The 57,671-nt window shown below is 45.8% G+C and carries 47 protein-coding genes, 4 tRNA genes, 1 pseudogene and 1 riboswitch (2 of these 53 only partly in view); of the genes and pseudogenes, 22 read left to right on the top strand and 30 right to left on the bottom strand.

Annotated elements, in window-relative coordinates; translation table 11 throughout:
• A protein-coding gene (locus tag ACDQ55_RS13220) for a trans-sulfuration enzyme family protein (protein ID WP_420981870.1) crosses the window boundary here: on the top strand, nucleotides 1-1,049 show its 3' portion. 130 nt of this gene lie to the left of the window's left edge; 1,049 of the gene's 1,179 nt are visible here — the last part of the coding sequence; its start codon lies beyond the left edge, outside the window; the stop codon is at nucleotides 1,047-1,049.
• A gap of 51 nt (nucleotides 1,050-1,100) precedes the next feature.
• Entirely contained in the window at nucleotides 1,101-2,282 is a 1,182-nt protein-coding gene (locus ACDQ55_RS13215; RefSeq protein WP_420981869.1) for a homoserine dehydrogenase, read from the top strand.
• An 85-nt stretch (nucleotides 2,283-2,367) separates the two neighbouring features.
• Here ACDQ55_RS13215 and ACDQ55_RS13210 read toward each other — a convergent pair whose 3' ends face one another.
• From ACDQ55_RS13210 to ACDQ55_RS13195, 4 genes are read right to left on the bottom strand one after another with little or no spacing between them, the layout of a single operon-like run.
• Nucleotides 2,368-2,946: a Maf family nucleotide pyrophosphatase gene (locus ACDQ55_RS13210; protein ID WP_420981868.1), complete on the bottom strand. Its 579-nt coding sequence runs from the start codon at nucleotides 2,944-2,946 to the stop codon at nucleotides 2,368-2,370.
• A 5-nt stretch (nucleotides 2,947-2,951) separates the two neighbouring features.
• Nucleotides 2,952-3,923 carry a geranylgeranylglycerol-phosphate geranylgeranyltransferase gene (locus ACDQ55_RS13205; RefSeq protein ID WP_420981867.1) on the bottom strand — a complete coding sequence of 324 codons (972 nt, stop codon included), beginning with the start codon at nucleotides 3,921-3,923 and terminating at the stop codon, nucleotides 2,952-2,954.
• On the bottom strand, nucleotides 3,910-4,452 hold the full coding sequence (locus ACDQ55_RS13200; protein WP_420981866.1) for a KdsC family phosphatase: 543 nt from the start codon (nucleotides 4,450-4,452) through the stop codon (nucleotides 3,910-3,912). The genes ACDQ55_RS13205 and ACDQ55_RS13200 overlap by 14 nt, the downstream gene beginning before the upstream one ends.
• Nucleotides 4,453-4,512: 60 nt before the next feature.
• The gene (locus ACDQ55_RS13195; RefSeq protein ID WP_420981865.1) at nucleotides 4,513-5,277 is read right to left on the bottom strand and encodes a Rossmann-like and DUF2520 domain-containing protein; all 765 of its coding nucleotides are present in this window, start codon (nucleotides 5,275-5,277) and stop codon (nucleotides 4,513-4,515) included.
• Between the two features lie 273 nt (nucleotides 5,278-5,550).
• Between ACDQ55_RS13195 and topA the strand changes: the two genes are divergently transcribed.
• Nucleotides 5,551-7,899, top strand: a complete 2,349-nt coding sequence (topA, locus tag ACDQ55_RS13190) for a type I DNA topoisomerase (RefSeq protein ID WP_420981864.1) — start codon at nucleotides 5,551-5,553, stop codon at nucleotides 7,897-7,899.
• A 127-nt stretch (nucleotides 7,900-8,026) separates the two neighbouring features.
• A complete protein-coding gene (locus ACDQ55_RS13185; protein WP_420981863.1) occupies nucleotides 8,027-8,899 on the top strand; it encodes a transglutaminase family protein in 873 nt (290 codons plus the stop codon).
• 147 nt (nucleotides 8,900-9,046) lie between these two features.
• Here the strand turns inward: ACDQ55_RS13185 and ACDQ55_RS13180 are convergent, their stop codons facing one another.
• The 5 genes from ACDQ55_RS13180 to ACDQ55_RS13160 form a co-directional block, all read right to left on the bottom strand.
• The gene (locus tag ACDQ55_RS13180) at nucleotides 9,047-9,250 is read right to left on the bottom strand and encodes a hypothetical protein (RefSeq protein ID WP_420981862.1); all 204 of its coding nucleotides are present in this window, start codon (nucleotides 9,248-9,250) and stop codon (nucleotides 9,047-9,049) included.
• Nucleotides 9,251-9,339: 89 nt separating this feature from the next.
• Nucleotides 9,340-10,653 (bottom strand): ribosome biogenesis GTPase Der, encoded by a 1,314-nt coding sequence (der, locus tag ACDQ55_RS13175; RefSeq protein ID WP_420981861.1) that lies wholly within the window; start codon nucleotides 10,651-10,653, stop codon nucleotides 9,340-9,342.
• A 51-nt stretch (nucleotides 10,654-10,704) separates the two neighbouring features.
• Nucleotides 10,705-11,574: a GTPase Era gene (gene era / locus ACDQ55_RS13170; RefSeq protein WP_420981860.1), complete on the bottom strand. Its 870-nt coding sequence runs from the start codon at nucleotides 11,572-11,574 to the stop codon at nucleotides 10,705-10,707.
• 166 nt (nucleotides 11,575-11,740) lie between these two features.
• Nucleotides 11,741-11,812, bottom strand: a tRNA-Met gene (locus tag ACDQ55_RS13165).
• A 110-nt stretch (nucleotides 11,813-11,922) separates the two neighbouring features.
• Nucleotides 11,923-12,330 (bottom strand): single-stranded DNA-binding protein, encoded by a 408-nt coding sequence (locus ACDQ55_RS13160; RefSeq protein ID WP_420981859.1) that lies wholly within the window; start codon nucleotides 12,328-12,330, stop codon nucleotides 11,923-11,925.
• A gap of 215 nt (nucleotides 12,331-12,545) precedes the next feature.
• A riboswitch (TPP riboswitch) is annotated at nucleotides 12,546-12,640 on the top strand.
• A gap of 11 nt (nucleotides 12,641-12,651) precedes the next feature.
• On the opposite strand from ACDQ55_RS13160, the gene ACDQ55_RS13155 reads away from it, so the two are divergent.
• Nucleotides 12,652-15,024: a TonB-dependent receptor gene (locus ACDQ55_RS13155; RefSeq protein WP_420981858.1), complete on the top strand. Its 2,373-nt coding sequence runs from the start codon at nucleotides 12,652-12,654 to the stop codon at nucleotides 15,022-15,024.
• 122 nt (nucleotides 15,025-15,146) lie between these two features.
• On the opposite strand, the gene argH is transcribed toward ACDQ55_RS13155, so the two are convergent.
• From argH to galK, 11 genes are all read right to left on the bottom strand, one after another.
• Nucleotides 15,147-16,481 carry an argininosuccinate lyase gene (argH, locus tag ACDQ55_RS13150; protein WP_420981857.1) on the bottom strand — a complete coding sequence of 445 codons (1,335 nt, stop codon included), beginning with the start codon at nucleotides 16,479-16,481 and terminating at the stop codon, nucleotides 15,147-15,149.
• Nucleotides 16,482-16,518: 37 nt separating this feature from the next.
• Nucleotides 16,519-17,100 carry a GNAT family N-acetyltransferase gene (locus ACDQ55_RS13145; RefSeq protein ID WP_420981856.1) on the bottom strand — a complete coding sequence of 194 codons (582 nt, stop codon included), beginning with the start codon at nucleotides 17,098-17,100 and terminating at the stop codon, nucleotides 16,519-16,521.
• Nucleotide 17,101: 1 nt separating this feature from the next.
• A complete protein-coding gene (locus ACDQ55_RS13140; protein WP_420981855.1) occupies nucleotides 17,102-18,166 on the bottom strand; it encodes a M20 family metallo-hydrolase in 1,065 nt (354 codons plus the stop codon).
• Between the two features lie 3 nt (nucleotides 18,167-18,169).
• Nucleotides 18,170-18,958, bottom strand: coding sequence for an acetylglutamate kinase (gene argB / locus ACDQ55_RS13135; RefSeq protein WP_420981854.1), 789 nt, complete (start codon nucleotides 18,956-18,958; stop codon nucleotides 18,170-18,172).
• Between the two features lie 2 nt (nucleotides 18,959-18,960).
• Nucleotides 18,961-19,911: an N-acetylornithine carbamoyltransferase gene (locus ACDQ55_RS13130; protein WP_420981853.1), complete on the bottom strand. Its 951-nt coding sequence runs from the start codon at nucleotides 19,909-19,911 to the stop codon at nucleotides 18,961-18,963.
• A gap of 72 nt (nucleotides 19,912-19,983) precedes the next feature.
• Entirely contained in the window at nucleotides 19,984-21,108 is a 1,125-nt protein-coding gene (locus tag ACDQ55_RS13125) for an aspartate aminotransferase family protein (protein WP_420981852.1), read from the bottom strand.
• A gap of 28 nt (nucleotides 21,109-21,136) precedes the next feature.
• A complete protein-coding gene (gene argC, locus ACDQ55_RS13120; protein WP_420981851.1) occupies nucleotides 21,137-22,120 on the bottom strand; it encodes an N-acetyl-gamma-glutamyl-phosphate reductase in 984 nt (327 codons plus the stop codon).
• An 11-nt stretch (nucleotides 22,121-22,131) separates the two neighbouring features.
• Entirely contained in the window at nucleotides 22,132-23,322 is a 1,191-nt protein-coding gene (gene argG, locus ACDQ55_RS13115; RefSeq protein WP_420981850.1) for an argininosuccinate synthase, read from the bottom strand.
• 48 nt (nucleotides 23,323-23,370) lie between these two features.
• Entirely contained in the window at nucleotides 23,371-24,141 is a 771-nt protein-coding gene (locus ACDQ55_RS13110; RefSeq protein WP_420981849.1) for a GNAT family N-acetyltransferase, read from the bottom strand.
• Nucleotides 24,142-24,567: 426 nt separating this feature from the next.
• Complete coding sequence (locus tag ACDQ55_RS13105; protein ID WP_420981848.1) at nucleotides 24,568-26,658, bottom strand: alpha-L-fucosidase; 2,091 nt, start codon at nucleotides 26,656-26,658, stop codon at nucleotides 24,568-24,570.
• A gap of 192 nt (nucleotides 26,659-26,850) precedes the next feature.
• A complete protein-coding gene (gene galK, locus ACDQ55_RS13100) occupies nucleotides 26,851-28,014 on the bottom strand; it encodes a galactokinase (RefSeq protein WP_420981847.1) in 1,164 nt (387 codons plus the stop codon).
• A gap of 492 nt (nucleotides 28,015-28,506) precedes the next feature.
• On the opposite strand from galK, the gene ACDQ55_RS13095 reads away from it, so the two are divergent.
• The 12 genes and pseudogenes from ACDQ55_RS13095 (at nucleotide 28,507) to ACDQ55_RS13040 (ending at nucleotide 43,104) form a co-directional block, all read left to right on the top strand.
• Nucleotides 28,507-30,423 (top strand): MFS transporter, encoded by a 1,917-nt coding sequence (locus ACDQ55_RS13095; RefSeq protein WP_420981846.1) that lies wholly within the window; start codon nucleotides 28,507-28,509, stop codon nucleotides 30,421-30,423.
• Entirely contained in the window at nucleotides 30,395-31,360 is a 966-nt protein-coding gene (locus ACDQ55_RS13090) for an ROK family protein (protein WP_420981845.1), read from the top strand. Before ACDQ55_RS13095 ends, ACDQ55_RS13090 begins: the two co-directional genes overlap by 29 nt.
• A gap of 112 nt (nucleotides 31,361-31,472) precedes the next feature.
• Nucleotides 31,473-32,528, top strand: coding sequence for a N(4)-(beta-N-acetylglucosaminyl)-L-asparaginase (locus ACDQ55_RS13085; RefSeq protein WP_420981844.1), 1,056 nt, complete (start codon nucleotides 31,473-31,475; stop codon nucleotides 32,526-32,528).
• A gap of 66 nt (nucleotides 32,529-32,594) precedes the next feature.
• Nucleotides 32,595-33,350 carry a copper homeostasis protein CutC gene (locus ACDQ55_RS13080; protein WP_420981843.1) on the top strand — a complete coding sequence of 252 codons (756 nt, stop codon included), beginning with the start codon at nucleotides 32,595-32,597 and terminating at the stop codon, nucleotides 33,348-33,350.
• 231 nt (nucleotides 33,351-33,581) lie between these two features.
• Nucleotides 33,582-35,876: a family 20 glycosylhydrolase gene (locus ACDQ55_RS13075; protein ID WP_420981842.1), complete on the top strand. Its 2,295-nt coding sequence runs from the start codon at nucleotides 33,582-33,584 to the stop codon at nucleotides 35,874-35,876.
• A 230-nt stretch (nucleotides 35,877-36,106) separates the two neighbouring features.
• Nucleotides 36,107-38,035 (top strand): annotated as a pseudogene (nagB, locus tag ACDQ55_RS13070) (glucosamine-6-phosphate deaminase); the annotation flags it as partial.
• 283 nt (nucleotides 38,036-38,318) lie between these two features.
• Nucleotides 38,319-38,888, top strand: coding sequence for a hypothetical protein (locus tag ACDQ55_RS13065; protein ID WP_420981841.1), 570 nt, complete (start codon nucleotides 38,319-38,321; stop codon nucleotides 38,886-38,888).
• A gap of 41 nt (nucleotides 38,889-38,929) precedes the next feature.
• Nucleotides 38,930-39,307, top strand: a complete 378-nt coding sequence (locus ACDQ55_RS13060; protein ID WP_420981840.1) for a hypothetical protein — start codon at nucleotides 38,930-38,932, stop codon at nucleotides 39,305-39,307.
• Between the two features lie 78 nt (nucleotides 39,308-39,385).
• Nucleotides 39,386-40,222: a hypothetical protein gene (locus ACDQ55_RS13055; RefSeq protein ID WP_420981839.1), complete on the top strand. Its 837-nt coding sequence runs from the start codon at nucleotides 39,386-39,388 to the stop codon at nucleotides 40,220-40,222.
• A gap of 285 nt (nucleotides 40,223-40,507) precedes the next feature.
• The gene (locus tag ACDQ55_RS13050; RefSeq protein WP_420981838.1) at nucleotides 40,508-41,389 is read left to right on the top strand and encodes a class I SAM-dependent methyltransferase; all 882 of its coding nucleotides are present in this window, start codon (nucleotides 40,508-40,510) and stop codon (nucleotides 41,387-41,389) included.
• A gap of 36 nt (nucleotides 41,390-41,425) precedes the next feature.
• Nucleotides 41,426-42,121, top strand: a complete 696-nt coding sequence (locus tag ACDQ55_RS13045; RefSeq protein ID WP_420981837.1) for a type 1 glutamine amidotransferase — start codon at nucleotides 41,426-41,428, stop codon at nucleotides 42,119-42,121.
• A 14-nt stretch (nucleotides 42,122-42,135) separates the two neighbouring features.
• Complete coding sequence (locus ACDQ55_RS13040) at nucleotides 42,136-43,104, top strand: YpdA family putative bacillithiol disulfide reductase (RefSeq protein ID WP_420981836.1); 969 nt, start codon at nucleotides 42,136-42,138, stop codon at nucleotides 43,102-43,104.
• Nucleotides 43,105-43,146: 42 nt separating this feature from the next.
• On the opposite strand, the gene murB is transcribed toward ACDQ55_RS13040, so the two are convergent.
• Nucleotides 43,147-44,163, bottom strand: a complete 1,017-nt coding sequence (gene murB / locus ACDQ55_RS13035; RefSeq protein WP_420981835.1) for a UDP-N-acetylmuramate dehydrogenase — start codon at nucleotides 44,161-44,163, stop codon at nucleotides 43,147-43,149.
• Between the two features lie 72 nt (nucleotides 44,164-44,235).
• Between murB and ACDQ55_RS13030 the strand changes: the two genes are divergently transcribed.
• Nucleotides 44,236-44,898, top strand: a complete 663-nt coding sequence (locus ACDQ55_RS13030; protein ID WP_420981834.1) for an oxidoreductase — start codon at nucleotides 44,236-44,238, stop codon at nucleotides 44,896-44,898.
• A 42-nt stretch (nucleotides 44,899-44,940) separates the two neighbouring features.
• Entirely contained in the window at nucleotides 44,941-46,911 is a 1,971-nt protein-coding gene (locus ACDQ55_RS13025; protein ID WP_420981833.1) for a DUF3857 domain-containing protein, read from the top strand.
• Nucleotides 46,912-46,920: 9 nt separating this feature from the next.
• On the opposite strand, the gene priA is transcribed toward ACDQ55_RS13025, so the two are convergent.
• From priA to ACDQ55_RS13010, 3 genes are all read right to left on the bottom strand, one after another.
• The gene (priA, locus tag ACDQ55_RS13020; RefSeq protein ID WP_420981832.1) at nucleotides 46,921-49,362 is read right to left on the bottom strand and encodes a replication restart helicase PriA; all 2,442 of its coding nucleotides are present in this window, start codon (nucleotides 49,360-49,362) and stop codon (nucleotides 46,921-46,923) included.
• Nucleotides 49,359-50,126 (bottom strand): lysophospholipid acyltransferase family protein, encoded by a 768-nt coding sequence (locus ACDQ55_RS13015; RefSeq protein ID WP_420981831.1) that lies wholly within the window; start codon nucleotides 50,124-50,126, stop codon nucleotides 49,359-49,361. Before ACDQ55_RS13015 ends, priA begins: the two co-directional genes overlap by 4 nt.
• Nucleotides 50,127-50,319: 193 nt before the next feature.
• Entirely contained in the window at nucleotides 50,320-50,751 is a 432-nt protein-coding gene (locus ACDQ55_RS13010) for a DUF4258 domain-containing protein (RefSeq protein ID WP_420981830.1), read from the bottom strand.
• 66 nt (nucleotides 50,752-50,817) lie between these two features.
• On the opposite strand from ACDQ55_RS13010, the gene mtaB reads away from it, so the two are divergent.
• Entirely contained in the window at nucleotides 50,818-52,107 is a 1,290-nt protein-coding gene (gene mtaB, locus ACDQ55_RS13005) for a tRNA (N(6)-L-threonylcarbamoyladenosine(37)-C(2))-methylthiotransferase MtaB (protein WP_420981829.1), read from the top strand.
• A 12-nt stretch (nucleotides 52,108-52,119) separates the two neighbouring features.
• Here mtaB and aat read toward each other — a convergent pair whose 3' ends face one another.
• Both aat and ACDQ55_RS12995 read right to left on the bottom strand, forming a co-directional pair.
• Nucleotides 52,120-52,761, bottom strand: coding sequence for a leucyl/phenylalanyl-tRNA--protein transferase (gene aat / locus ACDQ55_RS13000; protein ID WP_420981828.1), 642 nt, complete (start codon nucleotides 52,759-52,761; stop codon nucleotides 52,120-52,122).
• Nucleotides 52,762-52,767: 6 nt separating this feature from the next.
• Nucleotides 52,768-53,076 carry an ATP-dependent Clp protease adaptor ClpS gene (locus ACDQ55_RS12995; RefSeq protein WP_420981827.1) on the bottom strand — a complete coding sequence of 103 codons (309 nt, stop codon included), beginning with the start codon at nucleotides 53,074-53,076 and terminating at the stop codon, nucleotides 52,768-52,770.
• A gap of 106 nt (nucleotides 53,077-53,182) precedes the next feature.
• Here ACDQ55_RS12995 and ACDQ55_RS12990 point away from each other — a divergent pair, with 106 nt between their 5' ends.
• Entirely contained in the window at nucleotides 53,183-55,324 is a 2,142-nt protein-coding gene (locus ACDQ55_RS12990; protein WP_420981826.1) for a cation:proton antiporter, read from the top strand.
• A 143-nt stretch (nucleotides 55,325-55,467) separates the two neighbouring features.
• On the opposite strand, the gene ACDQ55_RS12985 is transcribed toward ACDQ55_RS12990, so the two are convergent.
• The 4 genes from ACDQ55_RS12985 to ACDQ55_RS12970 all read right to left on the bottom strand — a co-directional run bounded on the left by ACDQ55_RS12985 (nucleotide 55,468) and on the right by ACDQ55_RS12970 (nucleotide 57,012).
• Nucleotides 55,468-55,542: transfer RNA gene (locus ACDQ55_RS12985), tRNA-Val, on the bottom strand.
• 38 nt (nucleotides 55,543-55,580) lie between these two features.
• Nucleotides 55,581-55,655 (bottom strand) — tRNA-Val (locus ACDQ55_RS12980).
• 37 nt (nucleotides 55,656-55,692) lie between these two features.
• Nucleotides 55,693-55,767: transfer RNA gene (locus ACDQ55_RS12975), tRNA-Val, on the bottom strand.
• Nucleotides 55,768-56,073: 306 nt separating this feature from the next.
• A complete protein-coding gene (locus ACDQ55_RS12970) occupies nucleotides 56,074-57,012 on the bottom strand; it encodes a hypothetical protein (protein ID WP_420981825.1) in 939 nt (312 codons plus the stop codon).
• Between the two features lie 130 nt (nucleotides 57,013-57,142).
• On the opposite strand from ACDQ55_RS12970, the gene ACDQ55_RS12965 reads away from it, so the two are divergent.
• Nucleotides 57,143-57,671, top strand: the 5' portion of a protein-coding gene (locus ACDQ55_RS12965; protein ID WP_420981824.1) for a metal-dependent transcriptional regulator. Its footprint extends 131 nt past the window's final position; 529 of the gene's 660 nt are visible here — the first part of the coding sequence; its start codon is at nucleotides 57,143-57,145; its stop codon lies beyond the right edge, outside the window.

The following is a 57,671-nucleotide window of genomic DNA, read 5'->3' as shown; positions in this document are numbered from 1 at the left end:
CGAGGGCCAACAACCCTACCAGGAAAGTACTGGAAGACCTGATCTGCAGCCTGGAAGAAGGGTTTGCCGGTTTTGCCTTCGCCAGTGGTATGTCTGCTATAGATGCAGTATTGAAGCTGTTAAAAACCGGCGATGAGATTATGGCCGTGGAAGATACCTATGGTGGCATCTTCCAGATCTTTAACCACATGTTTGAACGTTTTGGCATCAAGGTAAATTTTGTGGATACCAGCAATCTTGATAAAGTATTGGCGGCCATTACGCCCAATACCCGCGTGATCTGGCTGGAATCTCCCACCAATCCTACCTTACGCGTATCGGATATTAAGTCGATCAGCAAAATTGCCAAACAACATAATATCCTGCTGGTGGCAGACAACACTTTGTGCACGCCATTGATGCAGCAACCACTTACCCTGGGCGCCGACATCGTTATCCACAGCGCCTCCAAATACCTCTCCGGCCATTGCGACGTGATAGCCGGTTTGGTAGTGGTGAACTCTAAAACATTGGCCGACCAAATACGGTATAACCAAAACATCTCCGGTAGTATCCTCAGTCCGTTTGAGGCCTGGCTCACGATCCGGGGCATAGAAACACTTTGCCTGCGGCTGGAAAAACAATGCAGCAATGCCAGCGCCATCGCTAACTGGCTGGCTGCCCACCCCGCCATCGACAAAGTATATTATCCCGGCCTGGCAACCCATAAAAATCATCACATCGCCCGTAAACAACAGAAAAATTACGGCGCGCTGGTCAGCTTTTCCCTGAAAAGCGACAATATCAAAAACGCGATCCGCATCGTTAATGCCACCAAACTATTTAAACTGGCAGAAAGCTTTGGCGGCGTTAAAAGCATGTTAGCCCATCCGGCTACCATGACACATCGCAATATCCCGGAAGAATTCCGGCGCAAAACAGGTTTGCAGGACTCCTGCATACGTTTATCCATCGGCATTGAAGATGTCGAAGACCTGATCAACGACCTGAAACAAGCGCTAGACAAGCTGAATCTTCCGGCTGGCAAGCAAATCACTGTTTTACAATAGGCTTTTGCCCGGAAGGCTGACAGCCAACGGTTAAAAGCTCAAAAAAGAAGTATGGAAAATAAGATCATCAATTTAGGCATTTTCGGATTTGGCGTCGTAGGTCAGGGACTCTATGAAGTTTTGAACAGAACCAAAGGTATTAATGCACGCATCAAAAAAATCTGTATTAAAGATCCTAATAAATCAAGACCTATAGACAGTAGCTATTTTACTACCGACAAAAATGAGATCCTCGAAGATCCTACCATCGACGTTGTAGTAGAACTGATCAACGACACAGAAGCTGCCTTTGAAATTGTAAGCACTGCCCTCCGCAACGGAAAAGCTGTGGTAAGCGCCAGCAAACGCATGATCGCTGAAAACCTGCCGGCACTATACCAACTGCAGGCAGAAAATAAAGTTCCATTCCTCTACGAAGCCTCCAGCTGCGCCAGTATTCCCATTATCCGTAACCTGGAAGAATACTACGACAATGACTTACTCAACGCTGTAGAAGGTATCTGTAACGGATCTACCAACTACATCCTTACCAAAATATTTGAAGAAAACCTCAGCTTCCAAACCGCCTTACAACAGGCGCAGGAACTGGGTTTCGCAGAAACCGACCCCACACTCGATATCGAAGGTTACGATCCTAAATTCAAAATCGTGATCCTCTTGCTCCATGCTTTCGGTACTTTCGTGAAACCGGAAGAAGTGTTCAACTTCGGTATCCACCACCTGAACGACTTTGATATACAATTCGCGAAACAACGGAATTCTACTATTAAACTGATTGCCCAATGCCGCCGGCAAAACGGACATGTATTCTCCTATGTACTGCCACACCTGATCAAGGAACATAACCTGCTCTATGATGTATACAATGAATACAATGGCATCCTGCTGGAAAGCGCATTTACCGATAAACAATTCTTTGTAGGTAAAGGTGCCGGCGGTACCGCTACCGGTAGCGCCGTATTGTCCGACATCTCCGCCCTGTTGTACAACTACCGCTACGAATACAAAAAAATCAAACAAAATAATCAACCCAGCTTTACCAACGATGTAAAACTGCAAGTGTACCTCCGCTACAAAACACCCGACCAGGTAGATCTCGCAGAGTTCTTTAACATCTCTGAAAAATACGAGTCCAAAGAATGGCGCTATGTAGTAGGTACGATTAACTTACAAAAACTGAAAGAAGCAAACTGGCTGAAAAATAAAGACGTTAATATTCTCGTACTGGAATAAATTAATTGTACTCAACATAAGCAAAAACCAATCAAAAACGGCGCAGTTCCCTGCGCCGTAAATGCTTTAGCAATCATATCAGCTATCAGCTGCCAGTTAATGCCAATAGTTCTTCCACCACCCTGCTCACTGGCAAGCCCATTACATTATAAAAACAACCATTAATACTATCTATGCCCACAGCTCCTATCCATTCCTGTATAGCATAAGCGCCCGCCTTATCAAAAGGCTCGAAATGATCCACATAATAAGTGATCTGTTCCGGAGTAAGCGGCTTAAAGTGTACGGAAGTGATCTTAGAGAATGCCGTTTCCTGATCGCCCTGCTGGATCACTACACCAGTAATAACCTGGTGTTCCCTGCCACTGAGCCTTGAGAGAATGGCAATAGCATCTTCCCGGTTTTTAGGCTTACCAATAATCGTTTCGCCCAACACTACAACGGTATCTGCGGCAATAATAATATCATCGGGTGCACAGAGCGAACGCACCGCCGCCGCCTTTTCACGGGCAATATATACCGGTATTTCAGGGATATCCAGACCTGGTGGGTAAATTTCTTCCGTAGCTACTACCTTTACTTCAAAGGGGATGCCCGCCTGCTCCAGCAATTGCTTTCTGCGTGGCGACTGCGAAGCCAATATGACAGGTTTATTTGTATACATCTTTATTATAAATAAAATTTAAAAAATATCATGGATAGTATACCAGTCAACATAACCAGTTTTACCAGAGAACTTACCTTATGGTAATGCTGCGGCAAACTGGATTTTTTCAGTAAAATATATATGTAAGCACAGGGCAACTGTACAAAGAAGAACAAATAAGCAATAGCCACATACCAATCCAGTAGCCATACCCGGATTTCTACTAGGAAGATAATGATCACCAATGCCAGCAACAACACATTACACAAGCGTTTGGCAGCCAATACCCCCCAGGCAATCGGCAGGGTGCGACAGCCATCTTTACTATCGCCCATCATATCTTCTAGATCTTTCACTATTTCCCGGACCATGGAGATAAGAAAAGCAAACAGCGCATATACGCCAATAATCTGGATCAGCTTGCGGCCAGTGGGCGACAGGATCGCTTCAAAACTGTGGTAGATCTGTTTCTCATAAAATCCTACTACTACTACCGACAAGGCAGTCAATAGAGAGATCACCACATTGCCGATCAATACCTGTCTTTTAAAAGAAGTAGAATAAAACCACAACAACAAAGAGCAGAGCACCTGGGTAAAGCCCAGGTAAAACTGACCGATTTCCCAGGCTACCAGGAAGCCTAGCGACACGCCGGCCAGGTTCAGTATAGTATGCCAGGCCATGGCCCAGCGGCGGCTGATCACTTTGTCCAATACCATTTTATCCGGCTTGTTGATAATATCAATGTTAATATCAAAATAATCATTGATAATATAACCTGCTGCCGCTACCAGGATAGTAGACAAGCTAAGTAATATAAATTGGGGAACAGGCAGTGAGGGAACTTCGCCGGAATTGCGTAATACCGGATCTACTACACAATACTGCAGCAGGAATTGGGTAAGGGCAATGTATACCAGGTTTGGGTACCTAACCAGCTTTAAAAATGCGGCCCAGCGTTTCATAGTTTTTCTCTTTTTATTATTTCGATGCAATACCTTCGTCCATTAACCAATGGCCGTTCAGTTTCAGTACTTTTTCTATTATTTCCCTTACGCAGCCGTGGCCACCGGGTAATGGAGATATGTACCTGGATATACTTTTTATTTCCGCTGCCGCATCTGCCGGGCAAGTAGGCAAGCCCACCAATTGCATAGGCTGGTAATCCGGAATATCATCTCCCATATACAGGATCTCCTCCCAGCGCAAATCGTGCTCAAACACGTAGTCCTGCAACTTTTCCTGTTTATTGTGTATGCCGGTGTAGATATCTTTTATGCCCAGCCCCTGTAACCTGCTCACTACGCTCTCCGATTTCCCTCCGGAAATGATCACCACCCGGTAACCTTTCTTCACAGCTAATTGCAAGGCATAGCCATCTTTTATATTCATCCTGCGCGACATTTCCCCACCAGGGAGCAATTGTAGTGTGCCATCCGTTAATACACCATCCACATCCAGCACAAATGTGGTAATAGATTTAAATAAAGCCAATACGTTCATAGGGCCAAAAATAGGGATCATTCCCGACTTTTTTGTTTTGCCGGGCTGTAGCTGGCAATAACACTTTACAAAAAAATAATATCACCGGTGATAGAATTGGTAAATAGCGTCGGAGATCACCTGGTATACCAGTTGCAAATATTCATCACCTGCCAGCAACTCACGGTGCAGGCTCATGGTAGTTTCATCCTGTCGTAACGCAGGACCCGTTTGCACAGATTCTGGCGGATATTTCTCCAACCGGTCGAAAGTCTCCTTTATGATAGGATGCAGCAGGGAAAAATCCAGGTGCTCCCTTTCGCAGTAGGCCTTAGCCTGGGCGATGAGATGATTAGTGAAGTTATTGCACAGTACCGCTGCCAGATGGTACTTAAGCCGTTGCTCGGAAGTAGCAACGGCAACACTGCTGGAAATGCCTTGGGCGAGGGCCTGCAAGCGTTTGAGTACCTCGTCGTTGCTGGCTTCCAGCATAACAGGAATAGGCGGATAGTTCTTTACTTCCTTGCGGATAGACTGTAATGGGTATACAACCCCTGTATTAATGGATATCCGGGAAATGGCACTCATTGGCACAGCGCCTGCAGTATGGGCTACCATACGCTTGCCCAGGCGTAGCTGGTCATTTAATTCCGCGATAGCGGTATCGCTCACTGCCAGCAGGTACACGTCTGCATCCAGGGCAATGTCCAGCAGATCGTCTGTATAAGTTGCATTCAGCGTTTCAGCCAGTTCCCGCGCGTGCGATAGGGTACGGCTTACAATCTGCTTAACCTGATGACCATGTAACTTTAAGAGGTGTCCGAAACAATGGGCCACATTTCCAGTGCCGATAATTACTATATCCATTATATATATATTGTTAATTGGTTATTTCTGATACCCGTCTTTTCGTTAACAAGCAGTTTCCCGTTTCACAAGTATCAATTAAATATCTAAATAACCCAATAACTAATATACGGGTTTTACCGGGTACCCGTTTTTTTCATTACATTACAACGTATTTTAACGTTTAAAGTGGCCTTATTTTTTAATTTGAAGGTACTTTTATATTATTGCGGAATTCATTGAAGTAATTATTTTACAGAATTTTGCGTATTTAGCAGGACAAAAGAAGCATACATGGCAAAAAATCTAGTTATAGTTGAGTCCCCGGCGAAAGCCAAGACCATTGAAAAAATTTTGGGCAAAGACTTTGAAGTCAAGTCCTGCTTTGGGCACATCCGTGACCTGGAGAAGGACGACATGGGGATAGACATCGAAAATAACTTTAAGCCTAAGTATGTGATCCCGGACGACAAAGAAAAAATAGTAAAGGAACTGAAGAAGCTGGCCAAGGATACCGACGAGGTATGGTTAGCAACGGATGAGGACCGTGAAGGAGAAGCCATTTCCTGGCATCTGTGTGAGGTGTTGAACCTGGACCCTGCCACTACTAAAAGGATCGTTTTCCATGAAATCACTAAGCCGGCCATTGAAAATGCGGTACAGCATCCACGCACGCTGGACATGGACCGTGTAAATGCCCAACAGGCCAGGCGTATATTAGACCGTATCGTAGGTTTCGAAATATCCCCGGTGCTGTGGCGCAAAATGAGCATGCGCAATTCCCTCTCCGCCGGCAGGGTACAATCTGTAGCGGTGCGGCTCATTGTAGAAAGGGAAAGGGAAATCAACGCCTTCCAGTCGGTAAGCACCTTTAAAGTAGAGGCTTATTTCACAGGCAAGGATATTAACGGCAAAAACATTTCCTTCAAAGCGGAAGGCCCCGGTAAGTTTAAAACAGCCGAAGATGCCGAAAAATTCCTGCAACAGTGCATCGGCGCCGCCTATACGGTAAAAGACATCCAGGTAAAACCCGGCAAAAAATCGCCGGCAGCGCCTTTCACCACCTCTACCCTCCAACAGGAAGCCAGCCGTAAACTAGGCTACAGCGTGTCTAAAACCATGTTGCTTGCCCAGAAACTGTATGAAAGCGGAAATATTACCTATATGCGTACCGACTCTGTAAACCTGTCGGATACCGCATTAACAGATATAGAAAAAGCCATTAAAGGCAGCTTTGGCAATAAATACCATCAACACCGCAAATTCAAGAATAAAAATGAGTCGGCCCAGGAAGCGCACGAGGCCATCCGTCCTACCTACATGGAAAACACCACTGTAGAAGACAGCGATACCCGTAAGCTGTATGAGCTGATCTGGAAACGTACCATCGCCAGCCAAATGGCAGATGCCGAACTGGAAAAAACTATCGCTAAAATCGATATTTCCACTAACCACGACGAGCTGACCGCCAGCGGGGAAGTACTGAAATTCGACGGCTTCCTGAAAGTATATATGGAAAGCCACGATGACGAGGATGAAACAGAAGAACAAGAAGGTTCCCTGCCGCCACTGGCCGTAAAACAATCGCTGGACCTGAAAGAAATGAAGGCCACCGAAAGGTTCTCCCGCCCGGCGCCCCGCTATACGGAAGCCAGCCTGGTAAAAAAACTGGAAGAACTGGGCATTGGCCGCCCTTCTACTTATGCCCCTACCATTACCACTATACAGAAACGCAATTATGTGGAAAAAAGGGACAAAGAAGGCATCAAGAGAGATTTCCGCATACTGGTGCTCAAATCAGATAAGATCGATAAACAAACCGAATCGGAAAATACCGGCGCAGAAAAATCCAAACTGTTCCCTACCGATCTGGGCATGATCGTGACCGATTTCCTGAACCAGTACTTCAATAATGTAATGGACTACGGCTTTACCGCCAAAATCGAAGGAGAATTCGACGAAATTGCCCACGGTAAAAAGCAGTGGAACAAAATGCTGAAAGAATTCTATTCTCCTTTCCATAAAGATGTGGAAAACACCCTGGAAAATGCAGAAAGGGTAAAAGGAGAACGCCCACTGGGTATAGACGCCGCCAGCGGCAAGCCAATCGTAGCCCGCATGGGACGTTATGGCCCTATGATCCAGATCGGCAGCGTAGATGATGAAGAGAAGCCCCGCTTCGCTAAATTAAAGGCTACCCAGAGCATTGAAACCATTACCCTGGAAGAAGCCATGGAATTATTTAAACTACCCCGTAACCTGGGTAAATTTGAAGATTCCGATGTAACCGTAAATATTGGCCGCTTCGGCCCATATGCCCAGCATGATAAGAAATTCTATTCCCTGAAAAAGGAAATGGACCCTTACACAGTAGAACTGGATGAAATAGCGCCGTTAATTGTAGAAAAACGCTCTGCCAAAGACGAACGCACCATCAAAATATTTGAAAAAGAAAAAATCCAGATACTCAAAGGACCTTATGGTCCATATATTAAACAAGGACTCAAAAACTACAAAATACCTAAGGAAAAAATCGATACTGCGGCTGATCTAACGGTAGAGGAAGCCAAGGCGATCATTGAAGACGTCAAAGCCAATCCACCGAAAAAGAAAGCGCCGCCCAGGAAGAAGAAAGCCGAATAACACAGTGGTACAAATCCGATGAATATGTGGGCAACAATAATAACTGCAGCGTGGTTGATATGCTTATTATTTAACTTGCCAACAGGATCTCGTTATTTGATGATTATCACATGATCATAATAATGGTATGAACGAAAACAGAGAAATAAACGCTTTGTTCCACCTGTTGGATGATCCGGATCTGGAGGTATTTGATACGGTTGCCAGTAAAATATTACTCTACGGTAAAGATATCATTCCGAATCTGGAGAATTTGTGGGAGAATACAATTGATGAAGCTATTCAGGAAAGGATAGAACTGCTGATCCACCGGGTACACTACCAGGATCTGCAAACTGCGTTACGCGAATGGGGCCTTTCAGAAGCACAGGGATTGCTGCAGGGCGCTATCCTGGCTGCCAGGTACCAGTTCCCCGATCTCCTGGAAAACCAGGTGATTACGGAAATTGACCGCATCAAACGTAATATCTGGCTGGAACTTAATAATTACCTCACACCGCTGGAACAGATCAATGTGCTCAACAGCATGATCTATAATTACTTTGGCCTTAAAGGAGAAGAAGTGTCCTATCAACGGAAAAACCAGTTCTTCATCAATCAGGTCATAGAATCCAGGAAAGGTAACCCGGTTACCAATGGCATCATCTACCAAAGCCTTTGCGCTATGCTAGATCTGCCGGTATACGCCGTAAATATTCCCAGACAATTTATCCTGGCTTATTTCGATACCTATATCGATTTTTCCGCACCAGTAGAACCTAACGACCTGCGCATCCTGTTTTTTATAGATCCTATCCAGGGCCAGATATATACCCAACAAGATGTAGATACCTACCTCAAAAGGGTGTCTGTTCCTTCGGTGCCTTCATATTTTAAACCCCAGTCTAACAAACGCATTATACAGTTCCTGCTGGAAGAGCTGTCCAAATGTTTTTCTGATGATAAAGACAGTTACAAACAAGACGAGTTGATGAACCTCGCCAGTATACTTGGTGAGTAACACCAATTCATCCCCCACATAAAAAAGGCGCAAAATAATTTTGCGCCTTTTTTATGTGGGGATAATTATACCAACATAAAAAGCCCACCGCAACGCGATGGGCTTTTTATTTCTTGCAAGAAAGATATATTATGCAATATAATACTCTTACTTAGCTGGAGTTGCAGCAGAATCAACTGGAGCAACAGCAGAATCAATAGCAGCAGCAGAATCAGCTGGAACAGCAACAGGAGCAGCGTTCATAGTGTCAGCTGGAGCAGTAGCAGTAGAATCAGCAGCAGGAGTGCTACCACCGTTACAAGCTACGAAGAACATACCAGCAGCGATAGCGAATACGAATAATTTTTTCATTTTAATTTGTTTTATTTTTTAAAACCGGCGCAAAGGTATACAAATTTTATAAAATACAAAATCTATATACGTTCTTTTTAAGTTAACTTTTATTTTTTTCTGAAAAAGATTTTCAGCGGCACTCCAGTAAAGTTAAACTTCGAACGCAGCTGGTTTTCCAGATAATTACGGTAAGGTGTTTTCACATCGTCTGGCAGGTTACAGAAAAAAGCAAATGCCGGCGTATATGTTGGCAACTGGGTAACGTATTTGATACGGATAGGAATTCCTCTTACTACCGGTGGGTGGTAAGATTCGATTGCCTTCAACATCACTTCATTTAAAACAGAAGTCTGAATTCTGCGGGTACGGTTGTCGTATACTTCCAATGCCGTTTCTATGGCCTTGAAAATACGTTGCTTCTCTGTTACGGAAGTAAAGATGATAGGCACATCAGAGAAAGGCGCCAGGCGATCTTTCAATTGCTTCTCGTAATCCCTCGCCGTATTTGTAGCTTTCTCCACCAGGTCCCATTTATTCACCAGGATCACTACACCTTTTCCTTTGCGGGCAGCCAAACTAAATATGCTCAAGTCTTGCGCTGTAATGCCTTTTTCCGCATCCAGCAGCAACATTACTACATCGGCTTCATCCACCGCTTTAATGGCGCGGATCACAGAATAAAACTCCAGGTCTTCATGCACTTTCGCTTTACGCCTGATACCAGCCGTATCGATGAGCATAAAATCTTTCTGGAACATATTATAGTGCGTATGAATGGTATCGCGGGTAGTGCCGGCAATATCAGACACAATGTTACGCTCTACGCCCACCAAAGCATTCAGCAAAGACGACTTACCCACATTAGGTTGCCCGATGATCGCTATTTTAGGCAGGTCTGTTTCCAGTGTTGCCTCTCCCATGTCGGGAGTAATATGGCTCACCACAGCATCCAGCAATTCGCCGGTACCGCTGCCAGACATAGACGAAATGAAAAAAACATGTTCAAAGCCCAGGCTGTAAAACTCTGTTGCTTCCAGCTGGCGCTGACTATTATCTACTTTGTTCACTACCAGGTACACGGGTTTGGAGGTACGTCGCAGGATATCTGCTACATCTGCATCCAGATCGGTGATACCAGTAGTTACATCACACATAAAAATGATCACATTGGCTTCTTCCATAGCCACTTTGGCCTGCTTGCGGATTTCCCGCTCAAACACATCATCACTGTTGGTGACAAATCCTCCTGTATCAATTACGTTGAAGGTTTTACCGTTCCAGTCGGCAATACCGTATTGACGATCGCGGGTTACACCGCTTTGGTCGTCTACGATGGCCTTACGCTGTTCCAGCAAACGATTAAATAACGTTGATTTGCCTACGTTTGGGCGTCCCACAATAGCTACTGTAAATCCAGCCATTTCAATAATTTTTTCGTACTAACCTGAACGATATGTCCAGGAATTTTTTAATTAATATCCATATTCCTTCAGGAACAGGTCATTATCCCGCCACTTGCCCCTTACTTTCACAAACAGTTCCAAGAACACTTTCCGCTCAATAAATTTCTCTATCTCTTGGCGTGCCCTGGTGCCCAACTCGCGGATCGATTTTCCTCTCTCACCCAGGATAATGCCTTTCTGTGTATCGCGGGTAACGATGATCTCGGCAGTAATTTTGGTGAGCGTATCCTTTTCCTGGAATTGGGTAACTATTACGGTGGTATGATAAGGGATCTCCTCTTCAAATAATTCGAATATTTTTTCGCGGATCATTTCCGCTACAAAAAAGCGTGTAGACTTATCCGTTAGTGTATCTTCCGGATAAAAAGGATTGGCTTCGGGCAGCAGTGCTACAATCTCTGTGAGGAGTTCCTTAATGCCCTTTTGCTGCCTGGCGGAAATAGGTACCACCGCTTTTGCTTTTCCCCATGCTTTAGCGCGTTCCAATAAAATGGTCATCTCCTCTTTGGCGATATTGTCCATTTTATTGAGCACCAGGATTACCGGCACCTTCAGTTTCAGGGAATCGAACAGCTCCAGGTTTTCTTCCAGAGAGTCTTTCACATCCATGATCAACAGTGCCACATCCGCATCTTCGAGCGCAGATTTCACAGCGCCCATCATTTTCTCATGCAATTTATACTTCGGATCTATAATACCCGGTGTATCAGAAAACACGATCTGATATGCAGGGTCTGTTAATACCCCGGTAATACGATGCCGCGTGGTTTGCACTTTAGGGGAGATAATAGCCAGCTTTTCGCCAATAATAGCGTTCAATAAGGTACTCTTCCCTGCATTGGGCTTACCAAAAATATTTACAAAACCTGCCTTATGCATGATAATAATTATAAAAATACATTCACTTCACAAATGATCAATAACCAGCCTACCCAGTTATAACAACAGCTGAAACCCACTGCTTGTTATAGTATAACACTGGCTTACCCCAAATAAAAAAAGCCGAATTTCTTCGGCTCTTTATCTTTTAGCTTAGCGCTGCTTGTAGCGAGGAGCGGATTCGAACCACTGACCTTCGGGTTATGAGCCCGACGAGCTACCTCTGCTCTACCTCGCAATGAGGGTGCAAAGATACACTTATTTCAATTCGCACCAAATATATTTTAATAAAGTTGAAAGCCAACCATAAAAGGCTGGCTTTCACATTGGAATGCATAACATAATTTATCAAAATGGAAGATCGTCAGCGGGCTGTTCCTGCACAGGTTCGGCTTCCGGAACAGGCACATCAGTTACAGTAGCCTTTCTCTTTTCTTCTTCCCGCCGGCTGAGCAGCTGCAAAGAAAACACCCTTAACCTCAATGCGCCGGATAAAGCGCCGGTGCTGTTACTTACATAGGCCTCCACGCGGGGAGCGCCTTCTACAAATACCATCACCCCTTGTGTTAAATAAGGAGCTACATTTTCCCGGTCCCACAGGGAACAATCTACCCAGGTGGTCCTTTCTGCCAGTATGCCCTGCGCATTTTTAAAACGCTCATTAACGGCTACGGGGAAATTGAAAACTACCGATCCGTTGACTTCTTTTTTCACTACGTCCCGGCCCAAATGGCCGATTAACTGAAGCTTGATCATCAGCAATAAAGATTTAAATGATTAAAAATTTATACCTGCTGACTGAGAGAAGTATCTATGGAAATTACGCAAATTTCTTCCTACCGAAAAATAAATACTGTTTTTTAATGAATACAGCTATACCTTTGCCATCCGCATAAAGTAAGCAGTATGTTTACCTGTTTATCAACCTACTATTGCTTTACTGCCTTGTATATACGCCCCTGGCGGGCAATACAAAATACATGGGGTGCCTTACTTTCAGGCTGAGATCACACCCAATGAACCTAGACCAGGTAATGCTGGTTAGGAAATGCTTTAACAGAAAACGGACATATTTACATGAAACAGCTAATGTTATTGGTGCTGCTATCTATAGCAGGCACTCTACATGCACAATCCCTGATTACTGGTACTGTTACCAGTAAAGCCAACGGACAGCCACTGGAAGGCGTTACCATCTCTATCCACCAAACCGGCGCCCTTACCGACAGCAAAGGACATTACAGCATCCATCTGCCTAAAAAAGGTACCTATACTTTAACTGCCAGCTTTATCGGCTTTAAATCCTATACCACTACCATCGATACTAAAAATACCGGGCATGCCGACATCGCCCTGGAAGCCACCAGCCTGTTTGTAAAGCCGGTGGAGATCAGCAGTTTGCGTGCTGGTAAAAACGCTCCTTTCGTAAATACCACTATTACCGCTGCTGATATTAAAAAAGAAAACCTTGGCCAGGATCTGCCCATACTGCTGGATCAACAACCTGCCGTTGTTACTAATTCCGACGCAGGTACCGGTATTGGCTATACAGGTATGCGCGTACGCGGCTCAGACATTACCCGCATCAACGTTACAATTAACGGTATTCCCGTAAACGATGCCGAATCGCAAGGTACCTTCTTTGTAAACATGCCAGACTTTGCATCGTCTGTTAGCAGCATACAACTGCAAAGAGGCGTGGGCACCTCTACCAACGGCGCGGCCGCTTTTGGCGCTACCCTTAACCTCAGCACCAATGAATTCAACGAAAAAGCATATGGCGAAATTAGTAACAGCTACGGTTCTTTCAACAGCTGGAAGCATACGGTAAAAGCAGGTTCCGGCCTTATCAACGATCACTTCACGATCGATGCCCGCCTCTCTAAAATCTCGTCTGACGGCTATATAGACCGCGCCTCTTCCGACCTGCGCTCGTTCTATACTTCTGCAGCGTATATCGCTGATAAAACCGCTATCCGCCTCAACGTTTTCTCCGGAAAAGAAAAAACTTACCAAGCCTGGAATGGCGTACCGGAAGCCCTGTTGAAAACAGACCGTACTTACAATTCTGCCGGTACCGAAAAACCAGGCGCCCCCTACAATAATGAAACAGATAACTACCAACAGGACCACTATCAATTATTCCTCAACCAGGAAATAAACTCCCATCTCAACTTTAACGTAGCATTGCACCTTACCCGCGGCCGCGGCTACTACGAACAATATAAGGCCAGTCAATCTTACGCAGATTATAACCTGGAAGCACCGGTAATCAACGGCGACACAGTGCATACTACCGATTTAGTACGTCAGCTGTGGCTCGACAATTACTTCTATGGCACAGTGTTTTCCATGAACCGTACCGGCGAAAAGTTCAACTGGAGCTTGGGTGGTGGCTGGAACCGCTATACGGGCGACCATTACGGCAAAATCATCTGGGCCCAGGTAGGCATCAACAAAGATGATCAATATTACTTCTACCCTGCCGCCAAAAACGATTTTAATATTTACTGGAAAGGCGAATATAAAATCACTACCGGCCTGAGCGTATTTGCGGATATGCAATACCGTAATATCATGTACCATATGGATGGCTTCGAAGATGCACCCTCCTATATCGCACATGTAAATTATAATTTCTTCAATCCTAAAGCGGGTATTTCCTATAATATCAATGCAGCCAACCGCGTGTTTGCATCCATTGCTATTGGGCATAAAGAACCTAACCGCGATGATTTTGCAAACAATTATGGCACAGCTGTACCCAAGCCGGAAGAATTGCGCGATATCGAAGCTGGCTATACCTGGAACAATAAAATCGCTATTATCCAGGCAAATGTTTACTACATGAACTATAAGAACCAGTTGGTGCAAACCGGTATGCTTAACGATGTAGGCGCTTATGTACGTACCAATATCCCTAAGAGTTACCGCATGGGTATTGAGGTAAACGGTAATGTGAAGCTGGGCAATATCTTCAGCGTAGCCGCTAACGGTGCATTGAGCCGCAATAAGGCATTAAACTACCATTCCGTTACTTACGATGAAAACTATGAGCCGCACACAGAGGTGTTCAACAAAACAAATATTTCCTTCTCCCCTACTTTCGTAGGCGGTATAACGTTAACGGCTAAACCAGTCCGCAACCTTAATATCGATCTATTAGGAAAATATGTTAGCCGGCAGTACATGGATAATACCTCCAATGTATCAGGCAGCCTGGACCCTTACTTCGTGAGCAATTTGCGCCTCAACTACGAGGTACCGCAGCATTTGTTCCGTGAACTGGGATTACAGTTTATGTTAAACAATATCTTCAATAAAAAGTATGCGCCTAACGGCAGTACCTATCCCAGCTTTGATCTGGCCAACAACCGTGTAGCGTATGATAACTACTACTACCCGATGGCAGGCACCAATTTCTTTGCAGGGATCACTATAGGTTTTTAACCAGGCCTATACAAAGCCTTACCGGGTATCCTATCCGTGTAAGGCTTTGTTATTGGTGAGGATAAACATAAAAAAAGCAGACCAGAGTGGTCTGCTTTTTTATATAGTTATTATTCATTCAATCAACTGTTCAATAATTGCTCCAGGGCTTTATCTACTGTATCAAAGGGGAAACCTTTTATTACAGCATCCATCTGAGCAGCAATTTGTGCCGTACATAAGTTGCCAATACTGCCGGCATGCGTATGCGCCACTTCTTTTTCCGGTGAGAAACTACCATTTTCTATATCCATACCCACTTTCTTATAAGCTTCGCGGAAAGGAATACCCTGTAATACCAGGTTATTGACTACTTCTACGCTAAACAGGTATTGATATTTTTCATCGTCCAGGATATTTTCCTTGATACGGATATTTTCCAACATCAGACGGCTCATGCGGATACAATCTTTCAAGGTTTGAAAGGCCGGGAACAGGTTTTCTTTCAACAATTGCAGATCGCGGTGGTAGCCGGAAGGCAGATTGGTGATCATCATGGCGATTTCATTCGGCAATGCCTGTAATTTATTACCATGAGAGCGGATCAGTTCCCATACATCCGGATTCTTTTTATGTGGCATGATGCTGGACCCGGTAGTTAGTTCGTCTGGAAAACTAATAAATCCGAAATTCTGGTTCATGAATAAACAGGCATCCATCGCCATTTTAGCAATGGTGGCAGCGATACCTGCCAGGGCAAAAGCCACTAATTTTTCTGTTTTCCCCCTGCCCATCTGTGCATATACTACATTATAGTTAAGCGCATCAAATCCGAGCAACGCGGTGGTCATCTCACGGTTAAGGGGGAACGAAGAACCATAGCCAGCGGCAGAACCCAATGGGTTTTTATTTACCACACGGTATGCACCCTGCAACATCGTAAGATCATCTACCAGGCTTTCTGCATAAGCGCCAAACCACAACCCAAAAGAGGAAGGCATAGCGATCTGCAGGTGAGTGTAACCCGGGATCAGGTGATTTTTATATGCTTCGCTCTGTTGCTGCAGCAGGTGGAACAATGCCAATACTTCCTCCACTATTGTTTGCAACTCGTGGCGCAGGAAGAGTTTCAAGTCTACCAACACCTGGTCGTTGCGGGAACGGCCACTATGTATCTTTTTGCCTACTTCACCCAAGCGACGGGTGAGCAGCAGCTCTACCTGTGAATGAATATCTTCTACTCCTTCTTCCAACTTAAAATCACCGGACTGGATTTCCTGGTAAATATGGCGGAGTTCTTTCTTTAAAACAGTCAGTTCCTCCGCTTCCAGCAAACCAATACTTTGCAGCATAGTGATATGCGCCATAGAGCCCAGCACGTCGAATGGCGCCAGGTAGGCGTCCATTTCCCGGTCTTTTCCCACGGTAAACTGTTCTACAGCAGCCAGGGAAGCTTTATCTTTTTGCCACAATTTCATGATGTTATAATTTTCTGCTGCCCGCAGGCAGCTATCCCTAAAAATCGTATTTATCAAATATCCGTTGTTTCACTGCCAGCCACTCTTCTTTCACGATGCTGAAATAAACGGTATTACGCACCCTACCGGTGCTGGTGATCATATGCCGGCGCAAAATACCTTCCTGTGTACAACCGATACTCAGGATGGCGTTACGCGACTGGGTATTCAATTCGTCGGTTTTAAGTTCCACGCGGTTCATGTCCATCACCTCAAAAGCATGCTGCAACATCGCAAATTTCATGGCTTTATTCAATCCCGAACCCTGCAGGGAAGGGGTAATCCAGGTGGAGCCAATCTCTAGGCGTTTATGCGGCAACGTGATTGCAGCGTAACGGGTAGAACCGGCTATGCGGTTTTCCTTCTTGTCGAAAACTACAAACGGAATAGCTGTTTTTGCCGCCCGTTCTGTTAACGCTACCTGTATATATTTTTCCAGGCTGGCATCATCGGTGAGCTGCGACATACCTACTTCCCAAAGCGAAGGCTCCAATGCCAGCGGCAGCAGCACTTCCTTGTGGCTGGTCTGCAATGGTTGCAGTAACACGCGTTTATTTTCGAGAACAGGCAAAAAATCCATATTACTGTATCATTTCAAGTAACCTGATATAACTGTTGATACCTTCCCTGATCTCGTGCAGGTAAACGTATTCATCTGCCGTATGTGAACGGGCAGAATCGCCTGGTCCCATTTTCACGGAAGTAGCGGGTATCAGCGCCTGGTCGGAGGTGGTAGGTGAACCATAGCAGGTTTTACCGATGCTCACCCCTGCGAGCACAAAGGGATGATTCATTGGAATAAAGGAAGGTCGCATACGCATAGACCTCGGCTTTACCTCGCAGGAAACGTTCGACTGTATGATCTCCAGCAGCTCTTCCAGTGTATATTGATCTGTAGCCCGTACATCTACCACAAAAGAGCAATCGGCCGGCACTACATTATGTGCTTTATTAGACGTATTGATAACGGTAACGCTCATTTTCACCGGTCCCAGGGTTTCTGACACACGGGGAAAACGGTAATCTTTAAACCAATTAAGGTCGGGCAATGCTTTATACAAAGCGTTTTCGCCTTCTTCACGGGCAGCATGCCCCGCCTTACCATAGCTAGTGCAATCGAGCACCATCAGGCCCTTTTCTGCGATAGCCAATTGGGTTTGTGTAGGTTCTCCTACAATAGCAAACTCAATAGATGGCAATTTGGGTAAAATACTTTCTATCCCGTTTACTCCGCTGATTTCCTCTTCTGCCGTAGCAGTAAGGATAATATTATAAGTGAGGTCGCTGCGGTGGTAAAAATGCAGGAACGTAGCGATCAGGCTTACCAAACAGCCGCCAGCATCATTGCTACCAAGCCCGTAGAGCTTACCATCTTCCACATCCGGACTAAAAGGATCACGGGTATATTGCGGATTGGGCTTTACGGTATCATGATGCGAATTCAGCAAGATATTACGCTTGGAAGGATCGTAATACTTATTGAAAGCCCAGATATTATTGAGGTGCCGCTCATGCGGAATATCCATGGCTGTCAGAAATTCGCTGATCAGTTGTGCGGTGCCGTCTTCTTCGCGGCTCAACGACGGGGTGGCTATCATCTGTTTTAACAGCGCCACCGCCACGTCATATAGTTTTTCGTTCCACATAGGTTAGCATATTAGTGTGCCTGCCACCGTTGCTGTTGTATTGCTCAACACATCGTCTGCATGGCCTATCAGCACTTCTTTTACACCATTATTGATTGCGCCGAAAGCATTCTGCAATTTAGGCAATATGCCGTCTGTAAGCACTTGTTGCGCCAACAATTGCTGATAAATTTCTTTGTTGATGAGATTAATCACCGCTTCATCATCTGCCGGATCGCGCAACACGCCTTTCTTCTCAAAGCAATAGATCAATCTTACGCTATAAAAGGCAGATAAGGCAATGGCCAGAGAGGAGGCGATGGTATCTGCATTTGTATTCAGTATTTGTCCTTTACCATCATGGGTAAGCGATGCAAAAACAGGGGTGATACCCGATTCCAGCAAAGCCTGCAACGGAGCGGTTTGCAACATGGTAGCTGTTACATCTCCCACAAAACCGTAGTCGATCTGCTTCACGGGTCTTTTTACTGCCGGAATAATATTAGCGTCGGCACCAGTTAAACCGATAGCATTACAGCCATTGGCTTGCAGCCTGGCTACCAGCTGTTTGTTGACCAAACCACCGTATACCATTGTCACCAGGTCGATGGTAGCAGCATCTGTAATGCGTCTGCCATCTACATATTTAGATGCAATACCCAGTTGATCACCGATACGGGTAGCAATCTTACCGCCCCCATGAACCAGGATCTTTTTACCGGGAATTGCAGCAAACTTCTCCAGGAAGGTTTGCTGCAATTCCGGATGATCTATAACGTTTCCGCCTACTTTAATGATAAATAAATCGATCATAATTATCCTTTCAGTATTTCACTCAACACTGCCTGCGCTGCCCATACGCGATTACCCGCTTCTGGTATCACAATAGACTGCGGGCCATCCAGCACTTCATCTGCGATCACTACATTCCTTCTTACCGGCAAACAATGCATTATCTTGGCGGTATTAGTGTGCTTGAGTTTTTCGTTGGTAAACATCCAGGAAGGATCTGTGCAGGCGATCTTACCATAGTCTTTATAAGACGACCAGTTTTTCACATACACGAAATCCGCACCCTCCAGGGCTTTATCCTGATTATGTTCGATGCGGGCATTACCCGAAAATCTCTCATCCAGCTCATAACCTTCGGGATGGGTGATCACAAAATCCACTTCTCCCCAGGCATTCATCCACTGTGCAAAAGAGTTAGGAACAGCCTGTGGCAGCGCTTTTACATGTGGCGCCCAGCTCATCACCACTTTAGGTTTGCGAGGCTGTTGCCACTGCTCCTTGATGGTGATCACATCTGTTAAACTCTGTAAAGGATGTAGGGTAGCGCTTTCCAGACTTACTACCGGTACACCGGCATATTTAATAAACTGATTAATATACTTCTCTGTATAGTCTTCTTCTTTATTTTTCAAACCAGGAAAAGTACGGATGGCCAGGATATCAAAATACTGTCCCATTACTGCCGCCGCTTCTTTTACGTGTTCGGTAGTGTTACCATTCATGATAGCACCATCATTCATTTCCAGCGCCCATCCTTCCTTGTCGATATTAAACACTACTGCTTCCATACCCAGGTTTTTAGCAGCTACCTGTGTACTTAAGCGTGTTCGCAAGCTGGGGTTCAGGAATATCATTCCCACTGTTTTATGCTGACCTAATTCCTTATCCCTGAAAGGATCTTTCTTGTAGTTCAACGCAATGTCCACTAACCGCGGAACACTGGGAACATCTGCTGTAGAAATAAATTGTTTCATTTCGCTTATAGGCTTTAAACAGGTAGTGGAAAGATTATAAAGGCACACTACCTGCCGTACGTTTGTGTGTTACTATTTTAATGCTTGTGCGAATGCGTCGAGGAACTGGTCTGCATGCGCTTTGGTGAGTGCCAGGGAAGGCAGCAACCGGATCACATTTGGCTTTGCTTCGCCAGTAAAGATCTTATGCTTCTGCAGCAGTTCTTTTCTTACATGCGCTAATTCTTCCGGCAAATCAATACCGATCATTAAACCACGGCCTCTTACTTCTTTTACCTTATCAAAGGTCCGCAGTTGTTCCATCAGGTAATTACCGATGGTAGCAGCGTTGGTAATCAGCTGTTCTTCCTGGATCACTTCCAGTACAGCCAGTGCGGCAGCACAGGCCAGGTGATTGCCGCCAAAGGTAGTACCCAGCATGCCATAAACCGGCTGGATCTTTGGCGCAATAATAATGGCACCAATTGGGAAACCATTGCCCATGCCTTTCGCCATACTGTAAATGTCTGCATTTACGCCGGCAAAATCATGAGAATAAAATTTACCGCTGCGGCCATAACCACATTGTACCGAATCCGCAATAAATACGGCATTGTGGGCATCGCAAAGTGACCTGATTTTCCGCAGGAACGATTCGCTGGCTACATTGATGCCTCCTACGCCCTGTATACCTTCAATGATCACAGAAGATACTTCGTGCTGCTGAAAAGCCTCTTCCAATGCGGCTTCATCTTCCCAGGGCAGAAATACTACATTCGTTGTTTCATTCACCGGCGCTACAATCTTTGGATTGTCGGTAGCGGCTACTGCCAGGGAAGTTCTGCCATGGAACGCTTTCCTGAAAGCAATCACTTTCTTCTTACCGTTATAAAAAGAAGCCAGTTTCAACGCATTCTCATTAGCTTCTGCACCGGAGTTGCACAGAAACAGTTGGTAATCTTCTTTACCGGATACCTTACCCAACAGGGTAGCTAACTCTTCCTGCAACGGCATTTTCACAGAGTTGGAGTAGAATCCTACTTTGTGCAGCTGATCGGTGAGGCGCTTTACATAATGCGGGTGCGTATGACCGATAGAGATCACCGCGTGGCCACCATACAGATCCAGGTATTCAGTACCCTTATCATCCCATACATTGGAGCCAAGGGCTTTATCAATAACAATATTATTTACAGGATATACATCGAAAAGTTTCATGTTGGCAAAAATTGAAAAGGTGAAAAACTTAGAATACGATGGACTTTAATTTCAGCCCTGCCGTTTCATCCAGCCCACACATCAGGTTCATGTTCTGCACTGCCTGTCCGGAAGCGCCTTTCAGCAGATTGTCTTCAATGGAGTGGATGACCAATTTGTTACCCACTTTTTCCAATTGAATCAGGCACTTGTTAGTATTTACGATCTGTTTCAGATCTATCTGTTTATCGCTCACATGTGTAAAAGGATGACCGGTGTAAAAGTCTTTATACAGCTTTACAGCGGCTTCGAGCAACAGATCAGACTGCAGGTACGAAGTTACCCAGATACCTCTTGGGAAATCACCGCGTACCGGAACAAAGTTCACGTCTTCGCTAAAACCTGGCTGCAAGAGCTGCAGGCTTCGCCGGATTTCCTTCAAGTGTTGATGGGTAAGCACCTTATAGGTAGAAATATTATTAGCTCTCCAGGTAAAATGGGAAGTAGCCTGCAAACTCTGACCGGCGCCGGTAGAACCAGTGATACCGGTAGTATGTACTGTTTGCAGTAACCCGGCTTTCGCCAGCGGCAGCAATCCCAACTGAATGGCAGTAGCAAAGCAGCCTGGATTAGCAATATTCTGTGCTGTTTTGATGAGGTCGCGCTGCATTTCCGGTAATCCGTATACGAAAGTGCGCCCTTTTACAGTCTCGCCTAAACGAAAATCTTGGCTCAGGTCAATCACTTTCACATGGTTGGCCACATCGGTAGCCTCCAGGAATTTTTTAGATTCGCCATGTCCCAGGCAAAGGAACATCACCTCAATATCATTGCTCAAATCGCTGGTAAACAATAGATCTGTTTCACCCAGCAGATCGGCATGTACTGCATGCAATGGGTTACCCGCATTGCTACGGCTATGTACAAACGAAATGGTAACGTCCGGGTGATTCAATAAAAGCCGGATCATTTCACCGCCTGTATATCCTGCCCCACCTACAATTCCAACTCTTATTTTTTTATCATTTGCCATTACCTGCCGATTTAGATAGAATTTTTAACCTGGTGCCAGATCATTGTTTGGTTACCAAAAATTTTGCTGAATCCTCTTACATCTTCTCCACTCCAGCCGCTGTTCATTTCACCGTATTTACCAAATTTACTGCTCATCAGATCATATGGTGAATCGATGCCAGTTACCTGGAAGCGGTAAGGCATGAGGGTAACAAATACTTCACCGGTTACATTTTCCTGTGCCTGTTGAAGGAAAGCCTCGATATCGCGCATTACGGGATCCATGATCTGGCCTTCGTGCATGTAATTACCATAGAACTGTGCCAGTTGGTCTTTCCAGCTCAGCTGCCATTTGGTTAATACATGTTTTTCCAGCGCATGGTGCGCCTTGATGATCACCATAGGTGCAGCGGCTTCAAAACCTACACGGCCTTTGATACCGATAATGGTATCGCCCACGTGGATATCACGGCCAATGGCAAACGGGCCGGCAATAGTTTGCAAATATTGAATGGCCTCAGATGGATGATCGAATTTTTTATCGTTTACACCTGTGAGCTCTCCTTTTTCGAAAGTTAATTTCACCTGCTCTTCTCCTTCTTTGGTAAGCTGAGTAGGCCAGGCAGCTTCTGGCAACATACCATTAGAGGTAAGCGTTTCCTTGCCGCCAACAGAAGTTCCCCACATTCCTTTATTGATAGAGTATACTGCTTTATCGAAGTTCATTTGCACACCCTTAGATTTCAGGTAAGCAATCTCTTCTTCCCGGCTCAGTTTCATGTCACGGATCGGGGTGATGATTTCCACACCAGGAATCATAATATGAAATACCATATCGAAACGTACCTGGTCGTTACCTGCGCCGGTACTACCATGCGCTACTGCATCCGCGCCCACTTCCTTCACATACTCAGCGATAGCCAACGCCTGACTCATACGCTCAGCACTCACGCTCAGCGGATAAGTGTTATTCTTCAGTACATTGCCAAAGATGAGATATTTGATTACGCCATCATAATAAGAACGTATCGCATTAACAGTTTTATGACTTTTAACGCCCAGGTTATAAGCGCGCTTTTCAATTTCCTGCAGCTCTTCTTCAGAAAAACCACCAGTGTTAACAATCACCGAATGCACTTCATATCCCTTTTCCTCGGTCAGATATTTAACGCAATAGGAAGTATCAAGTCCTCCGCTAAATCCCAGTACTACTTTTTTCATTATGACATCTTTTTATAATTCCAGATAACAATATTTATACGCCTGTAGTCAGAACAGGAAAAATTTCTTTTTAGATCCGGTAGCACCGCCCTCTTTTCTGCTATTCAGCAACACAAAGCGTTTAAACCGCAGCCAACGCTCATAGAGTTTGATGTTGCCTTTAAATCTACGACGGCGTTTTTCGTGATGCATATGGCCGGTGGCGGTAACAGACAATTGCACCTGCTGTTCTGCAGCAGCTTTATCTGCCATCGCTCTCTCTTCCGCTTCTTTCAGCTTTTCTACCGGATCATACAGCATAGCGGTACATAAACAGTTTTTCCGTTGTTTGCTGGTAAGAATATCGAAGTTCACACAACTCCTGCACCCCTTCCAAAACTCTTCATCATCCGTAAGTTCAGAATAAGTAACGGGCTCATAACCCAGCTCAGAGTTAATCTTCATCACTGCCAAACCGGTAGTAAGACCAAATATTTTTGCATCCGGATATTTCTCACGGGAGAGTTCGAATATTTTCTTTTTGATAGATTTAGCAACACCATGCCCTCGGAAAGCCGGATTCACAATCAATCCGGAATTGGCGACAAATTTTTCATGGCCCCAGGCCTCTATATAGCAGAAACCTACCCAATCACCTTTATCTGTAACAGCGATCACTGCTTTGCCTTCCTGCATTTTCAATTCCACGTAAGCAGGGGAACGCTTGGCGATGCCTGTTCCTCTGGCTTTTGCAGATGATTCCATCTCGTTGGTGATGGTACTTGAATAGTGAATATCGTCAGGAGTGGCTACCCTAACGATGATATGTTGATTTTCCAACTTTTTAAATTGAAATCGTGAATCAATAAACTACATTGAAATTCCATTACTGGAGCGCTCACCGGATGATTGGGGAATCACGGTGCGATAGCGGTTGTATGAAGACAAGCGCTATCAAATTCTAGGTCGTCGGGAAAGAAATCTAAAGACATTGAACCCAACAGAATATACCCCTTTGTTTAAAGCGGGATGATATGCAGAGATGTTGGTATGAGTTGCGGTTTTTTCCAACTTCAGTTCAGCGTTAAATTGTTATAAATATTGTCTTTAGTTTAGATTAACCGCAAAGTTATAACAATATCTGTTTAAATAGTTGAATTTTTTTTGAGGCGAAGGGGATTTTTAAAAAGGGGGAATTGTCTTGTGCGGAGGAAAGGGCAAGGATGGTACCGGGAAGCAATCGCTACAATTACTTCCCGGCCTATATTATCTTGTTATTATACCTAATTCTGCTATTCCTGCCTGTATGCTTCCCGCTTGCGCCGGGCTTACCGCTACAAAACGGATATATCGGGCCTGAGTAACCGGGAAATACACTACCTGCTGTATGGGGTTGTTCAGGATATTGGCAAACTGCCCATTGCTTACCGGGCGGCCCCAGTTTTGACCATCGGAGCTGGTGTAAAACTCGTATCCATACACAATGCCCTTAGCTTCACCTGCTACAGGGGGCATGTAGGTAAACCCTTTCAGCGAAAGGGTTTCTCCCAGATCAATGTCTAATTGATGCGGATAACTATCCTGGCCAATGGTAGTATATACCGTGCTGGGATCTCCGTCTATCGCATTTTCCGGCACCCTGGCGGGGGAATAGGGTAAATGGAGCACTTTCCATTTTATGGGCGCCACATCAAACGCAGCCATCGCTGTTTCACTGGCTGCCAGCCCTTTAAAAGCACGTGCTTTCACTAGGCCACCTTGTGGAAGGTTCAGCAGTACTGTAGCAACCTCACCTGCTTCCTTCTTGGCGGCTGAATCCGCTACTTTAACACCGGCAGAACGCCAACCAGGCATAGTGCCATCCAGGGTATAGCGGATCTCTGTTCCTGCTGGTCCTTCTATTAATACCCGTCCGTTCTTTAAGCGGCTGATTTTTGGTGCAGCGAGTATTTCCGGCGCTTTATATAATTGTACCTCGCTGATCACCGGCGCGGCTTTGGCATCTAAAATACGAATGCGTACCTGTGCAGCAGTATAATCCGGGAGCACCAGAATACGTTTATGCCCGATGGTGGTTTCCCTTGCCACCTCCTTCCAGGCACCATTTTCCAGGATATCCACACTGAAGCTTTTCACCCGCTGGCCCAGCGCAATATACTCCTGTAGCACCACCCGGTTAAAAGTCACCGGCTTTTTCCAGTTTAACGTAATGTCGGCGCTGCGGGCATCTTCGGTGGCAGCCCAATAGGTAGCATTGTTTCCATCGTTAAGACTGGCTGTTTTTACGGTTGCTATATTACGTATATTCGTTGACGTTATCACCGCCTTACTGGCCAGGTTATCTTTAAAAGCAGCATCCAGTGCGCGGCGCAACTCCATCAACCGGGTAGAATCATTGGGATGGATAAGTCCCTCCCGGTCTACCGGAACATTCAGAATCAGGTTCCCATTACGGCCCACGGAACCATAGTAAATGTCCAGTAAAGTAGCTACTGATTTAACTTTATCGTTGGTTTCGGGGCTATAAAACCATCCCGGACGGATAGATACATCGCATTCTGCCGGTACCCATTGCTCTCCATCTTCATTACCTTCATTGAGCACTTTAGGCGCAGGCGCACCAGCACCGGGCGTAAATCCCTTTACATTCAGGGTACTCCAGTTGGTAGCACCGGCAATACCGTTTTCATTACCCACCCAACGGCAACCAGGGCCTACATCGCTAAAAATAACGGCGTTGGGCTGGTTCTTATATACTACATTATGAAAAAGGTTCCAGTCGTAAGGTTGTTTAATATTTCCTCCATTAGCGCCATCGAACCACTGTTCAAACACAGGTCCATAGCTGGATAGCACTTCATTCAGCGTATTAGCGAATACCTGGTTATAAGAGGACGTGCCATATTCAGGATGGTTGCGGTCCCAGGGCGAGAGATATACCCCAAACTTCAAACCGTATTCCTTACAGGCGGCCGATAATGCTGCCAGCACATCACCCTGGCCGTTTTTCCAGGCACTTTCCCTCACGGTATGCGTACTGTATTTACTGGGCCATAAACAAAAACCATCGTGGTGTTTGGCGGTGATCACAATACCTTTCATACCGGCCAATTTGGCGGTACGCGCCCACTGGCGGGCATCAAGGTGCGTAGGATTAAATACTTTCGGATCTTCATCGCCATGCCCCCACTCCTTGTTGGTAAAGGTATTAGGACCAAAATGAATGAACATATAATATTCCATATCATTCCATGCTACCTGTGCTTTGGTGGGTAAAGCGCCATAAGGCTTAATCTCCTGGGCCATAGCCATATTAAAGCCGAGTAACCCAGCGAGGAGTAACGTGTTTTTTTTCATTGCCAGAAATAAAAATTGCAGTAAGTAGCGAAGATATACCAGATAATTAACACAGAGCAATCTCAAATTGGCTATTCTTAATTGAATTTTCGCCGGGCGCCCCGGCCAGCAGTAAATAACCCGGACACTATTGTGATGAAAGGGCCGGCCGTTTTCGTCACAATAGTGTTATATAATTATATATGATGTATCCTATGCATTTTCCCGGACGTTTTCCTTTACAGTTACCCCATCTTCAATAGTGGTTACATAAACTTCAGGTGCTTTACCATATTGGTCCTGGTAACGCGATTTAATATAGGCCACAAAATCGTCTACCTTTTCTGTTTTTACCAGGTTGATGGTGCAACCACCGAAACCGCCACCCATTACGCGGGCGCCAGCTACTTCCTCCCGTTCCCTGGACAGGGATACCAAGAAATCCAGCTCGGGGCAGCTTACTTCATATAATTTACTCAATCCTTCATGGGTATCATACATCAACTGGCCAAACTCAGACAGGTTACCTTGTTTCAGTAAAACAGTAGCATCCTGCACCCGTTGTATTTCTGCGATCACGTAGTTGCAACGGTCGTATACTTTGGCTGGCAATTGTTCTTTTACTTCCTCCAGCATAAACATGTTGGCATCGCGGAGCGACTGTACAGCCGGATGCTTTACCTGTATAGCTTTTACACCTTCCTCGCACTGCCGGCGGCGTACATTATACTCAGAAGAAGCCAAGGAGTGATGTACCATAGAATTACAGAGCACTACTTTATAGCCAGGGAAGTTAAACGGAAAATACTCATATTCGAGGCTACGGCAATCCAGGCGGATCACCTGGTCTTTTTTACCATGTAGGTTCGCAAACTGGTCCATGATACCACACTGCACACCAGGGAAAGTATGTTCTGCTTGCTGGCCGATCAAAGCCATTTCCATGCGGGTAAGCCCATATCCGAAGAGGTGGTTCAATCCCGCTACCAGTCCGCCTTCTACCGCCGCGGAAGACGACATCCCTGCGCCTACCGGGATGTCTCCTGCCACTACACAGTCGAAACCCTGTACTGGCAGTCCGCGTTCTTGCAGCTGATATACTACTCCCATCAAATAATTGATCCATCCGGGCGTAGGCTTTACATCATTTAAATGGAAAGACACCGTTTCCTGCGTAAATACGGCATGGGCATTACATTGCTGCGTATTGTTCAATGCTATGGCATATACAATTTTCTTGTCGATCGCCGCTGGCAATACAAAACCGTCGTTGTAATCCGTATGTTCGCCAATCAAATTGATCCTGCCGGGGGAAACAACTATCAGTGGCTCTTTTTCGAATAAATGAATAAACTGTTCCCTGGTTCTTTGTATCATTTAAAAAATATTAAACGTAAAAATTACACCTAAAAATATAAAATGATAGGGAAATAAAAAAGTTTCCTGGCTACTAATGGCTAGCTGCCGGTAGTCATTAGTTAAAAAAGATATCACTGCAATAATCAGGAATCCTAAGGTGATTCCCTGTTTTATGAGGATAAAAGAAGGGGATTATAGTTACCAGCAAACCTGGGATACATTCAGCGCTGGAAATCCGGATCAAAGTATTATTAATCCGGGAGGCCAGGAATGGTATGCGTAACCCGCCTGTTGGGGTTACTACCGATCAGCCCTAACTGTCAGAATTTTTAGTGGGTAGCTACGAACATCAATAAACTTCTCTTATATTTCTTGTACATTTCGCAATAATTTTTGCTAAAACGTTTTACCAATTACACTATATTGCAAGATTAATTTACTTTTTAAAAAAATTTAAAAAAATAATTTATACATTTAAACCGGCAAACTTCACAGTAACTTAACACGTTTATGACTCAGCAAACAAAGCAAAGCGCACAAAGTACCCATCCTTCGTTCTTTGTGCTTATTCTGGTTTTCTTTTTCTGGGGATTTCTGGCTGCGTCCAACAGTATCTTTATCCCTTTCTGCAAATCTCACTTTAACCTTACCCAACTGGAGTCTCAATTAATCGACTTCTCCTTTTACAGTGCCTACTTTATCGGCTCACTGATCCTGTACTTAGCATCTGCTGCAAGAAAAGTGGATATCCTTAATAAAATCGGGTATAAAAAGGGTATCATTTACGGTTTACTGATCTCTGTACTGGGCTCAGTAATTATGATTCCATGTGTGAATAAGGAAAAAATTGTTCCTATCCAAGAAACTATCCACGACATCAGTAGTTTCCAGGTTGAACAGCAACTGCAAACTTCCGACAGGCAGATAAAGATCCGCCGCGAGAAAGAAGCAGACACCTATGCTTTACTGATCAACAGCGACGCTGCTGAAAAGTATACCAGCAATCCGCAATTAACTTCCGCTGTAGCCGGAGGGTTTACCAAAGATGAAGCGCATCATGTGTATGCAGCTACCTTTACAAAAGCCAACCTGGAAAAAGTAGTGACTGTATTGGACACAGACTACAAACAAACAGTTACTTTCGGCTATTTTGCTTTGATCCTCATGGCCCTCTTTATTGTGGCCCTGGGATTTTCGCTGCAGCAAACTGCGGCCAATCCGTTTGCCATTTTATTGGGAGATCCTGCCAAAGGCGCGCACCGTTTGAACCTGGCAGGCGGTATCAACTCTTTCGGTACTACCATCGGACCTATCATTGTGAGTATGTTGCTGTTTGGTAACATTAAAGGTGGTGAAGAGGTAAGCACTGATATTAGCAAGATTAACACCTTATACTTCCTGCTGATTGCTTTGTTCCTGATCGCTGCAGGTATCTTCGCTTTTGTAAAAATGCCGGAAAGCCAAGACAACGAAGCATTCGAATCGTCTCCTAAGGCTACCAAATCCTTACTTGGCATCACCTTCATGTTCGTGCTCATTCTAATGGGACTGATCCTGAAATTTGAACTGCCTTTCTTTATCGCAGGTATTGTAGGTATTATCGGCATCCTGTTCTACACTAAAATGGCTTCTGCCGGCAACAGTGAAGGATGGGGCGCAATGAAATACCCTCAGCTCATCCTGGGTATGCTGGCCCTCTTTATTTATGTAGGAGTGGAAGTAACCATTGCCAGTAACCTCGGCGCCTTGCTGAAACACCCTGGTTTCCTTACGCCAACAGGCCTGGCAGAATCCCAGTTAGATCCATATGCTTCCCTCTTCTGGGGCAGTATGATGATTGGCCGTTGGACCGGTGCCATCAGCGTATTCAACGTTTCTAAAAGAACTCGTAATGTCTTGTGCGTGATCGTTCCGTTCATCGCCTATGGCGTTATTCTCGGGGCAAACAGCCTCAAAGGCAATGATATCAGCCAACTGTATCCTTATGCTATCTGCATCGTAGTGCAGATCATCGGCTTCTTCGCCGGACAGGATAAACCAGCCAAAACCCTCATGGTATTTGGGTTACTGGGTATCGCCTCTATTCTCATCGGATTATTCAGTACAGGTCAGCTGGCTACTTTCGCCTTCATCAGCGGCGGTTTATACTGCTCTGTTATGTGGCCTAGCATTTTCGCATTATCCATTGCAGGTTTGGGCAAATACACCGGTCAGGGTTCTGCATTCCTCGTAATGATGATCCTCGGCGGTTCCCTCATTCCTCCTGTACAAGGTGGTTTGGCAGATATTCCAAGCATTGGCATCCACGCGTCTTATGTTATTCCGGCGCTGTGTTTTGCTTATCTCGCATTCTTCGCATTTAGAGTTAAAACAATTTTAAAATCTCAAGGAATTGATTATGAGTCAGCAGTTAGCGGTGGGCATTGATATTGGCGGCACTAACACCAAATTTGGTATTGTAGACAGAAGGGGCAATATTTTAAGTGATGGCCGTATGCTGACTAATCAGCATGAAGACGTAAACGGCTTTCTTGATGAGTTACACGGACATCTATCCAAACTGATCGAACAAACAGGTGGTATTGAACAAATAAAAGGCATCGGCGTAGGCGCCCCTAATGGGAACTTCTACACCGGTAATATTGAATATGCGCCTAACCTGCGCTGGAGAGGGGTTGTTCCTCTTGCCAGCCTGCTGGAGCAAAAATTTGGCCGGCCCGTAGTGCTCACGAACGATGCCAATGCAGCAGCGTTGGGCGAGCAGATCTACGGAGCTGCCAGAGGGATGAAAGACTTTATCGTGATCACCCTGGGCACCGGCGTAGGTAGCGGTATTGTGGCCAATGGGCAACTGATTTACGGGCACGATGGCTTTGCCGGAGAACTGGGTCACTGCATTGTGATTCCCGGCGGGCGTTATCACCCTGGCACCGGTGCTCATGGCTCCCTGGAAGCATATGCCTCTGCTACCGGCGTTACCAATACCGCCCTGGAATTCCTGGCTACCCGTCCGGATACCCCCAGCATCATGCGGGAACACAGCAAAGAAGAAATCAACTCCAAGCTGATCTACGAAGCTGCCATGAAAGGCGACCCGCTGGCCATGGAAGTATATGAGTATACCGGTAAAATCCTCGGTGAAGCGCTGGCCAATTTCGTGATGTTCTCCAGCCCGGAAGCAATTGTGCTGTTCGGCGGCCTTACCAAAGCCGGAGATCTCATTATGAAGCCTGTGCGCGAGCATATGGAGAAGAATCTGCTACCTATTTTCCAGAATAAGGTTAAATTGCTTTTCTCTGAACTCAAGGAAAGTGATGCCGCTATCCTGGGCGCCAGCGCCCTCGCCTGGGAAATGAAGGAGTAGGCGGAAAACCGCTGGCCACCAGCAACTACAGTCAGCGGTAACCTAATAATAGGCAGGAAAACGGCCAGAGAGCTGGCCGTTAAAAGCTAAAACAAAAGTTGAATAGTGGTATATGAAAAATAGAAGATCATTCCTGAAAACAGCGGCCCTTGGCGCCGCTGTTTTCTCTTTAGACGGAGTAACGGGAACGTCTGCACGCGCACAAGGAAAAAAAGGCCCGGTGAAAGGCAAACCTATTGTTGTGTCTACCTGGGACTTTGGCCGGGCGGCCAATGCCGCTGCCTGGGAAATCCTGAAAAAGGGCGGACGCGCATTGGATGCCGTAGAAACAGGCGTACGCGTGCCGGAAGCAGATCCCAATAATCACACCGTAGGTTATTCCGGTTACCCCGACCGCGATGGCCGCGTTACACTGGACGCCTGCATTATGGATGAACAAGGTAACTGTGGCTCCGTAGGCGCACTGGAACATATTACACACGCCATTTCCGTAGCCCGTCTTGTTATGGAAAAAACGCCGCATGTAATGCTGGTAGGAGATGGCGCCCTGCAATTTGCACTGGCCAATGGCTTCCAGAAAGAAAACCTGCTGACGCCCGAAGCAGAAAAAGCATGGAAAGAATGGCTCAAAACATCGGAATACAAACCGATCATCAACATAGAAAATAAGTCTTATACCCCTTCCGGAGGCGCTACAGCTTTTAGCCCGCTGATGTTACCCGGCAACGTATATAACCACGATACTATTGGCATGGTGGCCATGGACGCAGCAGGTAACCTGTCTGGCGCCTGCACCACCAGCGGAATGGCCTTTAAATTACATGGCCGCCTCGGCGACTCCCCTATCATTGGCGCCGGCCTCTATGTAGATAACGAAGTAGGCGCCGCTACCAGCACCGGCGTAGGAGAAGAAGTGATCAAAATTGTAGGCAGCCACCTCGTAGTAGAACTGATGCGGCAAGGCTATCCACCAGAAAAAGCCTGTAAAGAAGCCGTAGACCGTATCGTGAAAAGGAGCCCTGCTAAAGCAAAAGAAATCCAGGTAGGATTTCTCGCCCTCAACAAAAAAGGAGAGCATGGCGCCTACTGCCTGCAAAAAGGCTTCAGCTATGCCGTGTGCACCAGCGATACCAGCAATGTACTGATAGACGGAAAACATTATTTCTAATAATAATTAGCTGCCAGCAACCCTGTTGGTAGCTAACTGTTATTCAACACCATTAAAACAATCATTATGGCATTTATCCTCGAAATCTGCGCAGCCTCTGTAGCCTCCTGCATTGCAGCGGCCGAAGGCGGCGCCAACAGGATTGAGCTCTGTGATAACCTGCTGGAAGGCGGCACCACACCCAGCTATGGCACCATCGCTATCGCCAGGGAAAAAGTGGATATTGACCTTTACCCCATTATCCGCCCCAGAGGCGGCGACTTCCTCTACTCCGACCTCGAGTTTGAAGTAATGGTAAAAGATATTGAACGCTGCAAACAACTCGGCTGCAATGGCGTGGTTACCGGCATACTTACCGCAAACGGAAGGATAGACAAACAAAGATGTAAAATACTCACAGCACTGGCCGCCCCCATGGGCGTTACTTTTCACCGGGCCTTCGACATGACCGACAATCCTTTCGAAGCCCTGGAAGATATTATTGCCACCGGCTTTGAACGCATTCTCACCTCAGGCGCCCGCAATACCGCCCTGGAAGGCACTTCCCTGCTCAAAGACCTGTTGATCAGGGCAAACGACCGCATTGCCATTATGGCCGGTTCCGGTGTAAGGTCCACTAATATTGCCCAGCTGATCAAAGCTACCGGCATTACAGAATACCATACCACCGCCAAAGCATATGAAGAAAGCAAAATGGAATACCGCAATCCCAACGTAAGCATGGGGGGCATTCCAGGCGTACCAGAATACGGGATCTCCGTAACACAGCAGCAAGAAGTAGCGCTGATACGTGAAATAGGCGAAAAAACATTGTTATCTTAGTCATTCATTCTTTACAACCCATTATTATTACTGCTTTCAGCATTGCTGACAGCTTAAAGTGAACAACGAAATGAAAAAAAATGATCTATGCAACAATGCTGTTGCTAAGTGGGTATATTGCGATCCAAGATAACAATCACTTCGGATCACCGGCCTCTAATATGCGAAATAATACTGTGCTGCCAGTTATCTGTTAAGCTTAAACAAACATTCATCAATACGCTGTCTACAATGAAAAAAACAAGCCACCTATGCTTACTCATCGCTGCACTAGGGCTTTGGAGCTGTTCTGGCTCCCAGCTGCCTGCCGCCCCTAAAGGAAAGGTGAGTATTATTCCCATGCCCGTTAGCACTAGCGAGCAACCAGACTCCTTCTTGCTGGATAAAAAAACAGTGATCGTGGCCACTAACGAGGCCGATAAAAAAACAGCCGCCTTGTTTAACGCCTGGCTCAAAGAACTCACCGGTTATGAACTGGATATCAAAGAGCAAGGCAGCCAGAACGCAATTATATTAAATACCGGCCACGACAGCACCAACACAGAAGGATATACGTTAAATACAGCACACGATAAAGTAACTATCAACGGTAACAGCGGCAGCGGTACCTTCTATGGCGTACAAACGCTGATACAACTGCTGCCTGTAGAAAAAGCCAATGCCCTGTACATTCCCGGCGTAAATATCACCGACGCTCCCCGCTTTTCCTATCGCGGGCTGCACCTGGATGTAGGCCGGCACTTTTTCCCGGTAGAATTCATCAAAAAATATATCGACCTGCTTGCCCTGCATAAAATGAACACCTTCCACTGGCACCTCACGGAAGACCAGGGCTGGCGCATCGAAATAAAGAAATACCCGCGCCTGCAGGAAATTGCTTCCAAACGAAAAGAAACCATGGCAGGCCGCTATTCAGATAACAAATATGATGGCAAACCTTATGGAGGCTACTATACGCAAGACCAGGTAAAAGAAGTGGTACAATATGCAGCCGATCATTTTGTAACCGTGATCCCGGAAATTGAAATGCCCGGACACTCACTGGCCGCACTGGCCGCTTACCCTAACCTGGGTTGCACCGGCGGACCTTATGAAACCGGCACCCATTGGGGCGTATACGATGATGTGTACTGCGCCGGCAATGACAGTGTATTTGTATTCCTGCAAGATGTACTGGATGAAGTAATGACACTTTTTCCCAGCAAATACATCCACATTGGCGGAGATGAATCCCCCAAAGTAAGATGGGTGAAATGCCCTAAGTGCCAGGCCCGCATGAAACATGAAGGACTGAAAGACGAACATGCCCTCCAAAGCTATTTCATACAACGTATAGAACAATACGTGAACAACAAAGGCAAACAAATCATCGGATGGGACGAGATCCTGGAAGGCGGACTGGCGCCAAATGCCGCCGTGATGAGCTGGAGAGGTATGGAAGGCGGTATTGCCGCAGCTAAACAAAAACATGCTGTGGTAATGACACCCGGCGACTACTGCTATTTCGATCATTACCAATCCAGAAGCACCAACGAACCACTAGCCATAGGCGGTTATCTGCCGGTAAGCCAGGTATATGCCTTTGAGCCCGTACCTACAGAACTAAGCAAGGAAGAAGCCACCTACATTAAAGGAGCGCAAGCCAATGTGTGGACAGAATACATCAACAACACCGACTACCTGGAATACATGGTATATCCCCGTGCCGCCGCACTGGCAGAAGTACTTTGGTCGCCCAAAGAAAAACGCAACTACGACGACTTCATGGAACGTTTACGGTTACACGTTAAACGCCTCGACCTGAAGAAAGTAAATTATGCCAAACATGTTTTTGAAGTTACCGGGAAAATAACCAACAACGGCAAAGGAGGCGTATCAGTAGTGCTGGACAGTAAATTAGAAGGCGGTAAAATATTTTATACTACAGATAGTACCCCTCCCACTCTTCAGTCCACTCCTTATACCCAGCCAGTACAAATTGTTCAAACAGGCCCCCTTCGTGCCCAGGTTTTCGTAGATGGAAAACCCTTCGGCAACGAATATAACCAGGCTTTTGTGTACCATAAAGGATTAGGAAAGAAAGTAACGCTTACCCCGGAAGCAGATGCAAGCCACCGGCCTGCCAGCGCATTTAACCTGGTAAATGGCGTGGAAGGTAACGCAGCCCTAAACGACAACGAATGGTTCGGCTTCCTGGGGAAAGATATACAAGCGATCGTGGAGCTGGATAGTGTGCAGGATATTCATGAAGTGGGCATTAATACAGTGAATAAAAAAGACGATTGGATCTATCCACCTAAACAGGTAGTATTTGCCGTATCTGATGATGGCAACACGTTTAAAGAAGTATACAAACAAATTACTTTCCCTGCAAGTGGTATCAACAAAGTACGGAGGAGCCAACTGCAACAGGTACGCGGCCGTTATATAAAAGTGCAATTGCAGCATTTTGGTATTATCCCTGCAGGCGCAGAAGGTGCTGGCACCCCTGCCTGGCTATTTGTAGATGAGTTGATCGTAAAATAGAAAAACCATCCCGGCATTGCCCGAACGGTTTTCATGTTATGACTCCTACACCAAAAATATATAAACGGGACACCGTTATAGACTATAATATTAACGATATCAAATATTAAAATGGTTCACTACAAGCTAACGAAATAAAGATTAAATATTGCTGAATTATAATCTGCATTAGCAGTAAATTCTTTAATTTTCGGGCTCGTTTTTAAACCGCATCTAATCAAAAACGTTTACCAATGACGATTAATCATCAGGAAATCGAACTGATCGACAGCTTTGAGCAAATTGCAGTGGAAATACACCCTTCCGCCAAAGAAGGCTCCAAAGCAGTAGCGCAGCAGATCGCTGCGCTGATTCGCGAAAAGGAAGTTGCGGGTCAAAAATGTATTTTAGGGCTGGCCACTGGATCTACCCCTAAATATTTGTATGCGGAACTGGTTCGTCTTCACAAAGAAGAAGGATTAAGCTTCAAAAATGTAATCGCATTCAACCTAGACGAATATTATCCGCTTGAGCCGGATGCTTTACAGAGCTACCACCGCTTCATGAAAGAGCACCTGTTTAATCATATCGACATTCCGGAAGGCCAGTACTTTATTCCCGATGGCACTATTCCCAAAGACCAGATCAAGAAATATTGCGCAGAATACGATCAACGCATAGAAAGTTTAGGGGGCATTGATCTGCAAGTATTGGGCATCGGCAACAACGGCCATATCGGTTTCAACGAACCAGGTTCCAACGTCAACTCACATACCCGCTTGGTAACGCTGGACAACAGCACCCGTTTGGCGAACGCATATGAGTTCCCTAACATGAGCCAGGTACCACGTTTGGCCATCACGATGGGCCTTAGCACCATTTTCAAGGCCAAACAGATCATGCTGATGGCCTGGGGCTCGCACAAGGCAAAAATTGTACGCCGCTCCGTAGAAGGGCATAGCACCGACCAGGTACCTGCCTCCCTCCTGCAACAGCACGCCAACTGCCAATTTGTAATAGACGAGCAGGCAGCAGCCGATCTCACCCGCTTCAATGAGCCCTGGCTCACCGGCGACTGCGAATGGACGCCTAAACTGACCCGCAAGGCCGTTACCAGTCTGGCCCTGAAATTAGGCAAACCCATCCTGATGCTCACCGACAAAGACTATAACGAAAATGGTTTGAACGACCTGATCGTACAATATGGTTCTGCCTATGAGCTTAACATCCAACAGTTTAATGGCATCCGTGATACCATTACCGGCTGGCCTGGCGGCAAACCCGGCCCGCAATTGCCTAAGCATCCGGAACGCTCAGAACCCGCTAAAAAACGCGCGCTGATCTTCTCCCCGCATCCGGATGATGATATCATTTCCATGGGAGGTACCTTTATCCGCTTGCACGAACAAGGCCATGATGTGCATGTAGCCTACCAAACTTCCGGTAACATTGCCGTTACAGACGAATTCCTGCTGCGCTTCATTGACTTCGCCGTGGGTTTTGAAGGCCTGTTCGACATCGATAAGAGCAAAAGCTCTATGATCCTCGATGAAGCCAAAGCATTTATCGGCACCAAAAAGCCTTCCCAGAAAGATACACCGGAAATCCGCGCTATTAAAGGATTGATCCGCCGCTGCGAAGCCAAAGCTACCTGCCGTTATGTAGGTATCCCAGAAGAAAATGCCCATTTCATGAACCTCCCGTTCTATGAAACCGGCCTGGTAGAAAAGAAACCAATGGGACCCGAAGATGTAGCGCTCACCGTGGAACTGTTGCGTAAATTGAAACCCCAGCAGATCTATTGCGCCGGCGACCTCGCCGATCCGCATGGTACCCACAAAGTTTGCCTGGACGTTATCTTTGCTGCCCTAGACATCGTGAAAACAGAAGACTGGGCCAAAGATTGCTGGGTATGGCTGTACAAAGGTGCCTGGCAGGAATGGGACATCCATGAAATTGAAATGGCCGTGCCTATGAGTCCAGACCAGGTAATGCAGAAACGCCTCGGTATCTTCATCCACCAAAGTCAGAAAGATGTAGTACCTTTTCAAGGTACCGACCTGCGCGAATTCTGGCAACGTGCGGAAGCCCGCAACGCCAATACCGCAGAACTCTATGACAAACTGGGCTTACAGCAGTACGCTGCTATGGAGGCATTTGTACGTTATCATTTTATGTAAACAGATTTTTGATATATGGGATTCCCTGCTATGACCACTAACTCATACCAGGGAATCCTTTTTATCCAGGGCCATCGAAATAACCGCTGAAGCCTGCAAAAATCAGGGCAATAAACGTGGCCAACCCTACCTGAGCTACGTATTGTGGGTAATGCAACCGGAACGTACCCTCCAAAACCGCTTCCTTACCACAAAAATTGCCGTAGCCATTATCCAGTAGATTTTTTTTTGAATAGCTTCCAATTAAACTATTAAATTACAGTAGAAAATAGCATTGCCCTCAATGGAAAACGATATCCTCATTGACTTTAAGTTTACGGGCCGGGATAAACCACGGTTCAGCGAATTATTCCTGATCACTGGTCAGGAACATCCGAAGTTCCCTGCCAGGAACAAAATTTTTGCACAACTGGAGCCATTGGGCTTTGAACAACTCGAAGATTTTTTTGGTATCCTCAACGGAGAAGAAACCGGCGACGATGTATTAGTATGGCTTTTCCCTATGATCAATGGAGAAGAAGCACTGCAGAGCAGCGGTCCGTTCGACGCTATTCGCCTCTCTTACAGCGTACTGAGAAATGATCCGGCAAATATTTCACTCCTGCAGGAATGCTTTGATGCCATCCTCCAACTACCGGATATAACAGCCGATTTCGATAATAATACCATTAAAGACTTTGCGCCCATCCAGCAAAAAGCAGATGAAATTATAGCTTACTGGCGTCAGAACCAGGTAGAACCAGGATCTGCACAAAGCCTCTTGATAGAAGAAGAGGAAGAGGACTGGGAAGAAGATGAAGACTGGGAAGAAGAAGCTGATTGGGAAGAAGATGATGAGAAAGAGGTAAATTAAGCGAACTATATCTAACCTGATTTACTTACTGCCAACGGACTATGAATAAAAAAGCCAACAAAAATGGCTTTACCGCTTTATTGCTGGTAGCCACGCTCATACTGGTATTACTCATTTCCGGTATGCCCTCTGCACACAAGGCTAATAAAAAAGATTGCGCCGCTATCACCGGCATTGTCCAGGAAATTAAAAATGGCTCCCCTGGCATTATCGTTCATCTTAAAAATGATCCAAAAATCTATTATATCTCCCATAAAACCAACGCCCGCATTCATACCACCGATCTGGAAAAACTGCTGAAAGGAAAAAACGTCCAACTCTTTACCGCACATGAATGGTCGCCACTAGATCCTTTTTCCAGCATGAAGGAAATTCACCGCCTTCAAACAGCCGATACGGTTATTTTCTCTGAATTCTAGGCCCAATCTTTGTTGTGCGGATGCCGTAAGGATGGAAGCAGGAGTCCTTCCATCCCTACATTTCAGTAATTTTACCTTATGCATCTCAACAAACTATTGACCTGCCTGGGATTAACAGCATTGCTGGTATCCTGCAACCTGAAAAATAAACATAGCAGGTACGAAAATGAAGAGGGAAGCGGCAATGCCGATATGAAGAAAAATAATATCACTACCACGCCTGCCACGCCCGCTGCCCCTATTATGAGCGAACGGATCAACGGAAAGGCTAACCTATTCGACAAACCAGGGGGCACCGCCATCATATCCCTGGTAGATTATGTGCCCCTCCGCTGTGCCCCGGTAAAAAATGACTGGTACCCGGTAAACCTGGACTTTGATATCACAAAAGAAGAATTCAGCAAACCTGTTTTCCACAAAGGCCGTAAAATAAAAGTCAACGGTGTGCCCGCCGGCATCTTACAACAAGATCTCCGCTTACCCGTATCCACCAATGGACAAAAAATGTGGGCTACCCTTAACGCCTATACGGAAAAGAAGAATATCCGGAAAGGCACTATTATAGAAACTGCCCTAGCCAGCTTTCTGAAACAACATGATGGCCGCAGTACTACGGCCCTGCAACCCTTTATCCATAATTTCGGACTGGAAGAAGAAACCACACTAAAACCCTATGTGATGTACTTCAACTATGAAAGTGGTATCGATGACCCCAGCCCTTTATACAGAATTGCACTCATTTTCCAGAGCAAACAACTGATCGGCGTATTGCATGCCCGTCCGCTCCAGCTGGATGGCTGCGTTACCCGGCGGTTGCAACGCGGGTTTACCGTTCATTATTTACATGGCATAGATAAAACCCTGCAGGAAGACTTTGCCGGAAAATTCAATAAGTTCATTCTTTCTGTTGATTAAGCCATAACTACAGGTTATGCCTAATTTGACTCTTGTGGCAAATTAGGCATAACAGGGTACCCCACCTCAGCAAAAAAGCGCTTCATAAGCATACTACTCTAAGTATTATAAGTACGTTAACGGCTATATGTTATTGTGGATAAAAAAACCTTACCGGGAAAATTCCCATGTTCGTCTTATTCTCATTTTCACTTATATTTGATCAATCATGATATGATAGCGACCAAAATGATACAACCAAAATAACTAGTAAATCTCTGTAACTAATATGAGTATACGTAACTTATGAGTCGGTTACCTGCCAGTAAAACAGGTCTGTATATGGCTGCCTTCCGTGCCATTGAAAATATCAAACCAGAGAAAGATCGACTGATCAATGATCCGTTTGCCGCGGGTTTTCTATCGAAGGCCCAACAAGTAATATTAGCTTGCTGCAGTATTAAGCTGATTCGGAATTTTGTTACCGGCTGCATACAACTGCGCTGGCCGGGCACCTTCACGGCTGCTATCGCAAGAACCAGGCTAATAGACGACATGATCGTAGAAGCGGTAAGAACACAAGGCATTAATCAGGTAATCATTGTAAACGCGACCTTCGATACCAGACCGCATCGCCTCAACGTAGGCTTGCCCCTGCATTATGTGGAAGTAGACCATCCGGAAATACAGATGAAGAAACGCAAGCTGCTCACACCGCTGCTAAACATCCCAGCTGTACCAGTAGATTATGTGCAGCTGGATATGAGCACCCAGCAGATGTCTGATGTAATTCCACAACTGCTGTTCCGGAAGCACTATAAAACTTTATTTCTCTGGGAGAAACTAACTACCAGCCAGGATGCAGAAAAAGCGGATATTATCTTCCAATATCTCAAAAGCTTTCCTTCTGGTACACAAGTAATATTTACCTACGTTAATAAAGTAGTCCTCGAAAACCCGGATGCCTTCTATGGCTTCAAGCGGATCAAAAAGTTGTTGCGCCGCGATGGCGAGCATTGGGATTTTGGTTTGCATCCTTCAGCATTGCATCAGTTCATGGAAGCCCGTAACATGCAGGTATGCTATGATGGCGGCGCCGCCGATTACCGGTCGCAATACTTCGGTGCAAAAAGCAACCGCATGAAAGGTTATGAATATTTCCGGGTGGTAAGAGCAGAAGTGAAATAGCAGGCGTATCTTCGATGTACCATTTACGAAGCGCATATGCATATTCACTACTTTCAACATGTACCCTTTGAAGGACTAGGCTGCATCGCTGCATGGGCTGCCCAACATCAACACCGGATTACCTCTACCCGCTGGTATGAAAACAGCGATACCACCGGTTTGCAGGAAGCCGACTGGCTAATCATCATGGGAGGTCCTATGGGCGTGTATGAACAAGATCTGCACCCCTGGATGCAAACAGAAATAAAGCTGATCCTTGAAGCCATCCAACAAAATAAAAAAGTATTGGGCATCTGCCTTGGAGCACAGTTAACAGCCGCCGCACTGGGCGCTGCAGTATACCCGGATACGCAAAAAGAAATCGGCTGGTTTCCACTGGATCTTACATTCCAGGATAAGGCCGCTCCGCTGGCACATATACTGCCTCATCATTTCAATACTTTTCACTTTCATGGCGATATTTTCGAGATCCCTGCCAACGCCACCCGGTTTGCGGCCTCTGCTGTTAACAGCCACCAGGCTTTCATCTATGGCGACCGCGTAATAGGATTGCAGTTCCACATGGAGCTTACCTCCGAAGGCTTGCAGGAAATGCTCCACCACGGTGCCGATGCCCTGGCAGCCGGCGGCCCTTTCGTGCAAAGTGAAGAAAAAATATATGCGTATCATGATCTGCTGATACCTAACAACGAAACTATGTATCGGCTGCTAGACTACCTGGCAGCCTTATAAATAAACTGAACGATATGAATGCTGCGTACGATGTACTGATTATAGGTGGAGGCCCCATCGGACTGGCTTGTGGGCTGGAAGCCCAAAAAGCCGGGCTTTCTTACCTGATCATAGAAAAAGGATGCGTGGTAAACTCCCTCTACAACTACCCGTTGTATATGACCTTCTTTTCCACTTCTGAAAGACTGGAAATAGGCAATGTTCCCTTTGTATCTATCAATCCCAAGCCTACCCGGCCGGAGGCACTGGAATATTATCGCCGGGTAGCCACCTCCTACGAACTTCACATCAGATTGTTTGAAACAGTGGAGGCCGTACAACCTAACGCTGCCGAATACCTGGTTACGACCAACAAAACGCAGTACCATGCCAGGCACGTGGTAATCGCCACCGGATTTTATGACATTCCTAATTTGCTGAATGTACCCGGCGAAAACCTGCCCAAAGTAACACACTACTATAAAGATCCCCATTTCTACGCCACACAGGATGTAGTGGTGATCGGTGCACATAATTCTGCCGTGGATGCTGCCCTGGAAACCTATCGCAAAGGAGCAAGGGTTACCATGGTGATCCGGGACGAAGGCATTGGCGCAAGAGTAAAATATTGGGTAAAACCGGATATTGAAAACCGGATCAAAGAAGGATCTATTAAGGCGCATTTCCTCTCTTCGGTGAAGGCTATCCGCGAGCAGGAAGTAGATATTGCCACGCCCGATGGCATTATTACTATTAAAAATGATTTTGTGATTGCCATGACCGGTTACCAGCCTAACTTCCAACTGCTGAAGCAAAGTGGCATCGCCCTGTCAGACGATTCGTTTCTGCGGCCGGATTATAACCCTATCACCATGGAAACCAACATGCCCCATATCTATCTCGCCGGCGTGGTTTGTGGCGGCATGAACACTCACGTATGGTTTATTGAAAATTCCAGAGACCATGCCGGGAAAATCATGGCACATATTAAAACGAGCTACTAACTATTAGCTGCCAGTAGCAACTGGCAGCTAGTTGCTGCTAGCTTATACCACATTCACCTCCCTTTCCAGCAATACGCCAAATTTCTCTTCTACACTATCCAGTATCTGCTGTGATAAAGTATAGATTTCACCTCCGCTGGCCTGCCCGTAATTAACCAGCACCAGCGCCTGTTTGCTATGTACGCCGGCATCGCCATCACGGTAACCTTTCCAGCTGCATTGCTCTATCAGCCAGCCTGCCGCCAGTTTAAACTGTCTGTCACCTACCGGATAAGCCACCAGATGTGGATAAGCTGCTTTTAAAGTTTCGTATTTTTCCTGGTCAACGGTAGGATTTTTAAAGAAACTACCGGCATTTCCTATCTGTGCAGGATCAGGCAATTTGGAAGTGCGGATATTAATCACTGCCTGGCTGATCGCCTGTATAGACAACTCCTGTACGCCCATCCGCTGCAGCTCTTCATTGATAGCGCCGTAGCTGGTATTAAAACGCGGGTGCTTGCTTAAACGGTAAGTAACAGATAATATCACAAATTCACCTTTATAAGCTTTTTTAAATATGCTTTCCCGGTAACCAAAATGGCAATCGGCATTGTTGAATGTAACAATGCTTTGGTCTTTCAGGTGCAAAGCCTCTAACTCATGGAAAACATCTTTAATCTCCACGCCATAAGCACCAATGTTCTGCATCGGGCTGGCGCCTACATTACCAGGTATCAGCGAAAGGTTTTCCAAACCGCCCAGTTGCCGGGCAATACAATACTGAACAAATTGGTGCCAGTTCTCTCCTGCGCCAGCCTTCACATATACGTAATCGTTATCTTCCCCTGCGATGGTAATACCGCTTATATTATTTTTCAGTACCCAACCATTATAGTCGCGGGTAAACAGAATATTGCTGCCTCCTCCAAGTATCATTACTGGCAGGTCTGCTCCCGGCTGCCTGGCGGCCAGCTCCATCAACTCTCCAACCGATGTGAAAGCGGCAAAGTAGCGCGCCCTGGCAGCTATGCCAAATGTATTATATGATTTAAGCAGAACATTTTCTGATACCTGCATAATAACTTAAATTTATAGTAAGCAAAGATAGCCGCAAACAATTAGAAATTGCTAAATCCATAATCCAATTACATGAATAAAACCGCGATTATCATAGGCGCAACAGGACTTACCGGCTCCCACCTCACCGCTGCCTTGCTGAAAGATCCCGATTTCAGCAAAGTGAAAGTACTGGTTCGCAACCCCTCGTTTAATCCCAGGCCCAAACTGGAAAATATTATTGTGGACTTCGATGATGAAGAAAGTCTGGCCGCTGCCTTACATGGAGATGTGCTTTTTTGCTGCATAGGTACCACCATCAAAAAGGCAGGCAGCCAGGAAAATTTCCGGGCTGTAGATTATGGCATTCCGGTGAAATGCGCTGAAATAGCCCAACAACAGGGCATCCCCCAATTCCTGATCATGTCTGCTATCGGGGCCAATTTCCATTCCCGGAATTTTTACCTGCGCACCAAAGGAGAAACCGAAGAAGCGGTAATGAAAATCGGCTTCCATAGCATCAGTATCTTCAGGCCCTCTGTATTGATTGGCTCCCGCAAGGAATTCAGACTGGGGGAATGGCTGGCAAAATGTCTGATCCTGTTATTTTATTTTTTGTTACAAGGGAAATGGAAAAAATACCGGGGCATTAAAGCGGCTACGGTAGCCAATGCCATGATCATTGCTGCAAAAGAAGAGAATGCTGGCATACGTATCTTCGAATCTGATGCCATTCAAAGTATTGGGGCAACATGAAGAATACAGGAATTCAGTCTTATCTCTTATCTTTAACCTGATATGAAAAAATGGACCCTTGTTCTAACTGTTGCGATGATTGCAACATGGCCAACATACGTACAGGCACAGGTAACCAGCTCCTTTCCAGACATCTGGAAGGATAAACCAGTGCCACATACCGGAATAACAACTGATCATCCTTTCTCCCTGCTGGATTTCAGGATATTGAGGGATTTTAATACCTCACCCCGGGATAAAGGGGAAAACTTCACGCAATACAAAACTGTCTACAAACATATACAGGTTAACACCCAGATGGGCGCCGACAGCCTGAGCCAGTTCATTATAGAAGTAGCAGCCAACGAAGTACTACGGGGGCTCCGTATCCGGTTACTACATCCCAACGGGCAGCTTATTGGGCTTAATCAGCAGGTAAGGATGATGATGCAGCCAGACCACCGCAAACAATTGGTCATAAATGACCTAAAGCTGGAACCCGGCTCGGAACTGGAATATGAACTAAGCGTAAAAACAAGCGGCAGTTTTGCAGGCAACGATTATTTGCAGTCTGCCACACCTACCAACCAGGCGGCCTTTACACTGATAGCACCTGAAATAATGACCTTCCGGTTTAAAACCAGTGCCGGGCTGCCATCTGTTACCGATAGCATAGCCAATGGCAATCATTATTACCAGATGATGGTATCCAATATACCAGCCCTACCTACCAACGAACTTTATTTTTACCAACCGCAGCTGCAACGGATAGATTTTGCCCTGCAACAGGTAGCAGAACGGAAAGATACTGTCCGTATAAATTGGCAGCAATTTGGAGAAGACAGCTATATTCCGCTGGTAGCGGTATCTAAGGCCGAATACAAACAGTTGGAAAAAGAAATACACAAATGGCCTTTCCTCCAACAACGGCTACCGGTACCCACTCTTATCTACCTGGTAGAACAATATATAAAAACGAATATTGCCATAATACCTGCTAGCGGAGATGGAGAAACGATGGATATCATTTCTATCCTCCACAACAAACGGGCAGAAAAAGCAGGCCTTACCCGCCTGATGAACGCAGTGTACTATATACTGAATATTCCTACACAGGTATTGTTCACTTCTTCCCGCGACCAACTGCCGCTCGACAGCCAACTGGTAAATGGCGACCTGCCCACCAATGTGTTGCTGTACTTCCCTGCTTTACAGCAAGCGCTGTCGCCAACGGAAATGAATACACGATTTCCTTGTTACCCGGCTCTGTGGGCAGGCATCCCAGCCCTGCGGTGCCGCGATACCCTCATCGGACAGGAAAGTAAAGTATTCACAGATTTCATTCAAACACCAGTGGTTTCCTATACCTTCAGCAATGTAGCCCTGGAAGCCACGCTGGCCGATATCACCAATCCTGTATGGGAAGTAAAGCAAACCTTCAGCGGCTATCCGGCCGCCAATGTTAAAACGGCTTTTACTAACGACGACGGCACTACGGAAAGCAAGTTTAAGATATATAATGCTATACTGCCCTTTGAGTCTGGCGAAAGAAAACCTACAGCTATTGCCCCTGAAAATGAAACCTTTACCAACCGCCCGCTGGATAAACCGGTGCAGGTAAACAGTACCCTGCTCACTTCTTCCGTAATAGAAAACAACGGTAACCAATATATTATCCACATTGGCCATCTACTGGGCGGCACCATTTCCGCCGCCGTAAAAGTGCCGGAAAACGCGGCCCTGCCGGTACAAATCGTTTTTCCTTATTACCAGGAAAAACGGATTAGCATTACCCTGCCTGCAGGATATAAAGTGACGAATAAATCACTTTTCTCAGCAAACATCAGCGATAAAGGCGCTCAACCGGCATTAGGCTATAAAATGCGGTGCGAACAGGAAGGGAACCAGTTACATATTTTTGTGGTAGAATGGTACCGGCAAACCAATTTCTATGGTGCGCAGAAAATGCTGTTTCAACAAATGATGGACCTGATACAGAAGATTCAATCACAAAACCTGGTATTGGAAAAATAGAAAGTGCCTTTATACGCCGTCTACATCGGGGATGATAACCACTGAGCGGAATTTCTTCTCGGTTCTCAGCTGTATAATATAGTCTTGTAACAGTTGCTTGATATGTGCAATCAACCGGGCTTCCCGGGGAAGCTTAATTAACATTTCCTGCAGGTAATTGTTGCGCACCCTGGCAATGAGGGGTACAGCTGGTCCCACCAGTTGCGCGCCGATATGGGGCTGCAGCCAACTGGCCAGTATCTGCGCCGCTTGTTCAGCTACCTGCTGATGCTTATGGCGGATCGTCAGTTTCAATAACCGGAAAAAGGGAGGGTATCCAAATACCTGCCGCTCGGCAATTTCGGTGTCGTACATGGCTTTATAGTCGTGCGCTATTACATAATGCAACACCGGGTGCCGGGTGTTGCTGGCCTGTATCAATACTTTACCCATGCCGTGTTTACGGCCGGCACGTCCGCTCACCTGTTCCATAAGCTGGAAGGCCCTTTCATTGACCCGGAAATCCGGGAACCCCAACAGGTTATCCGCGCTGAGAATGCCAACCAGGTTCACATTTTCGAAATCCAGCCCTTTCACCACCATCTGTGTACCTACCAATATATCCACACTCCTGTCTTCCAGCAACTGGATCAGTTTATTATGACTATCCTTATTCCGTACAGTATCTACATCCATACGGGCAATACGGGCTTCGGGGAAAGCCGTCTGCAAGTCGTCTTCTATCTTTTCTGTACCAAAGCTCTTGGGCTCCAACGTTTGTGAGCCGCAGGCTGCACAGGTGTGCACATAAGGATAACGGGTACCGCAATAATGGCAATGTAGTTTATCCTGGTTACGATGATAGGTAAGAGACACATCACATTGCCGGCAATGTGGAATCCATCCGCAGGTTGTGCACAATAGGAAAGGGGCATACCCCCGGCGGTTCTGAAAAAGGATGACTTGTTTCCCTTCCGCCAATGTTTGGGTGATAGCCGTTTTCAGGGCAGAAGAAAAATGGCCATCCATGGTTTTTTCTGCCGTTTCTTTCTTGACATCTACTATTTCAATAGCAGGCATCTCAATACCGCCGAAACGTTCTTTAATAGTTACCAACCCATATTTCCCTTGCTGTGCGTTAAAATAGGATTCCAGCGAAGGCGTGGCAGAACCCAATAGCACTTTAGCCTTGAACAGACCCGCATAGTAAATAGCGGCATCCCTGGCATGGTAGCGGGGAGCAGGATCTTGTTGTTTATAGGATGTATCGTGTTCTTCATCCAGGATGATAAGGCCCAGGTTACGGAAAGGCAACAACAAACTGGAACGCGCCCCTAATATGATCTGTATTTCGCCGCTCTTTACCTTGTTCCATATTTCCACCCGCTCATTGTTATTAAAACGGGAATGATAAATACCGATGCTGCTACCGAAATGCTTCTGCAAACGGCGTATTACCTGTGTCGTTAGTCCTATTTCCGGCAGGAGGTATAGCACCTGCTTTCCGCTGGCCAGGCATTCTTCCATCATTTTCACATATACCTGGGTTTTACCGCTGGAGGTAACGCCATGCAGCAGAGTTACCTGCTTCTCCTTAAAATGTGTGCGTATATCAGCTAATGCGGTTGCCTGCGCAGGGCTTAACTCGAAATCGATCTGGGTATCTACTTTTCCTGTAGGGATACGGTCTACCGTGCGCTTTTCTACCCAGAGGATATTTTTATCTACCAACCCTTTTAATTGTGAGGTGGTAGCGCCTGATTTTTTGAGCAATTCGGTTTGTAACACACTGCCTTTTGTTTTCAACAAATGCAGGTAAGCCAACAACAGCTCCATTTGTTTGGGCGCGCGGCCCATATCATTGAAAAGCGCTGCCAGTTGTTCATCCGATTGGTAGTCGGCATGCAATTGCACATAGCTTTCTTTTTTCTCTTTGTATGCTTCCTTCAGCTCTTCATATACCAGCAGTACTTTCTTCTCGATCAGTTGTTTGATCACGGAGTATACGGCAGATTTATCAAGAATCATCTGCACCTCTTCAATGCGCAGTTCCTTGCGGATGTGCAGGGCTTCCGCTATCAGGTATTCGTCGTCGTCTAAAGCGGTGAAATCCTCGCCGTAAGCATCATTGAACAGCAGCAACGTTTCACTGGAAAGCTTAAGGTGAGCGGGCAGGGCAGCATTTAATACCTCTCCTTCCGTACACATGTAGTAAGCAGCGATCCACGACCAGAAGGATAACTGGGTAGGATATACGATTGGAGTGGTATCCAGGATATCCAGCAAGGGCTTGGTTTTATACAAGGGTGCTTGCTCATGGATAGCTTTTACAATTCCTGCATATTTTTTCTGTTTCCCCAGCTGTACGGCCACACGGCTGCCTACCTGCAAAGTGGCTTCCATATTTTCAGGAACCGCGTAAGTATAATTCTTAGGTAACGCCAACGGCAATATTACATCTGCGAATTTCATCCTATTGGCTGCAGGGTTGGATATTGATGATATTTACGTAATTCGGTGTCCATAATATCGTACACCTGTTGTTTAAGCGTATTAATATCGTTGAGGGTTAGCCCTGTAACCGGCACAGACGGCAGAAATACTACGCGGCATTTACCCGGTGAGATGTGCATAGGGCCTTTATGGGGCAAACGTTCCCCTGCATCCAGATACAACACTGGTTTAATAGGGATCTGCATTTCTATGGCCATACGGAAAGCGCCGTTATGGAAAGGCCGCAGCGGCTGATCGCTCTCGTTGGTGGTTCCTTCAGGAAACACCAGGATGGAAATACCATACTTCAGGGCTGCCATCATTTCCCTCACGCTTCTGGCCCTGGCAGCAGCATTGGAACGGTCTACCGGCACTACGGAGTTTTTGTAGATAAATCCGAAAAACGGTATCCTGGACATTTCTACTTTGCCCAAAGGACGAAAAGGCAAGCGCATTACTTTTACGGCAATAGCTGCATCCAGATAAGAACGATGGTTCACTACATATATACAGGGCTCATTATCACGTTCGCATAAATACTTGCGTGATACCCACATGCCTACCAACGGGAACCACGTATGCGCCCAAAAGCGCAAAAAATAAAATATAATATTCCCCCCCTTTTGCCGGCCCAATAAAGACGCCAGGAAGATAGGAGGTAATATTAAAAACATGATACCCAGAAAAGTAGCAGCGGCGTATATCACATAAATAACACGCAACGGTTTCAATAAAAATTTCATAGACGCCTCTGTAAAAGGTTTTAATCAGGCGGAAAACTACAACAAATTACTAACTACAGCAAGGAAAGCAGGCGGGGATTTTAATGCGGTAGCGCAAAAATGCCATAAAGGTAAACAGCTACAATCAGGCTGAACAAGGTAACAAGGCTGCTATTTACCGGGCTGTGTCTTGATATAGTACGGCGCAGCGTTCCTATTCACAATTACAGCTCCAGTCCTTATCAAGGTCTATGCAGGTAATTACCCTGGCATGCTCTCCATCGCAGGGGGCAAATACGATCCGCAGGTGCTGGCCTTCATTGGAATAGCCCTCCAGGGCATAAGTAGGGCAAGGATAATCGGATGGGTTGGATTTTTCCGGATTAATCTTTCCTTCTAACAAAATTTCCTCCACTTCTACCCTGGTCACCTGACGGCAATCCATACGACAAATGGCATGTTTTGTATACTCGAGTTGGGCATGCCGGTTAATTACTTCATCACTGATCACCGTATTGCTAACGGGGCTTACTGCCACAACCGGGCGGCCTGTAGGAGTGGAAGGAGCGGCACCTTTCCACCATCTTTGTTGCCAGCCAGCCAATAGTAATATGGCTAAAAGAAGAACGGGTAGATATTTTTGCATGGAATTCATCATAGAACGCCGCACAAAATAGGGAAAATTCCTTACCTAACTAAAAAGTTCCTACCTTTGCCTCCCTTTATGGAACAGGTAAAAACAGTAGCATTTCATACACTCGGCTGTAAGCTGAATTTTTCAGAAACCTCTACATTAAGCAGGTTGCTGGAACAGGATGGTTTTGTAAAAACGGATTTTGAGGATACCGCAGACGTATATGTCATCAATACCTGTTCGGTAACAGACAATGCCGATAAGGAATGCCGTATGCTGGTACGCCGCATACAGCGCCGGGCTCCCGGCAGCATGGTGGTGATCACCGGCTGCTATGCCCAGCTGAAACCTGAAGAAATTGCCGCTATTGAAGGAGTGGATCTGGTATTAGGCGCCGCAGAGAAGTTCAATATCACCGAACATCTCAAAACCCTCACCAAAGGCAACAGCGCTAAAATCTGCTCCTGCGATATTGAAGAAGTAAATAGTTTCCATGCTTCCTATTCGCTGAACGACCGGACCCGCACTTTCCTGAAAGTACAAGACGGCTGCGACTATAACTGCGCTTTCTGCACCATTCCGATGGCCAGGGGTAAAAGCCGCAGCGATAGCGTGGCTAACGTGGTAGCCCATGCACATCAGCTGGCGGCTACCGGTGTAAAAGAAATTGTGCTCACCGGCGTTAACCTCGGCGATTTCGGCAAAGGCTTCGAAGGCGGTAAAAAAAGAGAAGAAACCTTTTTTGAGCTGGCACAGGAGCTGGATAAAGTAGAGGGCATTTCCCGCTACCGTATCTCTTCTATAGAACCCAACCTGCTCACCAACGAGATCATTGAATTTGTGGCCGGCAGCCGCAAGTTTATGCCTCATTTCCATATCCCTTTACAAAGTGGCAGTAACGACATCCTGGGCCTGATGCGCAGACGTTACCGCCGGGAACTTTACGCCGAAAAAGTAGCGCTGATCAAGCAATTCATGCCACATTGCGCTATCGGGGTAGACGTTATTGTTGGATTCCCTTCCGAAAGCGATGCGCACTTCCGGGAAACCTACGATTTCCTCAACGAACTCAACATATCCTATTTACACGTATTTACCTATTCTGAGCGCGCCAATACGGCAGCACTGGATATCAAACCGGTGGTACCGGTGCATGTGCGTAACGAACGTAATAAAATGTTACGTAACCTCAGCCATAAAAAACAACAGTTCTTCTATAGCCAACACCTGAACGAAACGAGGAAAGTACTGTTTGAGTCGCTGAACCGGGAAGGCATGATGGAAGGATATACCGACAACTACATTAAAGTGATCACTCCTTTCCGCCAGGAATGGCATAACCAGATCATAGATTGGGATCTCCGCTAAAATAAAACAGCATTAGCCAGCGCCAATAATTTCCAGGAAAGCAGCGCGGCTGATAAAGCCGGCACCCAGGGAGGCCAGATGTTCGGTATGTACCTGGCAATCAATCACAGTAAGTTCCTGTGCATATTGCTGTACAAACGTAATAAATGCAACTTTAGAGGCATTACTAACTTCCGAAAACATAGATTCGCCGAAGAAGCAAGCACCCAGTTTTACGCCGTATAAACCTCCTACCAGGCGGTCGTTTTGCCAGCATTCTACAGACAGGGCATAACCTGCATGGTATAGCCGCAGATAGGCCTCCTGCATCTCGGAAGTAATCCAGGTGCCTGTTTGCCCCATTCTGTGGACATTACTGCAACAGGCCACCACACCAGCAAAATCTTCATTGAAGGAAATACGGAACTGCTTTTTGCGTAATATCTGTTTCATACTGGCAGATACTTTCAGCTGGTCCGGAAATAAAACAAACCGGGGATCGGGGCTCCACCACAAAATAGGGGATTCGTTGTCGTACCAGGGAAAGATACCGGAGCGGTATGCCAGCACTAACCTTTCCACAGACAAGTCTCCCCCTACCGCCAACAGACCGTCTGGCTCAGAAAGCTCAACGGGAGGAAATACCAGGTGTTTATTCAATTGGAAAACAGACATACGGGATCAGGTACCAGCCAATTCTTCAATAGTAGCGCTCAAACCTCTTTCCTGCAACGCTTCACGCAGCGGGCGTAATTTGATATATTCTCCCTGCTTCACGGCATATTTACCGTTAAAGTGGATAATGAGGGCGCATTGCTCAGCCTGTTCATGTGTGTGGCCGCATACTTCCATCAGGGAAGCAATCACCCAGTCAAATGTATTTACCTCGTCATTCCAGACTACCAGACTGAACGGAAATTGCTCATCTTCTGCCACCAATACATCTTCTTCTTCTTCTGGTAATCCTTTTGTACTTGTATGATCGCTCATCTTTAATAAAAGCTTTGAACAAAATTACATGGATTATTCGTTAATTTATTCACATTTAAAAGGGAAATGCGGATATGGGATCTGCAGATAAAATGGTTGTATACTTATGAAAGGACTTGTTTTATTGATGGATACGAGCTTACCACTAAAAGATCCGGTGCCGATCTTTTCCCTGGTATTGTTTATTATACTGCTGGCGCCTATTATCCTGCGTAAATTCAGGATACCCAGTATTATTGGGCTAATCATTGCCGGTATGCTGATCGGCGACAACGGCTTTAAGATCATTGAAAAGGGCAGCATCGACCTATTTGCCAAAGCGGGGCTGCTGTACATCATGTTTCTGGCGGGACTGGAACTGGATATGGCTGAATTCAGGAAAAATCGCTACCGCAGTATGGTTTTCGGGGCGTTTACCTTTTTTGTTCCGTTGAGCATAGGCTTTGCGGTATGTACCTACGTGCTGCATTTCAATTTCATGGCCACCTTACTGGTATCCAGCATGTTTGCCACCCATACGCTGGTAGCTTATCCCCTGGCCAGCCGGTTGGGCATCACCAAAAATGAAGCCGTTACGGTAGCGGTAGGCGGCACTATTATCACAGACACGGCGGTATTGCTGATACTCGCCATCATTACCGGTGCCCAGGCCGGCAACCTTAATACTTATTTCTGGCTGCGTTTAAGCATTTCCCTGGTTATTTTTGCCGTTATTATCCTTTGGCTGATGCCAATGCTTGGCAGATGGTTTTTCAAGAAAATAAAAGACGATAAAACCTCACACTTCATATTTGTACTGGCACTGGTATTTGCTGCTGCGTTCCTGGCAGAATTGGCAGGCGTAGAGGGCATTATCGGCGCCTTCCTCGCCGGACTGGCACTGAACCAACTGATACCGCATACTTCCCCGCTGATGAACCGGATCGAATTTGTAGGCAATGCCTTATTCATCCCATTTTTCCTCATCAGCGTGGGCATGCTGGTAGACCTCCGGGTATTGCTCAAAGGCCCTGATGCACTGATTATTGCCGGCGTTCTCACCCTGATGGCCCTCGGCAGCAAATGGCTGGCTGCTTTCTTCACACAGCTCTCTTTCAAATACAGCCCTACACAGCGCAATGTTATTTTTGGCCTCAGCAGTGCACATGCTGCTGCTACTATCGCTGTAATATTGATCGGGTACAATATGGGTATTGTAGATGAACACGTCCTGAACGGCACCATCATCCTGATCCTGATCACCTGCCTCACAGGCTCTTTTGTAACCGAAAGCGCCGGCCGCCGGCTGGCCATCCAAGAAACGGAAAACAAACACGAAATGCCGGATCAGCCAGAGCGTTTCTTAGTACCAGTAGCCAATCCCGACAAGCTTGAAGCGCTGCTGGATTTTGCCGTAATGATCAAAGACACCAATGCCTCTACCCCTATTTATCTACTGGCGGTGGTACAGGATAATGAAGAAACCAAAGAAAAGATCCAATTCACCAATAAAATGCTGGAAAAAGCGGTGATCCATGCCGCTGCTACAGAAAGCGAAGTACAGGTAGTAACCCGTATAGACCTGAATGAATCAGATGGAATTACCCGTGCTGCCAAAGAGCTGCTGATCAGCGACCTCGTGTTAGGCTGGACGGATAAACCCCGTACTCCCAACCGCTGGCTGGAAAATATCTTCGGTACTACTCTTGATAATGTACTGCAACGTGTATGGGAAACCGTATATGTGTGTAATTTTCGTTTCCCACTCAATACCACTAAAAAAATGGTGCTGGTAATACCTCCTAATGCAGAATATGAACTGGGCTTTTTGCACTACCTGCAAAAGATGTTTATGCTGGCCAAACAAGCCGGTACCCGGCTACTCATTTTCTGTAGCCATAAAACACAGGTCATTACGGAAGCTTTTGCCCAAAAAATGAAAATGAGTGTAACCCTCAGCTTCCGTCAATTTGATACCATAGAAGATTTCCTGATCCTTTCCAGGGAAATTACGCGCGACGATCTGTTAGTAGTGGTAACGGCCCGCAAAAGCACGCTTTCCTATCACGCCTATATGGATAGCGTTCCTGCCAAATTGGAACGCCATTTTAAAGAGAATAACGTGATCTTGCTATACCCTGAACAAAGGGAATTTAATTCCCTGGAAGCGGGCTTGCAGCCGGAAGATCTCACGCTGGCGACTATACAGGAACAGATAGCCAATCTCACCAAACTGGGCAAAGCTGTAAAACGAATATTCAAAAAATAAACACCGGGTTGTCCACAAAAAAGAAGGGGCCACTATCGCAAATATGCTGGTAGCAGGCCTCTCCCGCATAAAGCATTTTCTTTCACCTTGCAGCAATAAAAAAGGCCTTGCATAACTGCAAGGCCTTTTTGCTGGATGTGTAGTGGGAGCTACTGGATTCGAACCAGTGACCCTCTGCTTGTAAGGCAGATGCTCTGAACCAGCTGAGCTAAGCTCCCCTATAAGGATCTTTAACGAATTTGTAAAACTATCAATGTGGGAGCTACTGGATTCGAACCAGTGACCCTCTGCTTGTAAGGCAGATGCTCTGAACCAGCTGAGCTAAGCTCCCCTATTAAAGATCTTTATAAGAATTTCAAACTACTAAGTGGGAGCTACTGGATTCGAACCAGTGACCCTCTGCTTGTAAGGCAGATGCTCTGAACCAGCTGAGCTAAGCTCCCTTTTTTGTGTATTACCTATCGTCCCTTTCGTTCGATTGGATCGCAAAGGTATAAACTATTTTTATTCTACCAAATATTTTTTAAAAAAAGAGAGAAAATAATCTCTCCGATCAATAACTACATCTACTAAAACCCTTTACTACAAAGGATTACAGACAAAATAAAAATAAGATCGAATTTTATATCCAACGAAGATCTTTTTTCACGTTACATATGCAAAGTATCCTTAATGTGCAAAATACAGGTAGATTTATCTATAAAAACTATTCCATTAACCAGCCATCAAAGCACCATTCATAATCATCATCACACTTTCTTCTTCGCTTTCTTTACAAATCCCCCTTCAAAAAAACATTTAATTCCCCGGTAAGCGCCACAGCCGCCAATTTCGCGGATATTAACCCTTCCTGCAGAAAATTGGAAAGAAATACCGCAGGAAGTTTCTTTGTCTTTATACTCTCCTTTGTTACCGGCAATAAAATGCCCCTTGCCACTTAATTCCCCTTTACAGTTACCATTGTCTTTTGAGAAAGTAATAAAAAATTGAAATGTTTTAGCATCTTCCCCATCCCGGATAGATACAATGCTCATATCTCCGGAAGTATAATCTCCCGAAAATTTATTCTTACGGGGTAATGTATCAATGGGGTTAAATATCTGTCCTACGTTCGTAGGTCCGTTAGAGTTAGTCATGATCAAGTTTACTGACCCATCGGCGTTTACGCCATAGAAATCCTCTTTTAATGCGGTACGGTTGCCTGGTAATTTTTTCTCATTACTGATCTTGATCACATTTTTAGCATCCAGCAGCAAGGAGGTAACAGCACTGTCGTCGCCTTCTGTAGTAGCGGCACGCAAGCGGCTCAGGTATTTTCCTTTTTTATTCATGAAACACAAATAACCTACAGCACCGGTTCTGCCTACTGCTTTTACCACTATATAATTTACTGCGTTGCCGGTAATCCGCTGCAGGGGGAAATATTTTACATTTTCATTTCTGCCAAAGTCTCCTTTAGAAAGGGTATCGGTTAAAAAGCGCATAGCAGCCGTATCCAACCGGAGAGAATCCGGCAGTTTCAATTGCAGGGTATCCGCCGTCAACTTATAGGGAAGTGTACCTGGTGTAAACAATGCCTGGAAATCTGCAATGGTCATTTGCTCACCACTGCCTTCTCCTGCTTTCTTTTTCGTTTTACAGGCAGCCAATACACCAATGGCCAGGAATAATAAAAGGAAACGCTTCATTTAAAAGTTAATTCTGGACGAAAAGTTAGATATAATTTTTATATGTGTGCGTTAAAAAACAAAAAACATACCGGATAAGCAAAAGTTCGGATTTATTATTTAGATTTGTCTAAATAATTATTTAGATAGCATGAATTTATCTGTAGCGGAAGAGAATTACATTAAGTCTATTTACAAGCTGCAGGAAGGGGAAGAGGTAGTTACTACCAATGCATTGGCTTATGAGCTGGACACTAAGCCCGCTTCTGTAACCGACATGGCAAAGAAACTAAAGGAGAAGCAGTTAATTGACTACGAAAAATACAAAGGGCTCACCCTTTCTGCAGAAGGTAGAAAAGCCGCCCTGCAAATTGTTCGCCGCCACCGGCTGTGGGAATGTTTTTTGGTAGAAAAGCTGAGGTTCAGCTGGGAAGAGGTACACGAGCTAGCAGAAGAGCTGGAACATGTACGCAGTGAAAAACTCACCAACCGCCTGAGTGAATATCTGGGCAATCCATTGTTTGATCCACACGGAGACCCTATCCCCGATGCTCATGGTAAACTCACCAAGCCGCGTCCGCAAACATCGCTGGACCGGGCCAATGCTAAAAGGCTGATCGTTACCGCCGTAACCGATCAATCTACCGCCTTACTGGCCTACCTCAACGCTAAAAACATTA

Source organism: Chitinophaga sp. 30R24 (genome assembly GCF_049056765.1).
GTDB lineage: Bacteria > Bacteroidota > Bacteroidia > Chitinophagales > Chitinophagaceae > Chitinophaga.
The sequence above is the reverse complement of the archived record's forward strand: the minus strand, read 5'-3'. Positions and strand labels throughout refer to the sequence as shown.

Excerpts from the sequence above, each read along its gene's own strand:
- galK (WP_420981847.1), bottom strand. The coding sequence starts at position 28,014 with ATGATACAAAGAACCAGGGAACAGTTTATTCATTTATTCGAAAAAGAG.
- topA (WP_420981864.1), top strand. The coding sequence starts at position 5,551 with ATGGCAAAAAATCTAGTTATAGTTGAGTCCCCGGCGAAAGCCAAGACC.
- ACDQ55_RS13155 (WP_420981858.1), top strand. The coding sequence starts at position 12,652 with ATGAAACAGCTAATGTTATTGGTGCTGCTATCTATAGCAGGCACTCTA.
- ACDQ55_RS13105 (WP_420981848.1), bottom strand. The coding sequence starts at position 26,658 with ATGAAAAAAAACACGTTACTCCTCGCTGGGTTACTCGGCTTTAATATG.
- ACDQ55_RS13025 (WP_420981833.1), top strand. The coding sequence starts at position 44,941 with ATGAAAAAATGGACCCTTGTTCTAACTGTTGCGATGATTGCAACATGG.
- priA (WP_420981832.1), bottom strand. The coding sequence starts at position 49,362 with ATGAAATTCGCAGATGTAATATTGCCGTTGGCGTTACCTAAGAATTAT.
- ACDQ55_RS12990 (WP_420981826.1), top strand. The coding sequence starts at position 53,183 with ATGAAAGGACTTGTTTTATTGATGGATACGAGCTTACCACTAAAAGAT.
- ACDQ55_RS12995 (WP_420981827.1), bottom strand. The coding sequence starts at position 53,076 with ATGAGCGATCATACAAGTACAAAAGGATTACCAGAAGAAGAAGAAGAT.
- argB (WP_420981854.1), bottom strand. The coding sequence starts at position 18,958 with ATGATCGATTTATTTATCATTAAAGTAGGCGGAAACGTTATAGATCAT.
- ACDQ55_RS13160 (WP_420981859.1), bottom strand. The coding sequence starts at position 12,330 with ATGATCAAGCTTCAGTTAATCGGCCATTTGGGCCGGGACGTAGTGAAA.
- ACDQ55_RS13085 (WP_420981844.1), top strand. The coding sequence starts at position 31,473 with ATGAAAAATAGAAGATCATTCCTGAAAACAGCGGCCCTTGGCGCCGCT.
- ACDQ55_RS13125 (WP_420981852.1), bottom strand. The coding sequence starts at position 21,108 with ATGAAACTTTTCGATGTATATCCTGTAAATAATATTGTTATTGATAAA.
- ACDQ55_RS13015 (WP_420981831.1), bottom strand. The coding sequence starts at position 50,126 with ATGAAATTTTTATTGAAACCGTTGCGTGTTATTTATGTGATATACGCC.
- ACDQ55_RS13010 (WP_420981830.1), bottom strand. The coding sequence starts at position 50,751 with ATGCAAAAATATCTACCCGTTCTTCTTTTAGCCATATTACTATTGGCT.
- ACDQ55_RS13145 (WP_420981856.1), bottom strand. The coding sequence starts at position 17,100 with ATGGATTTTTTGCCTGTTCTCGAAAATAAACGCGTGTTACTGCAACCA.
- aat (WP_420981828.1), bottom strand. The coding sequence starts at position 52,761 with ATGTCTGTTTTCCAATTGAATAAACACCTGGTATTTCCTCCCGTTGAG.
- ACDQ55_RS13060 (WP_420981840.1), top strand. The coding sequence starts at position 38,930 with ATGAATAAAAAAGCCAACAAAAATGGCTTTACCGCTTTATTGCTGGTA.
- ACDQ55_RS13095 (WP_420981846.1), top strand. The coding sequence starts at position 28,507 with ATGACTCAGCAAACAAAGCAAAGCGCACAAAGTACCCATCCTTCGTTC.
- ACDQ55_RS13180 (WP_420981862.1), bottom strand. The coding sequence starts at position 9,250 with ATGAAAAAATTATTCGTATTCGCTATCGCTGCTGGTATGTTCTTCGTA.
- der (WP_420981861.1), bottom strand. The coding sequence starts at position 10,653 with ATGGCTGGATTTACAGTAGCTATTGTGGGACGCCCAAACGTAGGCAAA.
- ACDQ55_RS13140 (WP_420981855.1), bottom strand. The coding sequence starts at position 18,166 with ATGTGGAACGAAAAACTATATGACGTGGCGGTGGCGCTGTTAAAACAG.
- ACDQ55_RS13075 (WP_420981842.1), top strand. The coding sequence starts at position 33,582 with ATGAAAAAAACAAGCCACCTATGCTTACTCATCGCTGCACTAGGGCTT.
- ACDQ55_RS13130 (WP_420981853.1), bottom strand. The coding sequence starts at position 19,911 with ATGAAACAATTTATTTCTACAGCAGATGTTCCCAGTGTTCCGCGGTTA.
- era (WP_420981860.1), bottom strand. The coding sequence starts at position 11,574 with ATGCATAAGGCAGGTTTTGTAAATATTTTTGGTAAGCCCAATGCAGGG.
- ACDQ55_RS12970 (WP_420981825.1), bottom strand. The coding sequence starts at position 57,012 with ATGAAGCGTTTCCTTTTATTATTCCTGGCCATTGGTGTATTGGCTGCC.
- ACDQ55_RS13200 (WP_420981866.1), bottom strand. The coding sequence starts at position 4,452 with ATGATCCCTATTTTTGGCCCTATGAACGTATTGGCTTTATTTAAATCT.
- ACDQ55_RS13185 (WP_420981863.1), top strand. The coding sequence starts at position 8,027 with ATGAACGAAAACAGAGAAATAAACGCTTTGTTCCACCTGTTGGATGAT.
- ACDQ55_RS13055 (WP_420981839.1), top strand. The coding sequence starts at position 39,386 with ATGCATCTCAACAAACTATTGACCTGCCTGGGATTAACAGCATTGCTG.
- ACDQ55_RS13210 (WP_420981868.1), bottom strand. The coding sequence starts at position 2,946 with ATGTATACAAATAAACCTGTCATATTGGCTTCGCAGTCGCCACGCAGA.
- ACDQ55_RS13195 (WP_420981865.1), bottom strand. The coding sequence starts at position 5,277 with ATGGATATAGTAATTATCGGCACTGGAAATGTGGCCCATTGTTTCGGA.
- argH (WP_420981857.1), bottom strand. The coding sequence starts at position 16,481 with ATGAAATTGTGGCAAAAAGATAAAGCTTCCCTGGCTGCTGTAGAACAG.
- argG (WP_420981850.1), bottom strand. The coding sequence starts at position 23,322 with ATGAAAAAAGTAGTACTGGGATTTAGCGGAGGACTTGATACTTCCTAT.
- ACDQ55_RS13090 (WP_420981845.1), top strand. The coding sequence starts at position 30,395 with ATGAGTCAGCAGTTAGCGGTGGGCATTGATATTGGCGGCACTAACACC.
- argC (WP_420981851.1), bottom strand. The coding sequence starts at position 22,120 with ATGGCAAATGATAAAAAAATAAGAGTTGGAATTGTAGGTGGGGCAGGA.
- ACDQ55_RS13215 (WP_420981869.1), top strand. The coding sequence starts at position 1,101 with ATGGAAAATAAGATCATCAATTTAGGCATTTTCGGATTTGGCGTCGTA.
- ACDQ55_RS13065 (WP_420981841.1), top strand. The coding sequence starts at position 38,319 with ATGGAAAACGATATCCTCATTGACTTTAAGTTTACGGGCCGGGATAAA.
- ACDQ55_RS13040 (WP_420981836.1), top strand. The coding sequence starts at position 42,136 with ATGAATGCTGCGTACGATGTACTGATTATAGGTGGAGGCCCCATCGGA.
- ACDQ55_RS13050 (WP_420981838.1), top strand. The coding sequence starts at position 40,508 with ATGAGTCGGTTACCTGCCAGTAAAACAGGTCTGTATATGGCTGCCTTC.
- ACDQ55_RS13080 (WP_420981843.1), top strand. The coding sequence starts at position 32,595 with ATGGCATTTATCCTCGAAATCTGCGCAGCCTCTGTAGCCTCCTGCATT.
- murB (WP_420981835.1), bottom strand. The coding sequence starts at position 44,163 with ATGCAGGTATCAGAAAATGTTCTGCTTAAATCATATAATACATTTGGC.
- ACDQ55_RS13030 (WP_420981834.1), top strand. The coding sequence starts at position 44,236 with ATGAATAAAACCGCGATTATCATAGGCGCAACAGGACTTACCGGCTCC.
- ACDQ55_RS13045 (WP_420981837.1), top strand. The coding sequence starts at position 41,426 with ATGCATATTCACTACTTTCAACATGTACCCTTTGAAGGACTAGGCTGC.